Below are 54,820 nucleotides of genomic sequence, written 5' to 3'. Positions count from 1 at the left end.
AAGCCGCCACCACCACGGTCATCAGAACGATCTGCGTCAGAACCAGCCGGGTGCCGATGCGCATTGCCGTCTTCATCTGGGTTACCTCTTCCTTTGTCCGTTTGGGTCCGTGTTGTGGTCGGACTCTTTTAAGCGTTTGCGCGCTTTTGGGCGCTCGCTTTTAATTTTTAGAGGCCAATGGCCTCTGGGGCATAGCATAACCCGAGGCCGCGCACGCAACGCAAGAAATTTACCGGACGCGGGATTTGCGGCCACGCTCCAATGGGCGCACCACAGCGGTCACAACACCCCAGATCTCGATGCCGGCCTCGGCATGGACGGGGATGGCGGAAAAGGCGGGGTTTTCCGGACGCAGCCAGTAGCGGCCGGACTCGAGGCAGAGCCGCTTCACCGTGAGCTCTGAGGCCACCACGGCGATCACGATGTCGCGGTCTGCCGGCTCGAGGAAGCGATCCACCACCAGAAGGTCGCCATCCAGAATGCCGGCGCCGGTCATCGATTCGCCGGCCACACGCACGAAGAAGGTGGTTTCCGGACGACGGACGAGATAGTCGTTGAGATTGAGGGGCGCTTCGAGATGGTCGTCGGCCGGGGACGGGAAGCCGGCCGGCACGCGCGAGGCATAAAGCGGAAGGAAGATGCCCTCGGGGCAGGCAGACGGTAGAAACACGCATTGCGGCGCCCGACTGACCAGTTCGGCCAACGGTCGCGCCGCAGGGATACGGCAGGGCATGACAGCAGGCTCGGCCGCCGAAGACATGGGACTCAACCCACGTGAATGACGGGCTCGCCTTCGGTCAGGCGGCCGATCGCGGCCGCATAGCCAAAGCCCGCTTCCCGGAAGAGGCTCACCACCTGCTCGGCCGCCTCGGGCGCCACTGCCACCAAGAGGCCGCCGCTTGTCTGGGCATCGGCCAGGATGCGGCGCTGCCAGCCTGGCACCGCGTCGGCAAAATGCACCGCGTGGCCGAAACTGGCCAGATTGCGATCGATGGCACCCGGACCGATCCCCTGCTCGGCATAGGGTCGGGCTTCGTGCAACACCGGAACACGTTCCATGTCGAGATGGGCGGTGAGACCAGAACCACGGCAGATTTCCAGCAGATGACCCAACAGCCCGAAACCGGTGACATCGGTCAGCGCATGCACCTCCGGCAGCGGGGCCAGCACGCTGCCAACGCTGTTGAGCTGGGTGGTGGAGGCAATCAGTGCGGCATAGCCGGCCTCGTCGAGCAGCCCCTTCTTCATGGCCTGCGCCAGCACGCCCACGCCCAGCCCCTTGCCCAGTACCAGTACATCACCAGCCCGGGCATCGCAGTTGCGCTTGATGTGGTCAGGATGCACCAACCCGAGGGCCACCAGGCCGTAGATGGGCTCTGGGGCATCGATGGAGTGCCCGCCGGCGATCGGAATGCCAGCCTCGGTGCAGACGGATTCGCCACCTTGCAGTATCTCGCGGATCTCTTCCAAGGGCAGGCTATTGACCGGCATGCCCACAATGGCCAGCGCCATGATCGGCTTGCCCCCCATGGCGTAAATGTCCGAGATGGCATTGGTGGCGGCGATGCGGCCGAAGTCGCGCGCATCGTCCACGATCGGCATGAAGAAGTCGGTGGTGGCCACCAGCGCCTGCTGGTCGTTGAGCCGATAGACGGCCGCATCGTCGCTGGTCTCGCTGCCGACGAGCAGGTCCGGAAAGACCATCTTCTCGCGGGCACCGGACAGAATGGATTCCAGGACGGCCGGTGCGATTTTGCAGCCGCAGCCGCCGCCGTGAGACAATTGCGTCAATCTGACTCGAGCCATGGCTCCCCCCGGTTTTCCTATGCTTTTCAAGGTCGCGAACGTATCACAGCTGGGCACTTTTGACGAGATCATCGACGTGCGCTCGCCGTCGGAGTTTGCCGAGGATCACATTCCTGGCGCTATCAACTGTCCGGTCCTCACCGACGCCGAGCGGCGCCATGTCGGCACGCTCTACAAGCAGGTCTCGCCTTTCGAGGCGCGCAAGGTGGGCGCGGCATTGGTGGCCCGCAACATCGCCCACCACCTCGAGACGCGCTTTGCCGACCGGCCGAAGTCCTGGCGGCCGCTGGTCTACTGCTGGCGCGGCGGGCAGCGCTCGGGGGCCACGGCATTGGTCATGGCGCAGGTGGGCTGGCCGGTGCACCAACTCGAAGGCGGCTACAAATCCTACCGCCGCGAGGTGCTCGAGCAGTTGGGGGCCCTGCCCGGCCGTTTCCATTACCGTGTGATCTGCGGACCGACCGGTTCGGGCAAGAGCCGCTTCCTGCATGCGCTCGCTGAGGCAGGCCATCAGGTCATTGATCTGGAAGGGCTGGCCTGCCACCGTGGCTCCGTGCTGGGTCGGCTGCCGGATACGCCCCAGCCTACGCAGAAAATGTTCGATTCGCTATTGCTGACCCGGCTGCGCGCGCTGGACCCGGCGCGTCCGGTCTTCGTGGAGTCCGAAAGCAAGAAGATCGGATTTATCACTTTGCCTGACGCACTCTTCGAGGCGATGCATTCCAGCGAGTGCCTGTTAGTGGAGGTGCCGTTGGCCGAAAGGGTGCGCTTCCTGCAGGAGGATTACGCTTTCTACCTGCACGACCCGGATGCGCTGGTGCGACAGCTGGGTTTCCTGAAGACGGTGCATTCGCGCGAGCAGTTGGCGGCGTGGGAAAGCCTGGCTCGCCAAGGCCAGTTCGGTACGCTGGTGGAGGAGTTGCTGGTCCAGCATTACGACCCTCTCTACCACCGCTCGATGAGCCGCCACTATCCCCGTCTTGCGCACTCGCCCAAGGTGGCGCTTTCCAGCCTGGCGCCCGCTGTGCTGCGCACGGCCGCCGAGGCCCTACCCTCCTGACTGCGCGGATCGCCCTCATGACTTCACATGCATCCCTCGACTGGCAGGATGGCCAGCCAGTATCGCCGGCCTTCGGCGACGTCTATTTTTCCCGTGAGAGCGGACTGGAGGAAACGCGGCATGTGTTCCTCGCAGGCAACCGCCTGCCTGAACGCTTCGCGGCCCTGCCCGCTGGCGCGCGTTTCACCATCGCGGAGACCGGTTTTGGTACCGGGCTGAATTTCTTGGCAGCCTGGGCCTGTTTTCTCGCCCATGCCCCGGCCGACAGCCGGCTGTCCTTCGTCAGTACCGAGAAGTTCCCGCTCCGTAGAGAGGACATGGCGCGCGCCTTGGCCCTGTGGCCGGAGCTGGAACGCGAGCGGGACGCACTGCTCACGCAGTACGGATCACTGCCATCAGGCTGGCACCGTTTTCTCTTCGAGGAGGGCCGGGTGACGCTCACCCTGCTGGTGGGAGATGTACTCGAGACCTTGCCCGAGCTGGATGCGCAAGTGGACGCCTGGTTCCTCGACGGCTTTGCCCCCGCGCGCAATCCGGACATGTGGCAACCGGCTCTGTTCGCTCAAGTGGCACGTCTCTGCGCACCGCACGGCACCTTCGCCACCTTCACCAGTGCCGGTGCGGTACGGCGGGGGTTGGCCGAAGCCGGCTTCGCGGTACGCAAGGTACCCGGCCACGGGCACAAGCGCGAAATGAGCATCGGCGAACTGGAGCGCCCGCCGCAGCAGGGTTGGCAAGCACCGTGGTATGCCTGCCCGACGCCGCCGGTGGAACGCAGCGCCATCGTTATCGGGGGCGGCATTGCCGGCGCTTCCACTGCCTTCAGCCTGGCTGAACGGGGATGGCGGGTCACCTTGGTCGAACGCCATCCGCAGCTGGCACAGGAAGCCTCCGGCAACCCGCAAGGGGTGCTATACGCCAAGCTTTCAGCCCATTTCCCACCGCTGACCCGGCTGATCCTGGCAGGCTACGGCTATACCTTGCGCACCCTGCAGGCCCGCCACCCTGCCAGCGAAGCCACCTGGGCACCCTGTGGCGTCCTCCAGCTCGCCTACGACGAAGAGGAAGCGGCCCGTCAGCAGAAGCTGGCATCCGCCGGCCTGCCGGACACTCTACTGCACACCGTTGACCAGATCACCGCAAGCGCGCTGGCAGGTCTGCCCATGCCTTCCGGTGGGCTATTTTTCCCCGAGGGCGGCTGGGTCAACCCGCCCAGCCTGGTGGAACGGCTGGCCACCCATCCACGCATCACTCGCCGTTGTGGCGAAGCGGTGCTGGAGCTGGATTGGAACCCGGAAGAGCGTCTCTGGGTGGCCCAGGGCGAGCGCGCAGCTCTCGCAATGGGCGCCGTAGTCGTCCTGGCCAGCGCTGCCGAGGCCGCCGCGTTCGACTCTACTAGGCATCTGCCGCTCAAGCGCATTCGCGGCCAAGTCACCGTCACCCCGGCCACAGAGGCTAGCCGCGCCCTGAAGACCGTACTGTGCGGTCACAGCTACATTTCGCCCGTACGGTATAACACCCACTGCATGGGAGCGACCTTCAAGTTCAATACCGAGGACGCTTCGGTCAACCTGTTCGAACACCAGGAAAACCTGGACATGCTCTCCACCCTGGCCCCGTCGGTGTTCCACGCCTTGGGCGGGCCCCGTCAGGCTATGCAGGCGCTCGGTGGCCGGGCGGCCTTTCGCTGCACCACCCCCGACTACCTGCCACTGGTAGGGCCGGTGGCCGACGCGGCCGCCTTCAATCGGGTGTATGCACCGCTGGCCCGGGATGCAACCGAACACCTGACAACGCCCGCCCCCTGGGTGCCCGGCCTTTATGTCAACACTGGCCATGGCTCACGCGGGCTCATCACCGCTCCGCTCTCGGGAGAAGTGATCGCTGCCTGTGTGGAAGGCGAGCCTGCCCCCCTGCCACGCAGCCTGCTCAACGGGCTGCACCCCAGCCGCTTCCTGCTGCGCAACCTGGTGCGCCGCAAGACACCCCGCCCCGCCGGAGCGACCGAGGCATGAAAAAGCCCGCCATCATGGCGGGCTTTTTTTCGGTCTTGGGTTTTTTACTCTTGGTTGTTACGGGCAATCGCGGCATCGATCGCCTGCCGGATGTCGTCAGGGATGGCCACCGACTTGCCGGCCTTGTAATCCACCCAGACGAGGGTGGCATCGGCACTGGCATAGACCGTCTCCCGGTCTCCTTGCAGGTAGAAGTGGTGACGCACCGTCAGGCTGCTGCGTCCCAGACGTTCAAGCTCGATGGTGATCTCGATGGTGGCCGGATAGGTCAACTCCTTGCGGAAGGTGCAGGATGTGCTGGCCAGGACCGGACCGATGCCTTCCGGATTGATGCCGTGTCCCAGTTCGTCCAGCCACTCGACACGGATCTGTTCTAGATAGCGAAAATAATAGGTGTTGTTCAGGTGTCCGACTGCGTCCATGTCGCCCCAGCGCATGGGGATCGTTTTGCGCGCGATGATCGGGTAAGGCTTGTCCATCGGATTGTCCTCGCTTTCGTTTGCCTGTCGATAATAACGGTCGGAACAAAAGCGCTCAATCGGACGCTGCCCTGCACCATGACAAGGGCAACCTCACTCCAGCCGGCGACCTTGATATGCCAAGGGTTTCAACAGGCTGTCACACCTTTTTTCTACACTCCGTTTTGCGTCCGCAACAACAGTCGTGCTCCATTCCGACGGCTGACCTTTGACAAAATCTTCAAAGAGGCGCACGTTTCCATACAGGCTTCTGCCTTGCAGGTTCATCATCCCTTAAGCGAGGTGACCGGATGAGTCCACGCATTCCGCTGAACGTCAGACGCAAACAGGCGCGAGACCAGCATGAAAGCTTCCTGTATGCCGTGGCCAAACCACAGCTGCAGGAAGAAGAGAAAGCCCGGCAGCAGAAAGTGCGGCAGCGCGCGCATGACCGCGACGACGCACGGTTTCTGGCCGAGCGCTGCAACGACCTCTTCTAGGCGTTGCACCCTTCCCTCCCACGACAAAGGCCGCATCAGCGGCCTTCTGTTTTTCCTGCGCCGTTCACGTTCAAGTCTTGAGCATCAGTTGCGCCGAAAGCGGCAGATGGTCCGACAGGCTGGCCCACGGCATGCCGCGGTGGATGCGCGCCTCCACGGGCATGAGGCCGCGGGTGTAAATGCGGTCCAGGGGCAGCACCGGCATGCGCGCCGGGAAACTGAGCGCATGCTGTCCGTACAGCGTACGGAACACCTCCGACAGCCCCAGGTGGTCCATAAAGGAAAGCGTAGCCTCGCCGCGCCAGTCGTTGAAATCGCCAGCCAGGATCAGCGGTGCATCCTCGGGCACGTGGTTGCGCAGATAGCGCGCCAAGGCGGCGTACTGCTTGCGCCGGTCATGGGCCAAGAGGTTGAGGTGGATGCACAGCGCCACCACCGGGCGCGGCCAGCCATCCGGATGAATCTCGCAGTGGAGCACCCCGCGGCTTTCGAAACGGTTGACCGAAATGTCGAGGTTGCTGGTGGCAACGATCGGGTGGCGCGACAGCAGGGCGTTGCCGTGATGGCCGTGCTGGTAGGCGGCATTGAGCCCGTAAGCCGCATTGCAGCCCAGGCGACTGGCCAGATAGTCGTGCTGGGCAGATTCAGGCCAGTTGGTGTGCCGCGCGGCCCGACGCAGGTTATGCCCCTGCACCTCCTGCAGAAAGAGCAGATCCGGCGCCATCTCGCCCAGTGCACAGGCCATGTCCTCCACCCGCAGGTGGCGGTTCAAGGGCGACATCCCCTTGTGGATGTTGTAGGTGGCAACGTGGAGAGAATCCATAGAGATCAACCGCTTGCGTGGGATAGGGTCGGTAAGCTTTGCCAAGGGCCCGCAAGGAATGTCATGCATCCACCGCTGCCGGGCCCGTCTGCTCTCCGTCTTGCTGCATCTAGTGTGCCCGCAGCGTACGCAGTCAGGGCAGACACCCGCCCGGCCCGCTAGACAAAGATCAAGTAAGGCTCGCTTTTCACGTTTCAAGCGCCCCATGATCGCCGGCCGGGCACAGCGCTTGCTCTACCCCTTGCAAGCGTCCCAATCCGCGAACGGCACAACCGGGCAAGGATCACGACGCGCCAGACACATCGACTCTGCATCCCCTTGCGGGAACAGGGTTGGCCGAAGGAGGGGCGGCTCCGTAGGCGATAACCACGACACCCCCGCCCGGAATGTGCACACGATGAATCACTGGGTATTCGAGGGAGGGTTGGCCATGCTGAGCTTTGCCCAACAGACCGGTTTTCTGACCGACAGCCTGTACTGCCTGCTGGTGGCACTGACCTCTGGCCTGGTGGTGGCGTTGATGTGTGCAAGTGCCGAATACCAGCTCCAGCGGCTGGAGATGGCCAGCCACCCCGACGCCTGCCTATGCGCCAAGCGCATCTTCAAGCGTATCTTCACCGTCGGTGCCCCGCTGGTGTTTGCCGGAGAGCTGCTGCTGATCATGATGGCCTGAATTCCAGCCGTGCGCCGTTTGCCCGGCTGACCGTACACAGCCCTGCCCGCTCCCTTCCGAGCGGGCAGCGTGTTTTCAGGTGGGGCCCGACGAGGCCGCACTGCGGCACCGAGTGGTACGGGCGGCTGATCAGGTAGCTGCGGCAGGCCTCGTGGCCGGTGCGTCCGCTGCGCGGGCAGGCAGGCTGCGCAGGGCTGCGGCATTGGAGGGGGAGAAGACCCGGTTCGCCGCGATATCCCAAGGCAGCCAGACATAATTCAGATGCTCGGCGGGCGCCAGGGTGACGGGCATAGGAGCGGGCACGCACACCCCGAACACATGCTCGTCGTTGTGCGTGACGCCCGGCGCATAGCGGTGTCGCCAGTGGGGGTAAATCTCATAGCGGTTGGTGAGCTGCCAGTCCTGCAGCCCGTATGCGTGCGCATCCAGGCCGGTTTCCTCCCCCAGTTCGCGCGCAGCGGTTTCGGCCAAGGGCTCCGTGCCTTCGCGGCTGCCGGTTACCGACTGCCAGAAACCAGGACGGTCGGCCCGCTCGATCAGCAGGACATCCAATGCAGGGGTGTAGACAACAACCAGAACCGACTGGGGCTGCTTGTAATTCATGGTTTGCCCGCCATGTCGTCTGTCTGCCAACCAGCCATCAGACCGGCCAGTTCCACCGCCGATTTCACGTTCATCTTTTCGAACACCCGGGCGCGATGCACCTCCACCGTCTTCATGCTGATGGAGAGTTCCTCGGCGATCTGCTTGTTAAGCCGGCCGGCCAGGATCCACTGCATCACCTCGCGTTCGCGCTCGGTCAGCAGAGCCAGCCCCTGCCGGATGCGGGCGCGGTGCGCATGCCGCTCGCGCGCCTGACGGTCGCGCTCCACTGCCTCGGCCACCAACTGGATCAGCCGGTCGTCATCGAAGGGCTTCTCAAGAAAGTCGAGCACTCCGCGCTTGAAGGCAGCCACTGCGTGCGGCACATCGCCGTGCGCCGTCAGCATGATTGCTGGCGGTACGTAGGGGCGTTCGGCCAACCTTTCGAGCAGCATCAGTCCGGTCATCCCTGAGAGCCGTAAATCAACGATCAGGGCGTTGAAGACAGCCTGGGCCGGTGCCTCGAAGAAGACTTCCCCACTCTCGAAGCCCTCAACCGCGTAGCCCTGCCCTTCCAGCAACCAGATCAGGGCCTGGCGCACAGCTGCGTCGTCATCGATGACCGCTAGTCTATAAAGCCCCCCCATCTCACGCCTCCCTATCCGGTATGGCGGGCCGGGCAGGCCCCTCCTGGAAGAGATGAATGTCGCGACGCGGGTACGGTACCTCAATGCCCTGGGCCTCGAAAGCCTTCCACACGCGGCGGTAGATCTCCGACTTCAGGCCGAGGAAGCCGTTCTCCGGGTCCAGCACCCACATGTACAGCTCCAGGTTGATGCCGCTGTCGGCAAAGGCCGTGACAAATGCGGTGGGCGGCGGGTCCTGCTGGATGCGTGGACTGTCCGCCGTCTCCACCAGGATGCGCAAGGCCAGGTCGAGGTCGGTACCGTAGGCCACCTGCAGCGCCAGGCTGGTGGAGATGCGCTTGTCGGTGTAGGACTGGTTGATCACGGTATTGCCGATCAGTACTTCGTTGGGCACCAGCGCCTCGCTGCCGTCCAAGAGCTTGAGTACGGTATGGCGGGCGGTGATTTTCTCCACGTAGCCCACCCGCGTGTCGATCATCAGCCGGTCGCCAATGCGGATCGAGCGGTCTAGCAGGATGATGAAGCCGGACACATAGTTGCTGGCGATCTTCTGCAGGCCGAACCCCAGCCCCACACCCAGCGCCCCGCCAAAGACCGACAGTACCGTTAGATCGATACCGACAATGGGCAGGGCCACCAGCACCGCCACGATGATGAACAACGTGCGCGCCAGCTTGGAAAAAACGATGCGGAGGTTAAGGTCGAGGTGCTTGAGGCGCATCAACCGCGACTCGAAGAGCCGGCTCACCCACAGCGCCACCACCATGATGATGGACACCCACACCAGGCCGTTGAGGATGGTCAGCAGGCTCAGCCGGGTCTTGCCCACTGGCAGCGCGATGGCGTCCAACCAATCCAGCACCACGTCGTCAAAGCCAATGGCCCAGCTGATGAACGCCACCCAGAGCAGCGAGGCGAGAAAATGCTCGGTGCTGCGCTCATAGCGATGGTGCGGAAACGCCTGACGGATCACGGCGGTGACCAGCCGGATCGCAGCCAGCCAGAACAGCATGGCGGTGATGGCAGGCAGCACCAGCGCCGCGCGTCCGAGGGGCAGCGCCCAGACGACCAGCACCGCGAAGCTCAGAAGAAACCCCACACCGGGGAAAACGATGCGAAAGCCGATGTAGGGCAGAAAGCGGTCGTAACGCTCGGGGTGGCCGAAGAACCACCGTTTGTAAACCAGACGCGCCGTCCACCAGCCAGCCAGGCCACAAACCAGCCCCAGGACCAGCTCGATCAGCCCGTCCACGGTTTGCAGGGCCTCCCACAGCATCTCGACGGTAAAGCCGTGTTCGTAGAACATGCGTCCCCCTAGACCCTGTTTATTCAGCCACCAGCCGGCCTTCGGCCAACCTTACGATGCGCCCGGCGCGCGCGGCCAGGCCCATGTCATGCGTCACGATCACCAGGCTGGTACCCAGCTGGTCGTTCAGGTCCAGCATCAGGTCGAAGACCGCCTGGGCATTGTGGCTGTCCAGATTGCCGGTAGGCTCGTCGGCCAGCAGGCATGCGGGCCGCGTAACCAGTGCCCGGGCAATCGCCGCACGCTGGCGCTCGCCGCCGGACAGCTCGCCCGGCTTGTGCTGCATGCGTTTGCCCAGACCCACCTTCTCCAGCAATGCCACGGCCGCCTGCTCTGCCTCGCTGCGCGGCAGGCGACGGATCAACAGCGGCATCATCACGTTCTCGAGCGCAGTGAACTCGGGTAGCAGATGGTGGAACTGGTAAACGAAGCCCAGCGCCCGGTTGCGCAGCACGCCGCGCGCAGCCTCGTCCATACCTTCCAGCGCCTGTCCCATCACGCGGATGCTACCGTGTGTCGGCACGTCCAGCCCGCCCAAAAGGTGCAGGAGGGTGCTCTTGCCCGAACCCGAGCTGCCCACGATGGCAATGCGCTCGCCCTTGGCGACCGTCAGGTCCACGCCCTGCAGCACTTGGACATTGAGGCCGCCCTCGTCGTACACCTTGCCAAGACCCGTGCATTCCAGAACCGTCTCACTCATAGCGCAGCGCCTCCGCAGGCTGGGTGCGCGCTGCCTGCCAGCTCGGATAGAGCGTAGCCAGCAGCGATAGCAACAGGGAAATCACGGTGATGGTGCTCACGTCGCTCCAGTTCACTTCTGAGGGCAGATAGTCGATCAGGTAGACGTCGCTGGCCAGGAGCTTGGTGCCGATCACCTGTTCGATCACCGGCACGATCACGTCAATGTTGTAAGCCACCAGCACCCCGCCGACCACACCGGCCAGGGTGCCGGTGATGCCGGCCACCGCCCCCTGCACGATGAAGATCTTCATGATGCTCATCGGCGCCGCACCCAGCGTGCGCAGGATGGCAATGTCCGCCTGCTTGTCAGTCACCACCATCACCAGCGTGGAGACGAGGTTGAAGGCGGCTACCGCCACGATCAGCGTCAAGATGATCGTCATCATGCGTTTCTCGATCTGCACCGCCCGGAAGTAGCTGGCGTTCATGTCTGTCCAGTCGGACACGGTGTTCTGCGGCAGAGCCGCCCGCAGCCGGCCCTTCACCGTCGGAGCCACCGAGGTGTCGTCCAGCTTCAGGCGTACGCCCGAGACCGCGCTGCCCATGCGGAACAATACCTGTGCATCGCGCAGATCCATCATGGCCAGCGAGGCGTCATACTCGAACATGTCGATCTTGAAAATGCCCACCACGGTGAACTGCTTGAGACGCGGCATCATCCCGGCCGGCGTCACGTTGCCCTGCGGCGTGATCAGGGTGACCTTGTCACCCATCTGCACCCCCAGCTGATGGGCCAGCTCGGCGCCCAGCACAATGCCGAATCCGCCGGGACGTAAATTGGTCAGCTGGCCGGCCACCATCTTGCGACCGACATCCACCACGGTGTTTTCCAGCGCAGGCTCCACACCTCGCACCATGGCGCCCCGCACATTGCCGGCCACCGAAAGCAGCCCCTGGGCGTTGATGAAGGGGGCTGCACCCAGCACATGCTCCTGCTTGCGTGCCAGCGCGGACACCGAACGCCAGTCGGTCAAGGCGCCGTTGTAGTCGCTGATTTCCACATGCGAGGCCACACCAAGGATGCGGCCGCGGATTTCCTTCTGAAAGCCGTTCATCACCGACAGCACGATGATCAGTGCGGCCACCCCGAGCGCGATGCCGACGATGGAAATGAGGGAAATGAAAGAGATGAAGCCGTTGCGACGCCGGGCACGCAGGTAGCGCAGCCCGATCATCGCTTCAAAAGGCCATTGCATCGAGACCGCCTGTTCAGGAAGAGTAGGGATTCTTGAGGTTCTGCATCATCGACACGAGGACATCGCGCACCTGTCGTTCGTCGCACCCCATCAGCAGCGCGTCCTCAAAGGCGTCCTGAGCCATCTGCGCCAGTTCTTCGAGGTTCTCACGCATCACCTTGATTTTTTCCACGCATGCGACGGTATTGCCGTCGGCATCATGCCAGACCGGTAGTTCTAGGGGCATCGATACGGTTTCCGTAATGGTTGTTGTGACCGGTCGCCGTCCGAAACGCCGATGCCCGCCGGGGCGGGCATCGACAACGCTTGGGCATGGCGCCGGTGCCGACTCAATCCTTGCCGCGGCGCTTACCGTGCTCTGCGGGTTTCTTCGCCGCTGTCTTGTCGCGGGTGGTATCGCGGCTGGCGGACGTCTTCTCGCGACTGCCTGCCTTGGCCGCGCGTTCCTTCCGGCTGCCGGAATCCTTGCGGCTGTCGGCGGCGTCGGCCTCACTCTTGCGGGAGGATTTGGCAGAAGCCGTCTTGCCGGATCTTTCCTTCGCGGCTGTCGCCTCGGTCTCGCACTTGCGGCCCTTGCGGCATTTAACGGCGGGCTTGTCTTCGACCACGCGCTGTACCGGCTCGGCGGCGCGCGCCTTCTTGCGTGGGCCTTCCTGCAAGCTGGCCGGCTCCGGGCGAACGGATGAGTCTGCTCTTTCCCGCAATTTTCGTGCCGGGCTCTCGCTGGTCACGCGCTCGGGCGCATCGTCCACCACTGTGCCCGAGGTACGCGAGACGCGGCGGGCACCGTTGTAACGCGACACCCAGTAACTGCCGTTCATGCTGGTGACTTCAATATTCTTGCCGGTGCGAGGAGAATGGATGAACTTGCCGTTGCCGGCGTAGAGGCCTACATGCGAGAAGGCAAAGCCCCGGGTGTTGAAGAAGACCAGGTCGCCAGGCGCCAGTTCGCTGCGGTCCACCGGGCGGCCCACACGCGCCATCTCGGCCGCCGTACGGGGCAGCTTCACACGCAGCGATTTCTGGAACACATACTGGATGAAGCCGCTGCAGTCGAGTCCGTTGGCGGGCGAGGTACCGCCAAAACGGTAGGCCACACCCAGAAGGCTCATGGCTTGCAGCAGGAGGTCGCCCACGGCCTCCTCGCTGGGGGAGCCAAAGCGGGCAATCGGATCGTCGGAGGACATCGCAGCGGCAGGCGCGTCCGTCCGGGCTTTCTCGGGGGCCGCATAAGCAAATACCATAAAGCCCGCCAGCAGCAGCGCCAGGAGTCGGAGTTGCAATTTCATAAGGCCGCACTCTATCGGACGAGGCTGGGAGTGTAAAGCCAGCAAAAACCGGAAAAACCATGCTCAGAGAAACACTCATCGCCATGCGCGACCTGCCCCGGCTGAAGGAGATCACCGCCATTCTCTTCCGCCATGGGCTGGGAGAATTCGCCCAGCGGCTGCATCTGCCGCGCGTGGTGGAAAAAGCCGGGGAGTGGCTGACACGCCAGTTTCCCGAGACCGATCACGGGCTTCCCACCCCGGTACGGGTGCGGCTGGCCTTCGAGGAACTGGGCCCTACCTTCATCAAGCTGGGCCAGATCCTCTCCACCCGGGTGGACATGTTTCCGCTGGAATGGATCGCCGAGTTCGAAAAGCTCCAGAGCGAGGTGCCCCCCGTCCCGGCCGACCAGGTGCCTGCACTGTTGCGCAGTGCGCTGGGTGAGGCAGCCACCACGGCTTTCTCGGCGTTCGACCCGGTACCCATCGGCTCGGCCTCCATCGCTCAGGTGCACCGGGCGCGGCTGCAGGATGGCACACCGGTGGCGGTAAAGCTGCGCCGTCCAGGCATCCTTGAGAAGGTGGACGCCGACCTGCGCATCCTCGCCTACTTGGCCACGATGATCGAGATGGAGTTTACCGATGCGCGCCGCTATCAGCCGTGCGAGATCGTTAACCAGTTCTCGCGCTCGCTCAAGCGCGAACTCAATCTGGCCACCGAAGCGCGGAATATGGAACGTTTTGCCGTCGACTTTGCCGGACATCCGTACGTCACTGTCCCCAAGGTCTACTGGGACTACACCAATGCGGCGATCAACGTGCAGGATTTCGTGGACGGAGTGCCGGCCACACGGCTGGACAGGTTGGCCGAAAGCGGGCTGGATCCGGTGCTGCTGGCCAACCGCGGGGCCGATGCGGTGTTGCAGATGATCCTGATCAACGGCTTCTTCCATGCCGACCCGCACCCCGGCAACGTATTCTTCCTGTCCAACGAGTGCATTGCCTTCATCGACTTCGGCATGGTGGGACGTCTGTCGCACAGCCGGCGTGACGACATCGTGGACCTCTTGGCGGCGCTGGCAGACCGCGACGAGGAAAAGATGATGGACGTACTCATCGACTGGACGGGCAGCACACCGGTGGACCAGGGCCGCTTTGCCGATGACATCGGCGAGCTGATGTTCCAGTATGAGCATGTGCCGTTGAAAAACCTGGACATCACGGTGCTGATCAACGACATCATGATGCTGATCCGCGATCACGGTATCGTGCTGCCGGCCGACCTGGCCATGCTGTTCAAGGCACTGATCACCCTGGAGGGACTGGGCCGCCAGCTCAACCCGGAATTCCAGCTGGTGGAGCACATCACACCCTTCGTGCGCTCCCTGATCATGCGCCGCTACCATCCGCGGCAGCTGATCAAGCGCGGACGCCACACGCTGATGGAAGCGGTCAACCTCCTGGCGGACCTGCCACGGGATGCGATGCGCTTTGCCAAGGAGGTGCGCCATGGCAAGTTCCGCATCAACCTGGACCTCAAGCGCCTGGACAGCTTCGGCCGGCAGCTGGACAAGAGCGCAAACCGGCTGACGATGGGGATCGTCACTGGCTGCCTGATCATCGGCTCGTCGATCGTGATCACCGTGGACGCCGGCCCCAAGATCTTCGGCCTGCCGCTGTTTGGCTTCTTCGGCTTCATGGTGGCCTTCATCAACAGCCTGTGGCTGATCTGGTCGATCTGGCGCTCGGGCAAGGAGTGGTAATGAAACGCATCGCCCCGCTGCTGTGGCTGAGCCTGACGCTCGCTTCGGCCAACGTGCTGGCACTGGATACTCTCAGTGTGCAATGGCGCTCGGCCGCTGAGGTGGCGGCCGCGTTGCGCCCGCATCTGAAGCCGGGGGAAACGCTCAGTGCGCTGGACCAGACGCTCATCATCGATGCCCCGCCCGCACGCAGCGCACAGCTGCAGGCACTGGCCCGCACGCTGGACGTACGACCGGCCCAGCTGCGGGTGGAATGGCGCGAGGATACCGGCCGCGCCGGGGGCAAGGCCACCATCGACTGGGGCGGCAGCGGCAACGACGGTGGCTGGTCGGTCTCGGCAGACCGCGAGAACAGCAGCACACAAGGATTGCAAACGGTGACCGTGCTCGACGGTCGCAGTGCCTTCATCGCGCTGAGCCGGCAGGTATGGCTGCCTTGGTCCACGAGACAGCCCAATGGTGGGGTGAGCCGAGGCGTCACTCCGGCCGAGCGTCTGGTCAGCGGGCTGTACGTCACACCCCGCCTGACCGGTAACCACGTCCGGCTCGATCTCTCCGGCAAACAGGACATGAGTTCGGTGGCCACCAGCATCGAGGGGCCGCTGAATAGCTGGCTGGAGGTAGGCCGCATTGTCCGCGACCGCGACGGCAACCAGCGCTTTTTGGTGGGCGGCAGCACGAACGGCAGCCAGCTGGTGACCCGTCTCAGCGTCCGGGTGGTGACGGAGCGCTGAGCACACTCCTTCGAAAAGCCTTTTCCGGAAGACGCCCTGCGTGCAGGGCGTGCTTTTATGCCACAGCTCCAAGGATGAACCTGGCAAAACCCTTTCTGGTACATTGCTTTTATAAATGATAGTAATTATCATTTACTAAACACTACGCAAGGAGCCTGAAACGTGAACGCCATGCTGGTAGGCGCCGACACCCTCGGCAACATCCCCGACGTACTCAACGCATATGGCATTTCCATCCATCGCCATGTCAGCGGACGCAACAGCGCCCACCAGCGCAAGCCGGACCGTCTGCCCGCCGGCACCGACCTGCTCATCCTGTTCACCGACTTCCTTGGTCACAACGTGATGAAGCATTTCCGCCAGCTGGCCTCCAGCGAAAATATCCGTTTCATTGCCTGCCGCCGCTCGGTGTGCGCCCTCAAGCAGTCGCTGACGGGCGTGGGCTTGTCCGAACGTACCCAATGCGGCAACTGTCGCCATGCCTGCCCCGGCAAACCGCGCCGCCCTTGAGCCACGGAAAGCACAACGCCCCGCAAACCGGGGCGTTGTGCTTTCTATACAGGGGCTGGCGTGGGTATCAGACAGAACGGCAATACTCAACGGCTTCGGCCAAGGTGTCGACAGTGATCACCTCGAAGCCCTCGATCGCCTGCCGGGGGCGGTTAGCAGTGGGCACGATTGCGCGTTGGAAGCCCAGCTTGGAGGCTTCCTTCAAGCGTTCCTGCCCGCGGGTAACGGGACGTACCTCGCCTGCAAGGCCCACTTCTCCGAACACCACCATCTTCTCAGGCAGTGCGCGGTTCTTGAGCGAGGAAACGATAGCCAGCAGCACTGCAAGGTCGGCCGCAGGCTCGGTGATCTTCACCCCACCCACCGCATTGAGGAACACATCGCTGTCGAAGCAGGCAATGCCGGCATGACGGTGCAGCACGGCCAGCAACATCCCCAGGCGGTTCTGCTCCAGGCCCAGTGTCAGCCGTTTGGGCTGGAAGCCATGGGCGTCGTCTACCAGGGCCTGGATCTCCACCAGAAGCGGCCGCGTGCCCTCCTGCGTGACCAGCACGCACGAGCCAGGCACATCGTCACGATAGGAAGAAAGGAAAATCGCCGACGGGTTGGACACCCCTTTTAGGCCCCGATCGGTCATGGCAAAGACGCCTAGCTCGTTGACGGCCCCAAAGCGGTTCTTGATCGCCCGGATCATGCGATAGCTGGAGTGGGCCTCGCCTTCGAAATACAGCACGGTGTCCACCATGTGCTCCAGCACGCGGGGCCCGGCCAAGGAGCCTTCCTTGGTGACATGGCCCACCAGCAGGATGGTGGTGCCCGTCTGCTTGGCCATCCGCGTCAGCCGGGCAGCACACTCGCGCACTTGCGACACCGAGCCCGGTGCCGATGTCACCTGCTCGGTATAGAGGGTCTGGATCGAGTCGATGACAGCCACTTCCGGCGCCTCATCCCGTAACGTGGAGAGGATGGTCTCCAGTCGGATTTCAGCCAGCAGCTTCACGCTACGCGTGTCCACCGCCAGTCGGGAAGCCCGTAGGGCGATCTGCTGTGGCGACTCCTCGCCGGAGACATAGAGCACCGACTGCGTCAGCCCCATGGTGGACAGGGCCTGCAAGAGCAGCGTGGACTTGCCGATGCCGGGGTCGCCCCCGATCAGCACCACAGACCCGCGCACCAAGCCCCCGCCCAGCACCCGGTCAAGTTCGTCGATACCCGAAGGGTCGCGCGGCAGTTCCTGCGCCTGTACATCGGCCAGTCGCTGCACCGGCACGGCCTGTGCAGCCCACGCCTGAAAGCGCGGACTGGCCGCGGCCGGCACCACTTGGGTTTCAGTGAGGGTGTTCCAAGCCTGGCAATGGGGGCACTGGCCCTGCCATTTCGGGGTCTGGCCACCACATTCGCTGCAGGTGTAGACGGTACGGGTTTTCGCCATGCAATGGTGGGGCAAGCCTCAACCGGAAGCGCCGGGCTTGCTGTTCAGTTCGTTGATGATGTTGAGCAATCGCTTCTGATCGGCTTCCCCGGGCGGCTTGGCGCCCTCGGGGCGCTGACGCAGTGCACGCATCACCGCTTCCACCTGCGGATCGTTCTGCGCGGCCTTGTCGGCTTCCTCATTGGTGAGCATCTTTTGTTCCTGCTCAGCCGGCTCGGCCTGGCTGGTCTTGGCCTCCGGCTTGTGCTCGGCAGCAGGGGCAGAGCTGTCGGTCCCTGCCCCGGCCACGTCATGCGGCGGGTGCATGGTGTCCAGCTTCTGCTTGACCATGTACTCGTGCATCTCGCGCCAGCCTGCGTACACTTGGGCCTTGTCGGCCTCCGGGTTGCGCAGATAGCACTCCTCCAGCGAGCGGCCGGTCTGGCGGCACGCTGCACCGATGGCCTTGTTCGACTCCTTGGCCAGCCCGGTCACATTGTTGAACCAGTTGCAACCCGCTAGAAGGACCAGCATGGGCAAGAGGAAGTAGGCACGCATCGCGGCAGGCTCCGGATCGGTCAGGTCAGCGCCGGGCGCAGGTCAAGTTCGATGCGCTGGCCGCTCTGCCCGCGGCTGGCATCGCTCATCCAGTAAAGGAAGTGCGGCATCAGGTCGGACAGGGCACCACGCTCGGTCTTGGCTTCGCCCGGATGGGTACGGTTGCGCTGGGGCGAGTTGACGGGGCCCGGCACCAGCAGGTTCACGCGCAGGTTGGGGTATACGTCCCACTCGCTGGCAGCCACCACCGAGAGGTAGGCCAGGCCGGACTTGGACGCACCAAAGCCGCCCCAGAAGGGGCCCGGATGCTGTCCGTGCGTCTCTCCGACGAACACAACCGAGGCATCGGGCGACTCGCGCAGCAGTGGCAGGCAGGCCCGGGTGAGCGCAAACGGTGCCACGGTGTTGACGCGGTACTGGTTCATCCATTCGTCGATCGTCTGGTTGGCCAAAGGCGAAAGCGCATAGAAATGCGAGGCGGCATGAACGATGCCGTCCAGTCGGTCGCATGTCTGCTTGATCTGGAAGGCCAGTGCGTTGAATTCGTCGTCCGTTGCCTTCAGCAGATCCAGCGGAATGGCAGCCGGTTCGGCCCCCCCTGCGGCGACGATCTCGTCGTAGACCTTTTCCAGGCCCTTCACGCTGCGGGCGAGCAGCACCACGGTGGCGCCATGGCGGGCAAAGGTAAGGGCCGCCTCGCGGCCGATACCCTGGGAAGCGCCCGTCACCAGAATGACGCGGCCGGCCAGGCAATCGCTGGCAAAATCTTGTTTGTTCATCGTTATATGGGTTTCCCGTCCTGCAAACACGCATGCGCGGCGGCGACTCCGCTCCGGACCGCGCCTTCCAGCGTGGCGGGGTAGCCGGTATCGGTCCAGTCCCCTGCCACATACAACCATTTTACGTCCAACCGCGGCCCGGGGCGCGACATTCCTGGACGGGCGGCAAAGGTGGCCCGCTTTTCCACCACAATTCTGCTGTGCGCGGGTGGCTTAAGGGGCCGACCGGCCAGCCGCGCGACCTCATCCGCCACACGGGCTACCAGCGCCTCGCGTCCTTCGGCCAAGGGGTCATTGGCCGGCGCACTGATCACTGCAGCCACCAGCCCCGGCTCGCCGGTCAGCGCCGCCCGGTCGAACACCCAGTCGGCCACGCCACCGGCCACGCCGCACATGGGTGCCGGAAGGGGCACCGGCCCGGGATAATGGAGGTACACCGTGTATATCGGCTGATAGTCGAAAGAATGAAGGGCCGGCAGGAGATTTTCCGGCAGCAGGCCACGGGCATGGTAAGGCGCCACCGCGACGATGGCGGCATCGAAGCACTCGCCATCGACGGTAACGCCCGTTTTTGCGGGCACCAGCGAACGCACCCGATGAGCTGCCCGCAAGGAGGCGCCCTGCCCCGCCAGCCACTGCCAGGCGGGGGCGGGGAACAGGCTGGACAGGTTGGCCGAAGGCAGCAGCAGGTCACTGGCGGCCCGATCAGCGCCGAGCGAGTCGCGCAGCACATGCGCCAAAATCTGCATGGAGGCGAGCGCGGGCGGTGTGTTGAGCGCGGACAGCACCAGCGGCTGCCAGAAATCGGCCACCAGCCGGGACGGCTGGGCGGTGGCTTGCAACCAGTCCATCACCGTCTGCGAGGCGGGCACCCGCCACTGCTGGCGCTTGAGGCGGTCGAGCGTACGCAGCAGATGCCACTTCTCCCGCCAGCTCAGGCCCCGTGCGGCCAGAAGGCCCGCCGCCAAATGCAGCGGCGCCGGCCAAGGCGGGCAGCGCATCTCCAGCCCCCCTGCCCGCAGCCATTGCATCGGCACCCGGCGCAGCAACGTCTCGGGGCTGGCACCCACTCGGCGCATCAGCTCCAGACAGGCTTCGTAGGCACCGATGAGGATGTGCTGGCCGTTGTCGAGCCCCCCCTCGTCCAAGGCGCGTGCACGGCCTCCGGGACGGCGACCCGCTTCGAACACCGTCACGTCAACCTTGCCGGCCAGCGTCACTGCCGCGGCCAGTCCGGCCCAGCCGGCGCCGATCACGGCCACGCGGCGGGTCACGGCCGGTAACCGAAGGTCCAGGTTTTCCAGGCCAGCCACAGCTTGCGGATGGGCGTGAGCGAAAGCCGCTGGTTGAGCACCTTCTCGGGGCCGTCGCGGCGGATTTCCTCCAGGGTGGCGCGATAGATCGCAGCCATCATCAGCCCAGGCCGCTGTGCCTTGCGGTCGGCGGGCGGCAGTTTTTCCCAGGCGGAACGGTAGTACTGGCCGGCACGTTCGATCTGGAACAGCATCAGTTCGCGGAAGGCTTGGCTTTCACGCACGTGCAGGATGTCGGCGGCCGGAACGTCGAAGCGCTGAAGCTCCTGCATCGGCAGGTAAATGCGGCCTCGACGGGCGTCCTCGCCCACATCCCGGATGATGTTGGTGAGCTGGAAGGCCAATCCGAGCTCGTGCGCAAAGGCAAGCGTGCCCGGGTCCGAGAAGCCGAAGATGCGGGCCGAGAGCTGCCCCACCACCCCGGCCACACGGTGGCAGTACACCTTCAGGTCGTCGAAAGCATCGTACCGCGCGTAAGCGATGTCCATCTCCATGCCGTCGAGCACCGCATCGATCTCTTCACGTGGCAGGGAGAAGGTGCGAATCCACGGAGCCAGGGCCCGGCCCACCGGATGCTCGGGCCGGCCTGCATACATCCGTTCCACTTCGGTGCGCCACCATGCGAGTGTGGTGCGGGCCACGCCTTCGTCGCTGCACTCGTCCACCACGTCGTCCACCTCACGGCAGAATGCGTAGAGCGCGGTGATAGCCTGGCGTTGGTCCTCGGGCAGGAAACGGAAGCTGTAGTAAAAGCTGCTGCCGCTCGCAGCGGCCTTGTCCTGGCAATATTGTTCGGGCGTCACACGCCTCTCCTCGGGGATGGCGGGCCGGTCAGCGCGCACGCAGGGCGCGCCAGACCACATAGGCCCAGTCGGACTTGGTCAGCACGGGGCGCTGCCGGAAGACGTCGCCGCCGCTGTCATGCAGTTTTTTGAGAATGCGCTCGCCACCGGCCACGATCATGCGCACCTCAAAGCCGAAGCGGCCCCGCAGGCGTAACCCCAGGGGTGCGCCTGCCTGCAACATGTTACGGGCCCGGCCAATTTCCTTGAGCATCAGCGCAGTCCAGAGACCGCCGGTGTCGCCCTCGGCAATCTGCCGTTCGGTCACGCGAAAACGCACCAGATCCTCCTGTGGCAGATAGATACGCCCCTTCTGCCAGTCTGCCTGCACGTCCTGCAGGAAATTGATCAGCTGCAGCGCGGTGCAGATGCCGTCGGACAGCGCCAGCGCACGGCTGTCACGTTCGCCGTACAGGTGCAACATCAGACGGCCGATGGGGTTGGCCGAACGCCGGCAGTAATCCACCAGCTCGGCAAAGGTTTCGTAGCGGTCTTTGAGCACATCCTGGCGGAAAGCCGAGAGCAGATCGTAAAAGGGCTCGTACGGTAGCCCATGCTCCGCGATTGCCTCACCCAGAGCACGCATCATGGCAGAGGCAGGCGTACCGCCCACCCGCAGGATATCCAGCTCTGCCTCCAGGGCAGCCAAGGCATCCAGCCGCGCCTGCGGTGCCAGATCGCCCTCGTCGGCCAGATCGTCCGCCGTCCGGGCAAAGCGGTAGATGGCATGCACCGCCCGGCGGATGGCGCGAGGCAGCAGCACGGAGCCCACAGGAAAGTTCTCGTAATGGCCGACGGACATGGAGGGTCGATCGCTATATGACGGAAGGCGGATTATACCCCAGCGTCGTGCCGGAAATATTTGCGTGCGGCCCCCTTTACACGTCAGCGGGCCCTGCCTATAATGCCCCGCACTGTGAACGCAGCACGGGGCTATAGCTCAGCTGGGAGAGCGCTTGCATGGCATGCAAGAGGTCAGCGGTTCGATCCCGCTTAGCTCCACCAAACATCCCGCTGCCGGCTTCACGGCCGACAGCACCCAGCCCGTTTACTGTCCCTATCGTCTAGAGGCCTAGGACATCGCCCTTTCACGGCGGTAACCGGGGTTCGAATCCCCGTAGGGACGCCAGTTTTCATCGTGGGGGTATAGCTCAGCTGGGAGAGCGCTTGCATGGCATGCAAGAGGTCAGCGGTTCGATCCCGCTTATCTCCACCACCCTATCCTGGCCGCAAGGCCTCAGGCCTGTCCCTATCGTCTAGAGGCCTAGGACATCGCCCTTTCACGGCGGTAACCGGGGTTCGAATCCCCGTAGGGACGCCAGACACAAGACCCTGCCATCCGGCAGGGTTTTCTGCTTTGGGGCGCGCATTGCCACCCTTTCCTCATTGCTCCCTCAATGCCCGGCAACGGGTTGGCCGAACACCTCAGGCCGCCATGCGGCGGCAGGCTTCCGCGCAGACACGACAGGCCCGGGCACAGGCTTGGCAGTGGTCGTGCTGGTGGCGACCGCACTCGTCAGCACAGGCATCGCAGATCTGGGCGCACACGCGACAAAGGTCGGTGGCAAAGCGACTGCCGGAGGCCATGAAAGCGCTGGCCAGGCGGCAGATGCGGGCACAGTCTCGGTCCAGCCGAATGCATTCGGCCATGGCCGCCACGTGCTCTTCCCCCAGACAGGCATCGGCACAGTGGTCACAAGCGTCGGCGCAGGCATTGCAGGCTTCGATACAGTCGGCGTGTTCAGTATGGGACATCGGCTTTCTCCTTTGCATATCAATGATGATGCCGCCCGCCAGGCGCGGCCGGCTGGAGAAAGCGAGCAGTTTATATGCCCGTGGGGGGTATTCTACCGACCGTTCTGGGCACCGTAGCCCGCTAGCAGGCGCGGGTTGATGAGAATGATCTCCCGTCCGTTGACCGAGATCAGCCCGGCCTCGCTCAGCTGGTGCAGCACCCGTGAAAAGGTTTCCGGCGTCAGGTTGAGCCGAGAGGCGATCAGGTTCTTGTTAACGGGCAGGCTGACCACATGTCCCACGCCTTCCTCTCCCCCCTCGTCGTTCTGGAGGAGATAGCCGATGACGCGCTGGATGGCATTCTCCACCGAGTAGCGTTCCACATCCCGCACCAGTCCATGCAGTCGCTGACTGAGCCCGGACAAAAGACGACAGGCGAATACCGGGTCGCGGTGGATGGCAGCGATGATGGAGTCGGACGCCACATGCAGTAGCAGGCTGTCCTCAAGCAGTTGCGCCATGACCGGATAACGCTGACCGAGGAACATCACCGCCTCGGCAAAGCTCTGGCCCGGATTGATGATCTCGATCACCTTCTCGGCCCCTTGGCTGGAGGTGATGGCCAGCTTGACCCGGCCGTAAACGACCAGATACATGCCGTCGCAGACATCTCCACGCTGGAAGACCACCTGTCCTTTGATGCCGCGGACTTCCTGGGTGCTGGGCACGAGGCCTTCCAGCTGTTCGTCGGACAGCTGCTGGAACAGGGGCTGGTGTCGCAGAAAGGCGCGTATGTCGATCTGAGTCATGGCAGGGTCTCTCGCTGGGGGAAGCCAGCATAGCGGTGCGCCCGATCGGCGCCCATGCGTCGTTGGCACAGCCTAGCCTCCCCCGAAAGGAGGGGGTCAGTGGCTAGTGCCCTCCGACCGTGTCACCTTGTTGAACACGTTGTACTTGCCGATGGGCTTCATCATCGGCAGCGCAGCCACCTCACGCAGGGTTGTGGCATCCACCACCACCAGCTCTCCGGGCGTTTCCATGATGGAAACGAGCGCGTAGCGTCCATCCCGGGTGAACTCCACATGGGCGTTGGTCTTGCCCGGACGCAGCGTCAGCGTGCGGGCGACCTCCAGGGTGCGCTTGTCGATGAGCGCGAGGGTATCCTTGCGCGGGCTCATCATCGCGTCCGCCCAGGCGTAGGGGGTGTTCTCGTGGCTGCGCAGGAAGAACCCGGCTCCGGGCAGCACAATATTCTTGACCGTCTGCCAGCTTTCCATGTCCACCACCGTCAGCAGACCGCCCTTGAGGTTGGGGGTGGCCATGTAGCGCCGGCCGTCGCGCACGAAGGTGATGCCAGAGCCCAAATGGGGCATGCCCGAAAGCGACAGCTCGGCCACCTTGCGCCGGATGTCGAGGTTGATCACTTGGGCGCGCCCCTCGCGCGAGGCGCCGATAACATGCCGGTAGGAGGGATCGAAGAAGAAGTCGTCCAGCACCAGCTCCAGCGGGGTCACGCGCGGATTGAGGTAGCCGGGGACGGCAATGCCCTCACCCATCTTGTAGTCGTGTACATACCCCGGATAGATCGGCTCTGCCGCTGGGTCGTACGAGATTTCCCACAGTTCGGGCACGTCCTTGAGCGCCACCACGAAGCTCTTGCGCGGCGGGGCGTCATACACCGCCGACACCCGGGACACGCGGCCTTCTCGGTCGCGCACCGGCAACGTCCTGACGGGTCGCAGGCCGTTCGCGTCCAGCAGCACCAACGTTTCGGGCAGGGTATTGCCGACGAGCACCCAGCGGCCGTCGGAGGAGACGGCCAAGTTACGGGTGTTAAGGCCCACCCGCACGTCGGCCACCACCTGCAGGCTGTATAGGTCGTACTGTGTCACCCAGCCGTCGCGGCTGGCAAAGTACACGAAGCGCCCGTCGGGCGAGAACTTGGGGCCGCCATGCAGCGCAAAGTGGCTGGCAAATCGGGCGACCGGGCGGAAGCGGTCTCCATCGAGCACAGTGACATGGTGGTCACCCGCCTCGACCACCACGAACAGGTTCTGCGGGTTGGCCGAATGCACAGGCCGCGGCGGCAGCCGGGCCGGGTCGACCAGCAGCCGGTAGGAAGCGGCCATGTCCGCCGCACTCCAGTCCGGCAGGGAGGACGGAGGCACGGCCAGGTAGCCCGCCAGAGCGCGGATGTCCTCATCCGATAGTGTGCCGGCAAACCCGGCCATCTGGGTCGCGGGCCGACCGTTGCGGATGACGGACTCCACCTCCGCGGGACGCAGGCGCTCCAGACTCTGCGGCAACAGCGCAGGTGCCATTGCGCCCATGCGACCGGGGCCGTGGCAAGCCTGGCAGTGGGTGTCGTACAGCGTGGCCGGGTTGGCCGAAAGCGCCGGCGGGGCGCACAAAGCCATGAACAGAAGGCCAGCGGCCAACAGCGGCTTCATGCGCGATCCTCCGTGTGCACGCGCCGTACCGGCTGCCAGGCAGTCAGCGCCGGCAACGCATGGCTGCCGGCCTCGACGCCGATCTCGGCATCGGTAAGGTAGCATGCCGGGTCTGCTGCCCAGAAGTCCCCGGTCAGCTCCCAGGCACGCACGCGGGTATTGCCGTTGCAGATTGCCAGATGCCGGCAAGCGCCGCAGCGGCCCGTCACCGGCCGCGGCCGGGTCTTGAGGCCGTCCATGAGCGGATGCGACCGATCCTGCCAGATGCTGGAGAAGGGCCGCTCGCGGACATTGCCCAAGGTAACCTTCCACCACATCGTGTCCGGGTGCACATTGCCGAGGTTGTCGATGTTGGCCACGTTGACGCCGCTGGCATTGCCGCCCCAATCCGCTAGCCTCGATGCCAGCACGGGCACCGCCTCCGGATGGTGGCGAGCCGCCCACTGCAGCAGGTAGACCCCATCGGCGTCGTTGTTGCCGGTGACGAACTCCTTGGGGCATCCGGCGCGCAGATGCAGCAGACAGGCTTCGATCAGCAGGTCCATCGCCCAGCGGGTGCGGGCATGGCGGGCATCGGTGTCCCGATGCTTGTTGCCACGCCCGGCATAGTTCAGGTGCGAGAAATAGAACTTGTCGATCCCCTCGTCCGCCACCAGCTGCAACAGAGCCGGCAGGTCGGCCGCGTTGTCCTCGGTCATGGTGTAGCGTACGCCCACCTTCAGCCCGGCGTCGCGGCACAGGCGGATGCCTTCCAGCGCCCGATCAAAGGCGCCGTCAAGCTGGCGAAAGCGATCATGAGTGGCGCCGATGCCGTCAAGGCTGACCCCAACGTAGTCGAAGCCCACCTCGGCGATGCGGTTGACATTGGCAGGCTCGATCAGGGTGCCGTTGCTCGATAGCCCCACGTAGAAGCCCAGCGCCTTGGCGCGCAGGCCAATGCGGAAGATGTCGGGGCGCAGCAGCGGCTCTCCACCGGACAGGATCAGCACCGGCACTCCGAAGGCCTTCAGATCGTCCATCACCGCGAACACTTCATCCGTGGAGAGTTCGCCCGGAAAGTCCTTGTCGGCGGAAATGGAGTAGCAATGCTTGCATGTCAGGTTGCAGCGGCGCACCAGGTTCCAGATGACCACCGGGCCGGAGGGTCTGCGTGCCGGATGCCCCGGCATCGGGGAAACGATCTGTTGCAGATACTGGGTCAATCGCAGCATGGCAGAGTCCTGTTCGGAAGACGGGCCCATTTGAAACGCCCCGGGTAGGTGGCCTCCTTGACCCGAATCAACCCGATCCGGTCCGGTCGCGGTAGCTGCAAGCGGTTTGCGTCAGGTCAGATCCGCAGGCCGGTCTTCTTGAGGATACGGCTGGAGAACAGCACCGCATGGTCTCGGCACGCCTCACCCATTCCTGTACGCAGGCGCGCCACCTCTGCGCAAACCGCCTCACGGCTGTCGCCGTGCAGCATCGCAAACAGGTTGTAACGCCACAGCGGTAGCCGGCGTGGCCGACGGTAACAGTGGCTGACGGCCGGCATCGCCCCAAGCGCCTCGCCAAGGCGGTCCACGGCGCCCTCCTCCACGTCGAACACCGCCATACCGTTGGCGGTATACCCGATGGCGTAGTGGTTGGGCACCGCACCGATACGGCGAAAAACCCCCGAATCGAGCAACCGGGAAAGCCGTGCCAGCACGACGGACTCCTCCAGCCCGGTGAGCCGTGCCACTTCGGCATAAGGGGCGGGCACCAGGGGCAGCCCGGCCTGAACGGCCCGTACCAGTGCACGGTCTGCCGTCTCCAGCGGGCACGGCTGTGCCAGTGGGCGATGCCGGCCCTGTCCGACCGGTGCTGTTCCCCCCACAGTGAAGCGCATGCCGACGAAGTACTCGCGCTCCTTGGGAAAGGCATACACCGGTAGGGCGGTATGCCTTTCGATCGTGGCGATGGCTTCGCCGATGCCTTCAGGCTGCTCGGTGGCCAGCACGAACCACATGTTGAGTGCATGCTCACGACGGTAGTTGTGCGCCACCGCTGGCAGGGCGTTGACCTGCGCGGCCACCGCCTCATAGCGCGGCTCTGGCACCGACAGGGCCGCCAGCACGAACGCCCCTCCCAGCCGCTCCACCTGCACCAGCGGGCCGAAACGCGTCAGCACCCGGCGCGACAGCAGTGCCTGTAACGTGGTGATCAGCCTGTCCTCATCCAGACCCAACGCGCGGCCGGCCGCCTCAAAAGGACGTGCCACCAGCGGAAACCCTTCCTGCAGGTGGTCCACCACCAAGCGTTCGGTATCGCTCAGGCCGTTCATGCCGGGCTCCAGTGGTAACGCGCACCGCGCTGGGTGTAGCGATGGGTGGAAAGCAGCACGGCATGCGGTATGCCGGTGAGGCCGCAGCGCTGGCGCACTGTCTCCACCGTGGCGTGGAGGTGGGCCGGATCCCGCCCGTGCACCATGGCAAACAGGGTGTAGGGCCAGTCTGGCGGACGGGCCGGACGCGCATAGCAGAGGTTCACCGCCGGATCGGCAGCCAGACGTTGGCCGAAGTGATCCAGTGCGTCGGCAGGTATTTGCCAAACGCACATCGCGTTGGCACGAAAGCCCAGTTCCCGGTGCCGCACGATGCACCCCAGACGGCGCACCACCCCGGTGGCCAGCCACCGCGCCAGCGTGTCGAGCACCTCACCTTCCCCCAGCCCGCACGTTTCGCCCAGCACAGCAAACGGCCTGGGCACCAGGGCCAAGCCTTCGCCCAGCGCCGACACCAGCCGCCGCTGTCCCTCGGTCAGCGCCACTGCTGCGGGTGACTGCGGCTGGCTGCGCCGTGAGGTATCGGGGTCATCGAGAAAGGAAAAGCCCAGGTCGATGTGGTATTCGCGCTCCAACGGCAGGTTCAAGGGCTTCAGTCCGGTGGATAGATGGATGCGGGCGAGCACGTCGCGGACCGCCAGGGGGGTATCGGCGGCCACCACAAACCACAGGTTGAAAGCATGGTCGCGCGCATAGTTGTGATTGACCTGTGGCAGGCTGCTCACATACGCCGCCACGCCCTCCAGCTGATCGGGAGGCACCGCCAGGGCCGCCAAGGTGCTGGCCCCGACGGTATTGGGCGCGAACACGGCCCCCACCCGCGACAGCACGCCCTCGCTCAGGGCCTGCCCCAGCAGGTCGAGCGTCTGGGTCTCGGTCAGGCCATGACGCTGCCCCAGCAGCGCGAAGGGCCGCGACACCAGCGGCAAACGCTGCTGATGGGCATCGATCAGGGCCAAGGCCACCGGAGGCAGGCAGGCGGCTTCGACAGGAAGGTTGGGCATGGCTACATCCCCATCCGCGCGGCGCGCCAAGTGAAGAAGATACCAGAAGGGTTGCGTGCGGGCAGGACGGTGCTCATCTCCAGGGTGCGTGTGTCCACCACCACCAGCCGGTCATCGTCGCGGCTGCTCAGCCACACCGCGTCGCCGCGCCCGGTGAATTCCATGTGCAGGATGCCGCGACCCGGCTTGAGCGTGCGCACCACCTGCATCGTCGGCACGTCGATCACCTGAACGGTGTCATTGTGGGGAAAAGCAAAGTTCACCCAGACGCGACGGCCGGAAGGTTCGGCCATGGCAAACACCGGCTGGCCATACACCGGAACGCGCGTCCGTTCCTGCCAGGTACGGCTGTCCGCCACCAGCACCTCGTGTCGGCCGATCGCGGGCAGGAAAGCGTACTCTCCAGCCATGGCCCAGCCCCGCAGGTGAGGCATCTTGTACACGGGCAGCTTTTCCTCACCGTGACCGTAACCGTCCAGGATGCGGCGTACGCCGGTCTCGGGGTGCCAAGTGTCCAAAAGCGCCAGCCCATCCTCTCCGTAGAGTCCGGCCAGATAGTAGCGTCCATCGCTGCTGGCCAGCCCGTCGTAGGGGTTTCGGCCAACCCCGGCGTAGCGCGTCACGACCGGGTGGCGCGGATCAGTGGCATCCGCCACCCAGATTTCGCCCGCCTCGAACAGCGAGAAAGCAAAGCGGTTGCCGGGCAGGTCCGCCAGCCCCACCACCTTGGAGGCCAGACCGCTGACAGGGTCGCGCGTCGAAATGTCCGCCAGCGGCGCCAGCGTTTCGGCATCGAAAAGCCGCACGCCGCCAGGTTCATAATTTTGGGCGACCACGATGCGACCGTCAGAAGAAATCGCGCCGCCGATACTGTTGCCGGCCTGCAGCACGCGTCCGGCCAGCCGACCGGTCAGCAGGTCCACCTTGCTCAACCCACCGTCGCGACCAAAGACGAAGGCATAGCGGGCGTCGCGCGAGAACACCACCGAGGCATGGGACAGGTCGCCCAGCCCTTCAACCCGCGCGAGGAGACGTGGAGGCTGCTGGGTGACGACCTGCACCGTACCGCTGGCCCGTTCGATCACCACCCCCAGATCGCCGGTACCGCGCAGGGTCGAGGGGGTGGCACAACCGGCCAGCAGTACCGCCAGCATGGATACCGCACTGGCCAGCAGGCGCAGGGGGGCAAAATAAGGATGACCAAGTTTCATTCGGGCGCTCCTTCACGCAGCCAGCGCACCACCGCCAGCGCTTCATCCGGGCTGAGGAATGGCCGCCACGGCGGCATGGCCGTGCCCGGCCGGCCGTCGAGAATGGTGGCCACCAGGCTCTCGTCAGGCTTGTCCACCAGCGCGGCCGGCGTCAGCGGGCTGCCCAGCCCGCCGCGAAAGGTCAGCCCGTGGCAGGAGCCGCAATCCTGCCGCACCAGATGGCGCAGGCGCACCTCCGGTACCGGCGCGGCGGCGGCCTCCACCGCCATCGTCAGAAAGACGATGCTTGCGGCCGTCAGGACCAGACAACGCACCCATACTGAACGCGCGAGCAGGTACAGCATCACAGCTCTCCTTGCACGGCCCGGACATGGCAGCCGCCACGCCGGGCCGCTGCACTCATTGCGCCAGCACCCACTTCACCAACGTGCGTACATCGGCATCGGGTACCTGCGGATTGGGGGACATCGGCACCGGGCCAAAGCTGCCCGAGCCGCCCTTCTTGACCTTGTCCACCAGCTTGTCCTCGGCGCCGGCCTGGCCCTTGTACTTGGCTGCCACGTCCTTGAACGACGGGCCCACCACCTTCTTGTCCACACTGTGGCAGGCCAGACAGTTGTACTGCTTGGCCAGCTCGGCGGGGGTGGCTGCCGCCACGTTGGCCGAAACCCCTGCGGCCGCCAGCGTGGCGAGAATTGCGAGAAGCGCTTTCATGTCGGTCTCCCGTTGGTTGGGCACCGCACCCGGACGGGTGCGGTGCGGTGGCGATCAGTACACGTCGTGCTGGGTGTTGAAGACGTTGAACTTGCCGGTGGGCGTGATCAGACGCGGATCCTTGATCACCGTCTTGAGCTTGCGGGTCTTGTCGTCCACCACCACGATGGCCGACTGCTTGTCCTTGGCGCTCCAGACCGAGAACCACACTTCATCGCCGGTCTTGTTGTACTCCGGCTGCAGCACCCGCTTGGCACCCTCGCCCAGCCCGGACCATTCGCCGATCGGCAGCGTGGCAAAGCCCTTGTCCAGATGGGCAATGTCGTATACCGCGATGCTCTGGCTGATGCCGGCCTCGGGATTGAGTGCGGTGTCCACCCACAGGTTGTGCGATTTCGGATGGGTCTTGATGAAGAGCGAGCCGCCGCCCTGTCCCTTGAGCGTGCGCACGACCTTCCACGCCTGCGCCTTGTGCTTCAGCGGGTCGGTGCCGATCAGCGTGATGCTGTCATCACCCAGGTGGCCGGTGGCCCACACCGGGCCGAACTGCGGATCGACGAAGTTGGCACCGCGGCCGGGGTGCGGCGTCTTGCCCACGTCCACCAGCGCCGCCAGCTTGTTTTCCTTGGTGTCCACCACCGCCACCTTGTTGGAGGCGTTGGCGGCCACCAGGAAGTAGCGCCCGGTGCTGTCGAAGCCGCCGTCGTGCAGGAACTTGGCAGCGTCGATGGTGGTGGTCTTGAGGTTCTTCAGGTCCGAATAGTCCACCATCATGATCTTGCCGGTTTCCTTGGCGTTGACCACGAACTCGGGCTTGAAATGCGAAGCCACAATGGAAGCGACACGCGGCTCGGGATGGTATTCGTTGTCCACGGTCATGCCGCGGGTGGCCACGATCTTCAGCGGCTTGAGGGTGTCCCCCTCCATGATCACGAACTGGGGCGGCCAGTAGGAGCCGGCCACCGCCAGCTTGTCCTCGTAGCCCTTGAACTTGGAGGTTTCCACGGAGCGGGCCTCGAGCCCGGTACGGATCTCGGCCACGTTGTCCGGTTTATCCAGCCACAGGTCGATCAGGTTGATCTTGCCATCACGGCCGATCACGTACAGGTAGCGACCCGACTTGGAAATGCGCGAGATGTGCACCGCATAGCCCGTCTTGACCACATTGATGATCTTCTTGGTGTCGCCGTCGATCAGGGCCACCTCGCCGGTGTCGCGCAGCGTGGTGGAGAAGATGTTGTCGAGGTTGTAGCCATTCATCTTGCGGGTGGGCCGTTTTTCCGGCGGGATGATCACCTTCCAGGTAGCCATCATTTCCTTCAGGCCGAACTCCGGCGGAGTGGGCGGCTCCTGCTGCACGTAGCGCGCCATCAGATCCACGTCGCTGTCGCTCATCTCGCCGGAGGTGCCCCAGTTGGGCATGCCGGCCGGACTGCCATACTTGATGAAGGTTTTGAGGTACTCGGTTCCCCGTTCCAGCGTGATATCCGGCGTCAGCGGTTTGCCAGTGGCGCCCTTGCGCAGCACGCCGTGACAGCCGGCACAGCGCTCGAAGTAGATCTGCTTGCCGCGTGCGAATTCGGCCTTGGTCATCGGCGGCGCTTTGGGGTTGAGGTTCTGATGCATCTCCTCCTTGGATAGAGGCGAACCTCCCGCCTGGTAGGCCACTTCGGGCGAGCTGCCGCTCGAGCCCACCGGTGCGGCCCAGGCTGTCATCACGGCAAGCGGCAGTGCGGCCAGCACGGCGCCCCTGGCAAGCGAGTTCATCTTCATTGCTTATGCTCCATGGTTGGATGGCGGGTGACGCACGCATCATCATCCTGGCGGCATAGCGGCCTCCTTGATTCGAATCAACGCTTTCCGAAGCCGGAAAAGTGCCTGAAAAAGAGGCCACAAACAGGGCAAAACGCCCAGGCGGACACGCCCGGCACGCTACCGGGCGCAAGGATAGGAAACATGGAAGTCAGCGGGTGAGCGTGGCGTAGAGCGAGGTCAGCACCTGTGGCAAGCGCCGCACATTGGTTACCACGGTGTAACCGTTGCGCCCGAAAAGGTAGGGCAGGTATTCGCCCGCCTCACTGTCAACGGTGACGCAGAAAGGCAGCAGACCCGCCGCCCGGGCCTCGCGCACCGCCATGCGAGTATCCTCCACCCCGTAGCGGCCCTCGTAGTGGTCCAGGTCATTGGGCTTGCCGTCAGAGACGATCAGCAGCAGCCGGCGGTGGGCAGGCTGACTCTCCAGCACGCGGGTTGCCTGCCGGATGGCCGCCCCCATGCGGGTGTAGTAGCCGGGCCGGATCGCCAGCATGCGGCCGCGCACAGTATCGTCGAAACGCTCGGAGAAATCCTTGAGCACCTGAAAGCGCACTTCCTGGCGACGGATGGATGAAAAGCCGTATACCCCGAAGGCGTCTCCGGTGGCCGAGAGGGCCTCGCCAAACAGCAGCAGGCTGTCGCGGATGACGTCGATCACCTGCCCGGCATCGCCGACCCAGCTTTCGGTGGATAGCGACAGATCGGCCAACAGAAGACAAGCCAGGCTGCGCTCTCCGGGGGGCCAGGACTGATACAGCCCCGGTTCGCCCACCCGCACTCCACTGCCGCACTCGGCAAGGAAACGCACCACCCGGTCCAGGTCGATGTCAGGACCGCTGGACTCGCCACGGCGCCGGGTCCGCTCGGGCGCCAACGCCTGGAACTGTCGCCGCAGGCGGCGGGCCGGGGCGCGCAGACGCTCGGGCAGGCCGGCGGGCCGGGCATCGCGTGGCAACATCGGCACCAGCCGCACATGGTCCTCTACCAGCCGGCGCTGCTTCCAGTGCCATTCGGGCAACAGCAATCCCGGCCCCAGCGGAGTGTCATCATAGGCTGCGGCCGGCAGGTCCAGGTCGAAGCGCAGCCGGCTGGCGCGCGTGGTGGCATCGGCCGACACGGACAGACGGTTCATGTCGTCGGCTGCTGCCGCATTGTCCTCTTCGTCCTCGTCGTTGTGCCGGTTGACCTTCACATACTCGTCCCAAGTGAACAGGCTTTCGGCCCGGAACACCATCAGCATCCCGTTCTTGCGCGTGTCTTCGGCCACCCGCTGGGCACGATAACGCCTGCGCTTGCGGGCTTCGCGGCGCGCCGCCTCCTCGGCCTCAGCCTCCCCATCCTGGCGCGGTACGGCCTCGGCCTGGCCAGAGAGGGGCGGCGTGGGATGCAACCAAAGCGGAACCGGCTGGCAGGCGGCCTGGCCGGCCGGCAGCGCGCTCGTCTCGTTAGGCGACGCCAGCGCAGCCCGGATGGCCTCCTCCCACGCGGCCTCGGCACCGTGCAAGCGCGCAGGGTCGGGGCGTGTCTTCAGATGGGCGGCCACCAGTCGCCGGTAGAGCGCGGCCAGCCCTGGCATCTGCATCAGGCAGCGGGCCGTGGCCTCCCGGTTGGCGGTAAGCCAGTCGGTGCCAGCTCGCGCTTCGGCCGCCAGCGCCATCAGCCAGAAATACAGCTGACGGTTGAGTGCCCGGTCAGGGAAGTGGTCGATGACGTCAGGCAGGTAGAGCGAACGCGCATCCTGCCAGGCTAGCTCTACCCGGTCGCCCGTTCCGGCAATGCGTTCTAGCCAGCGGCGACGCGCACCGTGTTCGGTGCCCACCGCCGAGCGCACCGTCAAGGCCGCATCCCCGCCCATCGCGCGGAAGAAGACTGGCGCTGTCCGCTCCACTTCGGCCAACGTCACCGCGGCCTCGGGATGACCCTGGTAGGCAACACGAGTGATCAGGCGGTCCCACCAGCCGCCGACGATGTCTTCCATGCGCCTACCCCTGATCGAACTGGGTATCCACCACGGCCAGCAGGGCAGCGACGGTATCGACATCGTCGGAGAGCGGCTCCACGATGGCCGTGCGGCAGGCCAGGCCCGGCGGCAGCCCGGCCATCATGAGCTTGGCGGCATACACCAGCAACCGGGTGCTGACCGACTCTTCCAGATCGTAGCCCTGCAGCCGGCGCAGCTGTCCGGCCAGCACCACCAGCTGGCGCGCCCGGCCAGCGTCGATACCGGTCTCGCTCATCAGCACCGGCAGCTCCACCTCGGGTGCGGGGAAGTCGAAGCTCAGCGCCACGAACCGCTGGCGTGTGCTGGGCTTGAGCGTCTTGAGCACATGCTGGTAGCCGGGGTTGTAAGACACCACCAGCATGAAGCCGGGCGGCGCCACCAGCTCTTCGCCGGTGCGCTCGATCGGCAGGATGCGACGATCGTCGGTCAGCGGGTGCAGCACCACCGTGGTGTCCTTGCGCGCCTCGACCACCTCGTCCAGATAGCAGATCCCGCCTTCACGCACTGCGCGGGTCAGTGGGCCGTCGCACCAGACCGTCTGCCCGGCACCAATGAGGTGGCGCCCCACCAGATCGGCGGCAGTCAGGTCGTCATGGCAGGAGACGGTGAAAAGTGGCAGGCTCAACCGGGCCGCCATGTGGGCCACGAAGCGGGTCTTGCCGCAGCCCGTCGGGCCTTTGATGAGTACCGGCAGCTGCTGGCGCCATGCCGCTTCAAAGAGCGTGCACTCTTCGGCAACCGGCTGGTAGAAGGGCACGTCCGCGAGCGGGCGGACGATATCGGAGACAGGTGCATTCATGGGCTTCCCTCAGCTGAAACTGGCGATCAGGGCACCGCACACCGTGGCGAGCCAGCCCTGCACCACCAGCCGCAGCCAGAGCGGGGCCTGACTCAGACCCATGAAGGTCTCGGCAATCACCCCGCCCTTGAGCCACGCCCCGGCCAAGGCCAGCTCGGCAAGCAGGCGATGTGGCACGGCCGTGCCGGACAGGGCGGCAAGACCCAGCGTCAGGGCAGCCAGCCCCAGCCAGACAGCGGCCACTCCACGGTAAACGGAAACGGTTTTCATGCCGCACAGGATGCCGCTCCGCGTGGGTCGGGTGCCTTGATGGCAGATAAGAAAATCCCGGGCGCTAGCGCGCCACGTAGACCAGGGCAAACAGCACCACCCAAACCAGATCCACCATGTGCCAATAGGCCGCGGCGGTCTCCACGCCGTCCAGGCTGCCAGGCCGGTAACGGCCGTCACCTGCCATCCACCAGACGGCAGCGAGGATCACCATGCCCAGCAGGACATGCAGAAAATGGAAGAACGTCAGCGACAGGTAGAACATCCAGAAGGTGTCAGTGGAAAGAGTGATACCTGCTTTCAGCCGCTCGGCGAACTCTCCGAGCTTGACGACGACGAAGACGCAGCCCGAACCCAGCGTGGCGGCCAGCAGCCAGCGCCCGGCCCGCTGACGGTTGGCCGAAAACGCCCGTACCGCCGCCGCAGCCGTAGCACTGCCAGCGATCAGCAGCAGCGTATTGAAGAGTGCGGGCGCCAGATGCAACCGTGCCTGCCCTGCAGCAAACAGCGCCGGCGCCTGCCGCCGTGCCACGCCGTAGGCCAGGAAGAACACACCGAACACCGCCAGCTCGGCCAGAATGAAGCACCACATGGCCAGATCGCCGGGCACCCGCTTTTCCTCAACAGGGGAAGCCATTCGTTCCTCCAGTAAAAAGCGGCCCGTTTCCGGGCCGCAAACACACGCATCAGGCGAAGGGGTACGCCGGGCTCATCGCGGCGCGCGCGACTTACCGGTTACGAAGAAGCTGACGATGTAGAGCACCAGACCGATGAAGAACACCACGCCTGCGGCTTCACGCAGCCAGTAGAAGAAGGCGATCTTCTCCTGGGCCACCATGAAGGGCAGCGGCGAGTCGCCCATACGCTGCATCCATACCTGCAGGATACCGGCAGCGGTGAGGAACAGCGTGATGAACACCATCGACACCGTCATCAGCCAGAACGACCACATTTCCACCACCTGTGCCCGGTTGCCGTTGGCTTCACGGCCGCGCAGCAGCGGCATGGCGTACGAGATCATGGTGATGACTACCATCGCATAGGCACCGTAGAAGGCCATGTGGCCGTGGCTGGCAGTGATCTGCGTACCATGGGTGAGATAGTTCACCGGTGCCAGGGTATGCAGGAAGCCCCACACCCCCGCGCCCAGGAAAGCCATCACCCCGGTGCCCAGCGCCCACAGCACAGCGGCCTTGTTCGGGTGGTCGCGGCGGCGACGGTTGACCATGTTGAAGGCGAACATCGTCATCATGAAGAAGGGAACCGGCTCCAGCGCGGAGAACACCGACCCCCATACCTGCCAGTAGGCCGGCGTACCGATCCAGAAATAGTGGTGGCCGGTACCGATGATGCCGGTGATCAGCGTCATGGCGATGATCAGATACAGCCACTTCTCGATCACCTCGCGGTCCACACCGGTTACCTTCACCAGCACGAACGCCAGCATCGCGCCCATGATCAGTTCCCACACGCCCTCCACCCACAGGTGCACTACCCACCACCAGTAGTACTTGTCCAGCACCAGGTTGGTGGGGTTGTAGAAAGAGAACAGGAAGAAGATCGCCAGCCCCCACAGGCCCAGCATCATTACCAGGCTGATGGTGGTCTTGCGGCCCTTGAGCACCGTCAGTGACAGGTTGTAGAGGAAGGTCAGCGCCACCACCACGATGCCCACCTTGGTGATGGTGGGTTGTTCCAGAAACTCCCGGCCCATAGTAGGCAGAATATCGTTGCCAGTAAGGCGCGCCAGCGTGGCGTAGGGCACGGCCAGATAGCCGACGATGGTCAGGGCGCCTGCAATCAGGAATACCCAGAAGGCCACCAGCGCGAGCTTGGGGCTGTGAAGCTCGCGCTCAGCCTCCTCGGGGATGAGGTAATAGCCGGCGCCCATGAAGCCGAACAGCAGCCAAACGATCAGCAGATTGGTGTGCACCATGCGTGCCACGTTGAAGGGGATTTCCGGAAACAGGAAGTCACCGATCACGTATTGCAGGCCCATCACCAGGCCGAAAATGATCTGGCCGACGAACAGGCCGATGGCTGCGATGAAATAAGGCTTGGCCACCGCCTGCGAGCGGTATTTGAGTTGTACGTTGGCCGAAGCATCGTCCCCGGGCGGGACAAGCGTGGCCGTTGCTGCGGTAGTCATTGAGGGTCTCCTCGGTAACGTCGGTCGGGCGGGGTCGGGACAGAGCCCGGCATCAGCCTTCGATGTTCGGCGGCCAGTGGTTGGTATCGATCTCGGAGGCATACTTCAGGAAGGCCACCAGATCCTCCAGCTCCCCGTCGTTCAGATGGAATTGCGGCATCTGCCGCCGCCCGGGCGCGCCCGTGGGCTGGCCCTTGATCCAGGCCTTGATGAATTCCGGTCCACGGCGCTGGTAAACATTGCCCAGCTCCGGCGCGAAATAGGCACCCTCGCCCAGAAGCGTGTGGCAGCCAATGCAGTTGCGGGTCTCCCAGATGTTCTTGCCGCGCGCCACCTGCTCGGTCAGGTTGGCGCGGTTGTCGCGCTTGGGCAGGGCCTGCGTGGTGTCGAACGTCAACGCCAGGAACAGCAGGAAGAAAAACACCGCCCCGCCGTAAAAGATGTTGCGTGCGGTTGATTTGGTAAAACTGGCGCTCATCGCGTCCTCCTTTTTCGTCCACCGGTTGAGCCGGTGCTCGGTGCGCAATGTACGAATTCACGCATTCCGGGAGCATTGATTCGAATCAACGATTTCCGGACGCCGGGTTTCCTACACTGCCGACATCATCCGAACCGCGAGCGCGCCATGAACGAACCCTGTGATTCCCGCCATCTTCTGCCGGCCGCTTCGGCCAACCCTGTTCGTGGCCATGTGTCGCTGGTAGGCGCCGGGCCGGGCGACCCCGAACTGCTCACCCTCAGGGCCCTGCAACGGCTGCAGACGGCCGATGTGGTGCTGTACGATCATCTGGTGTCGCCCGCCATCCGGGCCCTGATTCCGGCACGCACCGAACGCATCTGCGTCGGCAAGCGCGCCAGCCGCCACACCCTGCCGCAGGAAGCCATCAACGCACTGATCGTGTCCCACGCCCGTGCTGGCAGGCGTGTGGTGCGCCTCAAAGGCGGCGACCCCTTCCTGTTCGGGCGGGGCGGAGAGGAAATGGAAGAAGTGGTTGCAGCCGGATTCGACTACGAGGTCGTGCCCGGCATCACGGCAGCTACCGGCGCGGCGGCCTCGACAGGCATTCCGCTGACGCATCGGGACCATGCCCAGGGGTGCCTGTTCGTGACCGGTCACCGCAGGCAGGGCGAAGACCGGCTCGCGTGGACACGACATACCGGGCCCGAAGAGACATTGGTGGTCTATATGGGGCTGAACGAAGCCCCTCGCATCGCCGCCGACCTGATCGATGCCGGGCGGGCGCCCGACACCCCGGTGGCGACCGTCGAGAACGCAACCACTCCGCGCGAGCGCGTGGTACTGGCTACTCTGGCCACCCTGGCCGCCACCCTGGAACAAGAGGCCGTCGCCTCCCCTGCCCTGCTGATCATCGGCAGCGTGGTGCGGCTCTATCGGCCGGCGCACCGTGCCGCAGTCGAGGAAGTGTTCGCAGGGGCTTGACCCGCCACGCGACTGCGATTAACATTCGCTCTCGCTGTCAATGACGGCGACCGTGGGGGTATAGCTCAGCTGGGAGAGCGCTTGCATGGCATGCAAGAGGTCAGCGGTTCGATCCCGCTTATCTCCACCACCATTCAAAAAGCCGGCTTGCAAAGCCGGCTTTTTTCATGCCCTTCTGCTACCTCGTCCCCGGTAAAGAGTACGCACACCCCTGTCCGGTGCTGTTAGTCGGTCTCCTCCAGCCGCACCCAGCGACTGCCGCGCAAACGCTCCAGCGGACGGTAATGAGCCTTATAGGCCATCTTCTGACACGCGGCGACCCAGTAGCCGAGGTACACATACCGAAGCTGGTGCGCCAGTGCCCATTCCACCTGCCACAGCACGTTGTAGACCCCATAACTGGCCCCCGACACGTCCGGGTCGTAAAAGGTGTAGACAGCGGACAGCCCGTCATCCAGCCGATCGATCAGGCTGACCATGCGCAGCGTTTCACCTTCCCGGAACTCGACCAGAAAACTGTCCACACCGCTCTTCAGGATGAACTCGGCGTACTGCCCGGGCGCGTCGTCCGCCATGCTGCCCCCGGCGTGGCGGGTGCCCTGATAGCGGCTGTAGAGCTGGTAATGGTCCTCCCGGTACACCAGCGGCAGCAGGTGCGCCGTCAGCCCGGCATGACGCTGCCAAGCACGACGCTGGCTTCGCGAGGGACGGAAGGCCTCTACTGGAATGCGCACCGGAATGCAGGCTTGGCAGCTGTCGCAGTAGGGCCGGTAGGTGTACAGCCCGCTGCGGCGAAAGCCCAGCCGAACCAGCTGGCTGTAAAGGGCGGTATCGATCGCCTCGGTGGGGATGGCTACCTGGGACCGCGCATGACGCGCAGGCAGGTAACTGCACGGGTACGGTGCGGTAGCATAGAAGTGGATGGCTACGCTCTGGCTAAGATCACGATGCGTCATGGGAATACTGGTAAGTCCACAGGTCCGGCGGCGGCACTTCGCGCGTGGCGACGGCCACCGTGTCGAGAAAGGCTGCGCGCGGAATCAACCGGGCGCCCAGGCTGGCCAGATGCGGCGTGTACATCTGGCAGTCGATCATCCTGACTCCCCGGGTCTGCAAGTGTCGTACCAGATGCACGAAGGCCAGCTTGGAGGCATCGCTGACGCGGCTGAACATCGATTCGCCGTACACCATCGTACCCAGTGACACCACATACAGCCCGCCCACCAGCTGGCCATCCATCCAGGTTTCCACTGAGTGGGCATGCCCCAGCGCATGCAAGCGGCAGTACGCCTCGATCACCTCGGGTACGATCCAGGTACCCTCCTGCCCGGGTCGGGGCGTCTGGGCACAAGCATTCATGACCGCCCGAAAAGCCGAGTCGATACGGATCTCGTAGTCACGGTTGCGTAGGGTCTTCTCCAGCGAGCGCGTCACACGCAGCCAGCCGGGCTCAATGACCATGCGGGGCGAAGGCGACCACCAGAGGATCGGATCGCCGGGAGAGAACCAGGGAAAGATGCCGTGGGCGTAGGCCAGGAGCAGGCGTCGCGCAGAAAGATCGCCGCCCGCAGCGAGAAGACCGTCCGGCTCTGTCAGGGCGGTCTCTACAGGAGGAAAAGCCAGCTCGGAACCGAGCCAGGGAATCACCAATCAGCGTCCCTTTTTCTCATCGGCCGCCACACAGCCGGCGCACTCGCCGTAGAGGTAGAGCGAGTGGTCCATGATGCGGAAGCCGTGCTCGCCAGCGATGCGGTCTTGCAGGCGCTCGATTTCAGGGTCGAAGAATTCGGTGACGTTGCCGCACTTCACACATACCATGTGGTCGTGATGACCACCCTGGTTGAGCTCGTACACGGCCTTGCCGGATTCGAAATGGTGACGCACCAGGATGCCGGCCTGCTCGAACTGCGTCAGCACGCGGTAGATGGTGGCAAGCCCGATGTCCGTGTGCTCGGTCATCAGCTTGCGGTAGACGTCTTCGGCCGACATGTGACGATCGTCGCTCTGTTCGAACAGATCGAGGATTTTCAAGCGCGGACCGGTGGCCTTCAGGCCGATATCTTTGAGGTGACTGGCTTTGCTCATCATGATATAAAGGCGGGGAGTTTTACCGGATGATATAGCCTTTTTCCGGCTTTTGCCTAATCATCTGGGTCCACCTTCTCACGATCCTACCGGAGTAGCATGCGCGCCCTGATCATTGCCGCCTCCCTGGCGTTGGCCGGTTGCAGTTCGCTCAACCCGATGAACTGGCTGACACCGCACCGGCTCGACATCCCGCAAGGCAACTATGTGACCGAAGATGCGGTCGCCCGGCTCAAGCCCGGCATGACGCGCTCCCAGGTCCGTTTCGTCCTCGGCACTCCCCTGCTGACCGACCCGTTCCACGCCAACCGCTGGGACTACAAATACCGTCTGATCCGTGACGGCAAGGTAGTCCGCGACGCTACCGTCACGGTGTTCTTCGAAGGCGACGTGCTCACCCGCATCGAAGGCCAGCCCCTGCCGGCCGAACAGCCGGTCGCCCCGCCGCTGGACGCTTCGGCACCAGCCGCTGTGCCCGCCCAGTAACTCTCAACGACCACAGCCATGAAGATCGTCATTGCAGGGGCGTCCGGCCGCATGGGCCGCGCTCTCATCGAATCCGTACTCTCGACACCGGGCGCTGTGCTGCACGCGGCCCTGGAACGGCCGGGTGCCGAATGTCTGGGGCTGGATGCCGGTCTCTTCACCGGCCGTGAAACCGGGGTGCGCCTCTCCAGCGACGTAGAGGCTGCCCTCGCCGGAGCGGACGTGCTGATCGACTTCACGCGCCCGGAGGGCACGCTGGCACACCTAGATGCCTGCGTGCGCCATGGCGTAGCCATGATCATCGGCACTACAGGCTTTGACGATGCGGGCAAGGCCACGATCGAGGCAGCCGCCGAACGGATCGGGATCGTGTTTGCTGCCAACTACTCCGTCGGCGTAAACCTGACCTTCAAATTGCTGGACATCGCGGCCCGGGTGCTCTCGGAAGGCTACGACATCGAGATCATCGAAGCGCATCACCGACACAAAGTGGACGCCCCGTCGGGCACGGCCCTGCGCATGGGCGAGGTCATCGCCTCGGCCTTGGGGCGTGATCTGAAGTCCTGCGCAGTCTATGGCCGCGAAGGCGTCACTGGCGAACGCGACCCAGGCACCATCGGCTTTGCCACCATCCGGGCGGGCGACGTCGTGGGCGACCATACCGCGCTCTTCGCCACCCTTGGCGAACGGGTGGAGATCACCCACAAGGCGTCCAGCCGCGCCACCTTTGCCAACGGCGCCCTGCGGGCCGCCCAGTGGCTCAAGGACCGGCCACATGGCCTGTACGACATGCAGGACGTGCTTGGCTTGCGATGAGACCAGGGGCCGCAAGGCCCCTTTCCTTTTATGATGCGTCTTCTCCCGCTGACCACGTTGCTGACCCTTGGCGTCCTGCTGGTTTCCTGCCTATCGCTCTGGCACGGTCTGGGGCCGGTTTTCGGCCAACCTTGGACGGCGTCCGATCTGGAGGTGCTGCGGGCACTGCGACTGCCTCGTCTTATGGCTGCCCTCGCCAGTGGGGCGCTCTTGGGCCTCGCAGGCACGGCAGTACAGGCCTTCTTCCGCAATCCCCTGGCCGAACCGGGCCTGGTGGGCGTCAGCGCTGGCGCGGCGCTGGCCGCTGCAGCCGCCCTCAGCGTGGCCAGCGCACTGCCAGTGGTGGCCGGCTGCGCCTTCTTGGGCGGGCTGGCTGCGCTCGGTGTCATTCGCCGCCTAGCCGGCAGGGGCAGCCGAGCCCGGCTGATCCTTGCGGGTGTGGCGGTCAACGCCCTACTCACCAGCCTGCTAATCCTGCTGATGACCACTCTGCCCGACAGCGCCCTGCGCACGGTCACCTTCTGGCTGCTGGGCAGCTTTGCCGGAGCGGGCTGGCCCGAAGCAGCCACCCTGGCGCTGGCCGTACCGCTGACCGGCTTTGCACTCGGAGGCCTCTGGCGGTTTCTCAATGCCTTGCAGACGGGCGAGGCTTCCGCCTTCCATCTGGGTTTTGCGGTGGACCGATTGGGGCGTAGGTTGATGATCTGGGTGGCGGTAGCGGTGGGCCTGGTGGTGGCCCAGTGCGGCAGCGTGAGCTTCGTGGGTCTGATGGCGCCCCATCTGGCCCGCCAGTTGGTGGGCGGCGAACTGAGACGCCTGCTGTTGACGGCACCACTGATGGGCGCCTTGCTGACGGTGCTGGCCGACTGGGTAGCACGCGCGGCCTTTGCTCCGGCAGAGCTTCCGGTCGGGGCCATCACCAGCCTGGCCGGGGCACCGTTCTTCCTGTGGCTGCTGGCCCGACGCGACCGGAGGCAGACCGATGCTTGAAGCGGCTCGTGCAGGCCTTAGCCGGCAGGGACGTATCTTGCTGCATCCGGTGGATCTGATCATCCATCCGGGACGGCTCTTGGTGCTACTCGGTGCCAACGGGGCCGGCAAGAGTACACTGCTGGGGCTGCTTTCCGGTCGGCTTCGGCCAAGCCATGGAGCGGTGCGACTATCCGGCGCCGACGTGACGACCGCGCCAATACGCTGGCTGGCGCAGCGACGCGCCTGCCTCGAGCAGCAGCCCGCCTTGGCGGAAGGCTTCACGGTGCGCGAACTGGTGGAGATGGGCGGGTACTGGCGTGACAGCGGCGCGCCAGCACCCGTGGTGGAACGTGCACTGTCCGACGGGGGCGTTGCAGCCCTGGCCGGGCGCCCCGCTGAAATGCTCTCAGGCGGCGAATATCAAAGGACGCTGCTGGCGCGCGCACTAGCCCAGCTCTACGCAAGTGATGCGCCCGAGCGCTTCCTGCTGCTGGACGAACCGACCTCGGCGCAGGATATCGGTTTTGCCGAGCAGCAACTGGCTTTGGTAGCGGGCCTGTGCCGGCGCGAAGGCTTCGGGGCGGTAGCCGCAGTGCACGACCTCAATCTGGCGCTGCGCCATGCCGATGACGTGGCCCTACTATCCGGCGGCCGGCTGGTGGCCTTCGGTACGGTGGCGGATGTGATGCAGGGCCCACTTCTTGAAGCCGCCTTCGGGGTATCTCTGATCGAGCTGAACGACCCCTCCACCGGACTGCGCGCCTTCCTCCCCCACCCCGGCTGATTCAGGCCGCCCAGTCATCCTGGCGGTCCGGCTTCACCGTCCACGACTGTACCAGTCGCCCCTCATCATCCACGCTTTCCAGGCGCACCTCGAAGCCCCACAGACGGGCCACATGTTTGAGGACCTCTTCGGCGCTGGCGTTGTCCAGCGGGCGGCGCTGATGCATTGTGTGCCGCAGGGTCATGCTGCGGTCGCCGCGCACGTTCACCGACCACACCTGAATATTAGGTTCGCGCGAGCCAAGGTTGTACTGCTCGGCCAACGTCTGCCGCACAGCACGGTAGCCTTCCTCGTCGTGGATGGCCGTCACTTCCAGCCTGTCCTGCCGATCATCGTCGCGAATGGCGAAGAAGTGGAAGTCCCGGATCAGCTTGGGCGAGAGAAACTGCGAGATAAAGCTCTCGTCCTTGAAGTTGCGCATTGCGAAGTCCAGCGTATCCTTCCACGGTTTTCCCGCCATGTCCGGGAACCACTGCCGGTCTTCGTCGGTGGGGGCTTCGCAGATGCGCCGGATGTCCTGGTACATCGCAAAGCCCAGGGCGTAGGGGTTGATGCCGTTGTACCACTTGGCAGTCACGGGTGGCTGGTAGACCACATTGGTGTGGCTTTGCAGGAACTCCATGATGAACCCGTCGGTGACCAATCCCTTCTCGTACAGGCGATTCAGGATGGTGTAGTGCCAGAAGGTGGCCCAGCCTTCATTCATCACCTGCGTCTGCCGCTGAGGATAGAAGTACTGGGCGATCTTGCGCACGATGCGCACTACCTCGCGCTGCCAAGGTTCCAGTAGCGGAGCCGACTTCTCGATAAAGTAGAGCAGGTTTTCCTGCGGTTCGGCCGGAAAGCGCACCTGCGCGCGCACCGCATCCTCCTGGGCACGCCTGGGAATAGTGCGCCACAGATCGTTGACCTGCATCTGCAGGTAATGTTCGCGCTCCTCCTGTCGGGCCTGCTCTTCGGCCAACGACAGCTTCTGCGGACGCTGGTAGCGGTCCACCCCGTAGTTCATCAGCGCATGGCAGGAGTCCAGCAACTCCTCCACGGCATCGATACCGTACCGCTCCTCGCAGCGACTGATGTAGCCCTTGGCGAACACAAGGTAGTCAATGATGGCCGACGCATCGGTCCAGCTGCGGAAAAGATAGTTGCCCTTGAAGAAGCTGTTGTGGCCATAGGCAGCGTGCGCGATTACCAGCGCCTGCATCGTCATGGAGTTCTCCTCCATCAGGTAGGCGATGCAAGGATTGGAGTTAATGACGATTTCATAAGCCAGGCCCATCTGACCGCGGCGATACCCTTTTTCGGTGGCGACGAAGTGCTTGCCGAAGCTCCAATGGTGGTAGTTCACCGGCATCCCCACCGATGAGTAGGCATCCATCATCTGTTCGGCAGTGATGACTTCCAGCTGAATCGGATAGATGTCCAGCCCGTATTCGTCTACGGCAATGGTACGGATGGCCCGGTCGTAGGCACCAACGAGGTCGAAGGTCCACTCGGACCCGGTGGAAATCGGTTTCATGCGCTGCCTCCCTGCTGCCGTTCCTTGCTGAAAAGTTCGCGGAACACGGGGTAAATGTCGCCGGCCTGCCGGATGCGCTGCATCGCGAAGTGCCGGTGCCGCGCTCCCAGCTTCTGGTATTCGTACCACAGGTTCTGCGGCTCTCCTTCGGTGATCTCGATGTAGGCGTAGTACTGGCACAGCGGCAGCAGCGACTCTTCCAGGATCTTGCCGCAGTTGGCCGAGTCGCTGTCCCAGTTATCACCATCAGAGGCCTGGGCGGCATAGATGTTCCACCCGCCCTGGGCATACCGCTTGGCGATGATGTCTTTCATCAGATTAAGCGCCGAGGAAACCACAGTGCCACCCGATTCGCGCGAGTGGAAGAAGTCGTGTTCGTTCACTTCCACCGCACTGGTGTGATGCCGGATGAACACCAGTTCGATCTTCTCGTAATTGCGCTGCAGAAACAGGTACAGCAGGATGAAGAAGCGCTTGGCCATGTCCTTCTTGGATTCATCCATCGAGCCTGACACGTCCATCAGGCAGAACATCACCGCCTGACTGGTCGGCTTGGGCTGCTTTACACGATTGTTGTAACGCAGATCGAAAGGATCGATGAAGGGAATGCTGTACAGCTTCTCGCGCAGGGCGTGCACACGTTCGCGCTGGTGCCGGATGTCAAGCGTGTTCTCTTCGCCCGATTCGAGCATCTCGTCCAGCTCTTCCTCCGCCTCCACCAGCTGCGCCAGCGTGGGCGCCGACAGGGCCACCCGGCGCGCCAGCGCCCCGCGCAGCGAGCGCACGATGCTGATGTTGGCCGGTGTGCCGTCATTGGTGTAGCCAGCACGCACCGGTTTCATCTCTTCGATGCCCATCAGCTCGGTCTTGATCAGGTTAGGGAGCGCCAGATCCTCGAAGAAGACATTCATGAACTCCTCATGCGAGAGATGGAACACGAAGTCGTCCTCGCCCTCACCCTCGTTGCTGGCCTTGCCACTGCCGCTCCCCCCACCGCCGCCCCCTTGTGGCCTGGGAATGCGGTCGCCTTTAACGAACTCCTCGTTGCCCGGGTGCACGCCTTCCCAGACGCCCCCCTTGCCATGCCGGAAGGCAGGCTCGGAAATATCCTTCACCGGAATGGACACCTTCTCGCCGCTGTCCACGTCGGTGATGCTGCGCCCCTTGATGGCGCGAGCTACCGCCTCCTTGATCTGCCCCTTGAAACGCCGCAGGAAGCGGTCGCGGTTGACCGCCGACTTGTTTTTGCCGTTGAGGCGCCGGTCGATGATGTGGGCCATGTCGATTCTCCCTTGTATCCGGCGTTGTGCTGCCGAAGGTTGGCCGAAGCGGTTTCGGCCAACCTTGCCTGCCCCGCAGGGCTCAGGACGACTTGCGCACGCGCAGGTACCACTCGCACAGCAGCCGCACCTGCTTGGGGGTATAGCCCTTCTCCACCATACGGTTGACGAAGTCCTCATGCTTGCGGGCGTCCTCCGCGCTGGACTTGGCATTGAACGAGATCACCGGCAAGAGCTCCTCGGTGTTGGAGAACATCTTCTTCTCGATCACAGTGCGCAGCTTCTCGTAGCTGGTCCAGGCCGGGTTCTTGCCGCCATTGTTGGCCCGAGCGCGCAGCACGAAGTTGACGATCTCGTTGCGGAAGTCTTTCGGGTTGGAGATGCCGGCCGGCTTCTCGATTTTCTCGAGCTCGGCGTTCAGCGACATGCGGTCGAAGATCTCGCCGGTGTCCGGATCACGATATTCCTGGTCTTGGATCCAGTAATCGGCAAAGGTGACGTAGCGGTCGAAGATGTTCTGCCCGTATTCGCTGTAGCTTTCCAGATAGGCGGTCTGGATCTCCTTGCCGATGAACTCCACGTACTTCGGCGCGAGGTATTCCTTGATGAAGGAAAGGTACTTTTGTTCCACTTCGGGCGGGAACTGTTCGCGCTCCACTTGCTGCTCCAGCACGTAGAGCAGGTGCACGGGGTTGGCGGCCACCTCGCTGTGGTCGAAGTTGAACACCCGAGACAAGATCTTGTAGGCAAAGCGGGTGGACAGGCCGTTCATGCCTTCATCCACCCCCGCATAATCGCGGTATTCCTGCTGCGACTTGGCCTTCGGGTCGGTGTCTTTGAGGTTCTCGCCGTCGTAAACCTGCATCTTGCTGTACAGGCTGGAGTTTTCGGGCTCCTTCAGCCGCGACAGCACGGCAAAGCGTGCCATCATCCTCAGCGTGCCCGGCGCGCATGGCGCCTGTCCCAGCGACGAGTTCTGGATCAGCTTCTCGTAGATCTTCACCTCGTCGCTCACGCGTAGGCAGTACGGCACCTTGACGATGTAGATCCGGTCGAGAAAAGCTTCGTTGTTCTTGTTGTTGCGGAACTGCTTCCATTCGGATTCGTTGGAGTGGGCCAGAATGATACCGTCGAAGGGAATCGCTCCGAAGCCTTCGGTGCCCTTGAAGTTACCTTCCTGGGTGGCCGTCAAGAGCGGATGCAGCACCTTGATCGGCGCCTTGAACATTTCCACGAATTCCAGAAGACCCTGATTGGCCAGGCACAGGCCTCCCGAGTAGCTGTAGGCATCCGGGTCGTCCTGGGCATACTTTTCCAGCTTGCGGATGTCCACCTTGCCCACTAGCGAACTGATGTCCTGGTTGTTCTCGTCCCCCGGCTCGGTCTTGGCCACGGCAATCTGGCGCAGCACTGAGGGATAGCGCTTCACCACCCGGAACTGGCCGATGTCGCCGTTGTACTCGTGCAGCCGCTTGACGGCCCACGGACTGGGGATGGCCTTGAGGTAGCGGCGCGGAATCCCGTATTCCTCCTCAAGGATCGGCCCGTCCTCTTCCAGGTTGAACAGGCCCAGCGGTGACTCGTTCACCGGGCTGCCCTTGATCGCATAGAACGGCACCAGTTCCATCAGCGACTTGAGCTGTTCGGCGATCGACGACTTGCCCCCACCCACCGGGCCCAGCAGATAGAGGATCTGCTTCTTCTCCTCCAGACCCTGCGCCGCATGGCGGAAATAGGCCACCACCTGTTCGATGACCTCCTCCATGCCATAAAAGTCGCGGAAGGCCGGATAGACCTTGATGACCTTGTTGCTGAAAATGCGTGACAGGCGCGGATCGTGGCGGGTATCCACCAGTTCGGGCTCGCCGATGGCTGCCAGCATGCGTTCGGCAGCGGACGCATAGGCCATCCGGTCGCGCTTGCAGAGTTCCAGATATTCCTGGATCGAGTATTCCTCTTCCCGGGTACGGTCGTAGCGGGCGGCGTAGTGGCTGAAGATGTCCGGATGCATGGCTGAGCCCTCCTGGCAGGTGACAAGAGGGGGACGGAGTGCCCATGGTCCTCCGTCTTCCCCTTGAAAATTAGAGCTGATGCTTCATTTCGGTTCTCTTTTAGTCGATATAGCACAGCCGACCGGCCTTGATGGCCTTATCGCCGACGGCGCTCTGCGGCCGAGAGCATCAATGCAAGCGCTATGCCAGAAGATGGCAGAGGTATTACAACGACAACATCCGGCATCGGCGTCCAAAAGACGGCCAGACTGCAGAGGCGCACGGTCATCGACCGGCACATCCGCGCAACCGGAAGGAAACGATCAGAAAGAAAAGAAAAACTGCACCGGGCGGTGCAGTAAAAAGGAGATACGGTCTCAGCCCAAGCGCTCGATGATGCGCACGCCGATCTCGTACAGCCGACCGCGCTCGATCTCGTTGCAGCGGCGTACCTCTACCCGTGCCTCGAGCGGCCGTCCCGGTAATCCGCCCACCGGGGGGACCAGCACCAGCACATGCAGGCGCTCGCCGAACTGGGGCACGAACAGAGTGCGCAACGCCATGCCATCCACCGACAGATCGGTACACTCGCCGTAGTGCGTTTCGCCGGTGTTCAGCGACCGGATGCGAGCCTTGCACCCCATGCGGATGCGTCGGGCCACGCGCCGGTCGCTGCGGGGGTCAAATCCGCTCACCGAGCAGGCTCCCGTTCTGCCATGCATCCAGCCAGTACAGCCCCACCAGCGTCTTGCTGTCACAGACCTCCCCACGGAGCGAACGGGTGCGCACCTCGGCAAGCGGCAGGCACAGCGTTTCCACGAACTCGCCCTCGTCGGGCGTACTCTCGCTGAGGGTGAGGCCACGCGCGAGATAATAGTGGATGCACTCGTCCGAATAACCAATGCAGGGATAGGCCGTCCCAAGGAACAGCCACTCGTCCGCCTGGTAACCGGTTTCCTCGCGCAACTCGCGGCGTGCGGTGAGATGCGGGGCCTCGCCCGCATCGATCTTGCCCGCGGGAATTTCCACAAAGGTACGCCCCACCGGGTAACGGTACTGCCGCACCATCACCAGATGGCCGGCATCGTCCAGCGCCAGGACGGCCACGGCACCGGGATGGCGGATGTACTCGCGGTTGGCCTCCTTGCCATCTGGTAGGCGCACCGTGTCTTTCTTCACCTGCAGAAAACCCCCGGCATAGGCCGTTTCACTCTGCAGGGTATGTTCCGTCAGCTCCACGCGATTCCTTTCTCTTGCGCCAGGCGCGCCCCACGGCGCAGCGCCACGATACCGCGACCAAGGCATAGCCCGCCAGCGCCAGCGTCAGCCCCAAGGCCAGCACGCCTACCAGCAGGGGCCAGCCCAGGCCTTCCAGCCAGGCGAGCACCTCGTGAACCCGCCAGTGGCCGGGCTGGGACAGCGAGGAAAGCGACATTGTACTGCCCGTATCCTGCCCGAGTAACAGACAACCATAGCGATAGGCCAGATAGTAGAGCGGCAGGTAGGTGAAGGGATTGGTGTAGAGCGTGGTCAGCAGGGCCACCGGCAGGTTGACCCGCAACAGTAGGGCCAGCACGCCCGCGGTCAGCATCTGCGTGGGCCCTGGCATCAGGCCTGAGAACATTCCCACCGCAAACCCCATGGCCACCCGGCGGCGCTGTAGCCCCCACAAAGCCGGGTGATCCAGCCAAGGGCGAAGCCAGCGCAGGCCAGGCGTGTCCAGCACGCGTGAGGGCGATGGCAGGCGGTGGCGCAAATGGTGGCGCACGTGTTTGGGCTCCTAAGAAGGCCTATCGGCCGCAACGGCATTTATGGCTGTGGCATCGGCACAACCGTCAGCGGGAATTTTGCCTTGCCCCTTGCCAAATCGGCGGCAATAATTTAAACAAGCGTTTGAATAAAAACAGGCCGCCCCACCCGGCCATTGGGAAAACCGACCTGGCACAGCCAGGCTGCGCAACAAACCAGGAGACCCTGCATGCCCGCTTACAAAGCCCCCCTGCGCGATTTTCACTTTGTCCTGAACGAGCTGATCAAAGTTCAGGAAGTGCTTCCCCAACTGCCGGGTTATGAGGAAGCCACCGAAGACATCTTCAATTCCTACCTCGAGGCAGCCGCCCAGTTCTGCGAGAACGAACTCGCACCGCTGAACCGCACGGCGGATGAAGAAGGCTGCCACTTCGAGGCCACCACCCACAGTGTGACCACGCCGGCCGGCTTCCGTGAAGCCTACAAACAGTACTGCGAGCTGGGCTTCCCCGGCCTCGACTGCAACCCCGAGTATGGTGGCCAGGGCATGCCCAAGGCACTGGCGTTCCCGGTGATGGAAATGCAGTGTTCGGCCAACGTTGCCTGGTCGATGTATCCTGGCCTGTCACATGGCGCCTACTCCGCCATCCACGTGCACGGCACCGACGAGCAGAAGGCCACCTACCTGCCCAAGCTGGTTTCTGGCGAATGGACCGGTACCATGTGCCTGACCGAGCCGCACTGTGGCACTGACCTTGGCCTGCTCAAGACTCGTGCAGAACCGAACGGGGACGGCAGCTATGCCATCACCGGCACCAAGATTTTCATCTCGGCCGGCGAACACGACCTGTCGGACAACATCATCCATCTGGTGCTCGCCCGTCTGCCGGATGCCCCCAAGGATGTGAAGGGCATCTCGCTGTTTATCGTGCCCAAGTTCATGCAGGACGGCAGCCGCAACGGCGTGTTCTGCGGCAGCCTGGAACACAAGATGGGCATCAAGGCCAACGCCACCGCCGTGCTCAACTTCGAGGGCGCCCGGGGCTTCCTGATCGGTGAGCCGAACAAGGGGCTGGCTTGCATGTTCACCATGATGAATGCTGCCCGCCTGGGATGCGGCATGCAGGGCTTGGGCTTGGGCGAGGCCTCGTATCAGGGCGCTCTCGCCTACGCCCGCGAGCGCCTGCAGATGCGCGCCGCCAACGGCCCGGCCCAGCCGGACAAGCCGGCGGACCCGATCATCGTGCACCCCGACGTACGCCGCATGCTGCTGACGCAGAAAGCCTACACCGAAGCCGGCCGTGCCCTGACTGCCCTGCTCGCGCTGCAGCTGGACATCGAAGAAAAGCATCCGGATGCCGAGGCACGCAAGGATGCGGCCGATCTGGTAGCCCTGCTCACCCCGGTTGCCAAGGCGTTCATGACTGACAACGGCTATCTGGCCACCAACCTGGGCATGCAAGTGTTCGGCGGCCACGGCTACATCCGCGAATGGGGCATGGAGCAGTTGGTGCGCGACTGCCGCATCTCGCAGATCTACGAAGGTACCAACGGCATTCAGGCACTCGACCTCATTGGCCGCAAGGTGCTGATGGACCAAGGCCAGAAACTGCGCAAATTCAGCGCGCAGATCTTCGCCTTCTGCCAGGCCAACGAAGGCAACGAGAACCTCAAGGAATTCGTAGCCCCGCTGACGCAACTGCTGAAGGATGCCGGCGAACTGACCATGGGCCTGGCAATGAATGCCATGAAAAACCGCGACGACGTGGGCGCGGCTGCGACCGACTTCCTGCGCCTGATTGGTCATGTCACCTATGCGTGGCTGTGGGCCCGCATGGCTGCGGTGGCCTACGAGAAGCTGGGTCAGGGTGAGGATGCCTTCTACCAGGCAAAGATCACCACCGCCCGCTTCTATTTCGCCAAGCTTCTGCCGGAAGTGCACACACTGATGGCGACCATCAAGACTGGCGCCAAACCGCTGATGGCTCTGCCGGAAGAGCAGTTCGCCTTCTGAGGTAACGGTTATGCTCCAGTGAGAACGGCCCCGCTCGGGGCCGTTTTTGTTTTATGGTGATGGAGCCGGCAGCGGACCGTGCTCAGGCTGCGGGGGCTACCAGCTCCTGCAGGTAGCGTTGCAGCACTGGCGACTGCAGGTCGACATTGTTGCGCAAGGTCCAATGGTTGTCCTTGATCCCCTTGGTGATGAGGTAGATCAGCCCGGCCTCGATCGCGTCCTGCACGCACAGCTGCACTGGCTCGTTGCGGGTATAGCCTGCCTCCAGTTCCAGCAGGCTCTTGAACTTGATGAACTTGTAGACGTCGCCGCTGAGCTTGTACGAGAGGATAGCCTTGGTAGTGGAGATGCTGCTGAGGATACGGCCCGAGCGAATGTCCACCGCTCGCAGGTTGATCGTGACCTGGTCCGTCCGGTACATGTCGGACAGCCCGATTCCCAGATAGCGCGCCCCACCGCCGCCTGTCTTCACGTTGGTCTCGTAGCCGATGATCCCGCCTTCGAGCAGGATGCCTGCTGCCATCAGGTTGGGCAGTTCCACCGGGGCCACCCCTTTTTCTTCGGTAGAGCGGATGATCTTGCGCTCGGTCAGCAGATTCTGCAGCCCTTCGCGCTCCACCGGCACGAACCAGCCCGAGTCAAGCATGGCCTTGATCAGCATTGAGGTGGCGCCCTGCGTCACAGCGGTGGAGTAAGAACTGTCCGCGGTGGGCTTGAACTGTCCTGTCTGGTCACGGAAGTTGTAAACCGCCGCCACGATGGGGCCGCGGGCCGGCGGCAGGTTAAGCAGATCCTTGTGCGTGGAGGACATCGGGGTCAGCACCGGAGCGTCCTCGCCCACTGCAGCGGGCTTGCCCTTGTTGGGGTCCAGCGTGGCGCAGCCGGACACGAGGCCGGCAGCAAGCAGCATCATGAGCAATCGTTTCAAAGGGCTCTCCCTTTACAGGCGGTTGCTGACTTCGAACACCGAGGTGGCCCCGGTGGACTTGTCGGTAGTGGTTACCCGCACCATACCGTTGCCGATGTCCTGCACCACAATGTGGAAGGCACCGGTGTCGATCTCGCCCGGATGGAAGTTGCCACTGGTGTCGATGATGTTGCTCGACACGCTGCTGGCCAGCCGGTCAAGGATGGTCATCTGCAGGCGTTCGTTGAAACGGTCCAGCGAGGACTGGCTGGACGAGCGAGAGCCGTAAGAAGGCAGGGATGGGTCCTTGTAGTCGTTCTGGGCTTGGGCGCTGCCGAGCAGCCAACTGCCATTGAGCGGGCTGCCACCGAACGAGGGGTTGACCGGTGTGAACACGAGTTCGGTGGCGCCGGCACTGCACGCCAGGCACCCCAGTACCGCTGCAAGCATTTTCATGAAGCCCTCTCCTAAAATTCGTCCTTGCCCAGGTCGGTTTCGTACCGGGACAGCAGGATCAGTTCGGTCAGCCGCTGCGCAGCGGCCGGTACGGCCTGTTCGGCCAGGCTCTCGATCGTCCAGCGGCGTGTCTGGCTGAGCACGCCGCGATAAAGCAGGTACTGCCCGTATTCCACCTGCACCAGGTTGCCCCAGCGGGCCGACGGACGTTCCACCACGGAAATCGCCACTTCGCGCGGCAACACCTCCTCCTGCCAGCCGGCCTCGAAGCGACGGAAGAAATCCTTGCCCATGGCCGAGACCGTGCGGTCGGTCACCCAGTGGCTGGCCAGTGCCTCCTCCGCCGCCTGCACAGGCTGCAGGGCCACGGTGAGCAGGCATAGCCCGAGGACGGCACTAGTGCCGTTCATGCTTGACCTCGGGCTTTGCCAACTCGCTTCCCAAGTGGCGCAGCGCCCACAGCACCGCCTGCGAGCGGCTGTTGACGTTGAGCTTGCGATACAGGTTGTAGATATGGGTTTTGACGGTGTGGGTGCTGACAAACAGCTGATCGGCAATAGCCTGGTTGGAAAGTCCCTGGGCGATCAGGCGCAGGGTCTTCACTTCCTTGCGCGTCAGGGCTGGCAACGCCTCGTCCACGCACCGGGTCAGCATCTGATTGCGGTACTTGTCAAAGCAGGCTTGCAGCACCTCGCGCGGCAGCCAGTACTCGCCTTCCAGCATGCGTGCGATCCCTCTGATCAGGGTGTCGGGACTGCAGGCACCGACAAAGATGCCGCGTACGTTGTTGCGCAGGGCCAGTTGTTCCAGCGGTGCCTCGGCCGGTACGTTCACCAGAACCACCATCGGTCCATCCTGCGGCAGGCTGAGGAGGTCCACTCTCTG

Annotated in this window: 60 protein-coding genes and 5 tRNA genes (2 of these 65 only partly in view); 18 read left to right on the top strand and 47 right to left on the bottom strand. The window is 64.0% G+C overall.

All coding sequences use genetic code 11. The features are described from left to right. From EV669_RS02765 to selD, 3 genes are all read right to left on the bottom strand, one after another. A protein-coding gene (locus EV669_RS02765; protein ID WP_132097821.1) for a methyl-accepting chemotaxis protein crosses the window boundary here: on the bottom strand, positions 1-76 show its 5' end (the start). The gene continues 1,955 nt to the left of window position 1, outside the view; the window shows 76 of its 2,031 coding nt (coding positions 1-76); the start codon lies at positions 74-76; its stop codon lies off the left edge, out of view. Between the two features lie 153 nt (positions 77-229). Beyond that, positions 230-733 (bottom strand): LexA family protein, encoded by a 504-nt coding sequence (locus EV669_RS02760; protein ID WP_082446394.1) that lies wholly within the window; start codon positions 731-733, stop codon positions 230-232. A 32-nt stretch (positions 734-765) separates the two neighbouring features. Beyond that, positions 766-1,806 (bottom strand): selenide, water dikinase SelD, encoded by a 1,041-nt coding sequence (selD, locus tag EV669_RS02755; RefSeq protein WP_054287078.1) that lies wholly within the window; start codon positions 1,804-1,806, stop codon positions 766-768. Between the two features lie 19 nt (positions 1,807-1,825). Here selD and mnmH point away from each other — a divergent pair, with 19 nt between their 5' ends. Next, positions 1,826-2,866 (top strand): tRNA 2-selenouridine(34) synthase MnmH, encoded by a 1,041-nt coding sequence (gene mnmH / locus EV669_RS02750; RefSeq protein WP_132097820.1) that lies wholly within the window; start codon positions 1,826-1,828, stop codon positions 2,864-2,866. Between the two features lie 17 nt (positions 2,867-2,883). Further along, on the top strand, positions 2,884-4,881 hold the full coding sequence (mnmC, locus tag EV669_RS02745; RefSeq protein ID WP_132097819.1) for a bifunctional tRNA (5-methylaminomethyl-2-thiouridine)(34)-methyltransferase MnmD/FAD-dependent 5-carboxymethylaminomethyl-2-thiouridine(34) oxidoreductase MnmC: 1,998 nt from the start codon (positions 2,884-2,886) through the stop codon (positions 4,879-4,881). A gap of 44 nt (positions 4,882-4,925) precedes the next feature. Here mnmC and EV669_RS02740 read toward each other — a convergent pair whose 3' ends face one another. Continuing rightward, positions 4,926-5,360 carry an acyl-CoA thioesterase gene (locus tag EV669_RS02740; RefSeq protein ID WP_054287081.1) on the bottom strand — a complete coding sequence of 145 codons (435 nt, stop codon included), beginning with the start codon at positions 5,358-5,360 and terminating at the stop codon, positions 4,926-4,928. A 290-nt stretch (positions 5,361-5,650) separates the two neighbouring features. Here EV669_RS02740 and EV669_RS02735 point away from each other — a divergent pair, with 290 nt between their 5' ends. Then, positions 5,651-5,839: a hypothetical protein gene (locus EV669_RS02735; protein WP_132097818.1), complete on the top strand. Its 189-nt coding sequence runs from the start codon at positions 5,651-5,653 to the stop codon at positions 5,837-5,839. A 70-nt stretch (positions 5,840-5,909) separates the two neighbouring features. On the opposite strand, the gene EV669_RS02730 is transcribed toward EV669_RS02735, so the two are convergent. Then, entirely contained in the window at positions 5,910-6,662 is a 753-nt protein-coding gene (locus EV669_RS02730; protein WP_054287083.1) for an endonuclease/exonuclease/phosphatase family protein, read from the bottom strand. A 397-nt stretch (positions 6,663-7,059) separates the two neighbouring features. Between EV669_RS02730 and EV669_RS02725 the strand changes: the two genes are divergently transcribed. Further along, positions 7,060-7,335, top strand: a complete 276-nt coding sequence (locus EV669_RS02725; protein ID WP_132097817.1) for a hypothetical protein — start codon at positions 7,060-7,062, stop codon at positions 7,333-7,335. A gap of 129 nt (positions 7,336-7,464) precedes the next feature. Here EV669_RS02725 and nudB read toward each other — a convergent pair whose 3' ends face one another. From nudB to EV669_RS02690, 7 genes are all read right to left on the bottom strand, one after another. Beyond that, positions 7,465-7,938: a dihydroneopterin triphosphate diphosphatase gene (gene nudB, locus EV669_RS02720; protein WP_055433608.1), complete on the bottom strand. Its 474-nt coding sequence runs from the start codon at positions 7,936-7,938 to the stop codon at positions 7,465-7,467. Then, complete coding sequence (locus tag EV669_RS02715; RefSeq protein ID WP_055433607.1) at positions 7,935-8,564, bottom strand: response regulator transcription factor; 630 nt, start codon at positions 8,562-8,564, stop codon at positions 7,935-7,937. The genes nudB and EV669_RS02715 overlap by 4 nt, the downstream gene beginning before the upstream one ends. 1 nt (position 8,565) lies before the next feature. After that, the gene (locus EV669_RS02710; protein WP_132097816.1) at positions 8,566-9,870 is read right to left on the bottom strand and encodes a mechanosensitive ion channel family protein; all 1,305 of its coding nucleotides are present in this window, start codon (positions 9,868-9,870) and stop codon (positions 8,566-8,568) included. Between the two features lie 19 nt (positions 9,871-9,889). Further along, positions 9,890-10,570, bottom strand: a complete 681-nt coding sequence (gene lolD, locus EV669_RS02705; RefSeq protein WP_055433605.1) for a lipoprotein-releasing ABC transporter ATP-binding protein LolD — start codon at positions 10,568-10,570, stop codon at positions 9,890-9,892. Beyond that, positions 10,563-11,807: a lipoprotein-releasing ABC transporter permease subunit gene (locus tag EV669_RS02700; protein WP_132097815.1), complete on the bottom strand. Its 1,245-nt coding sequence runs from the start codon at positions 11,805-11,807 to the stop codon at positions 10,563-10,565. Before EV669_RS02700 ends, lolD begins: the two co-directional genes overlap by 8 nt. A gap of 13 nt (positions 11,808-11,820) precedes the next feature. Beyond that, positions 11,821-12,033: a hypothetical protein gene (locus tag EV669_RS02695; RefSeq protein ID WP_054287090.1), complete on the bottom strand. Its 213-nt coding sequence runs from the start codon at positions 12,031-12,033 to the stop codon at positions 11,821-11,823. Between the two features lie 103 nt (positions 12,034-12,136). Beyond that, positions 12,137-13,096, bottom strand: coding sequence for a C40 family peptidase (locus tag EV669_RS02690; RefSeq protein WP_132097814.1), 960 nt, complete (start codon positions 13,094-13,096; stop codon positions 12,137-12,139). Positions 13,097-13,155: 59 nt separating this feature from the next. Here EV669_RS02690 and EV669_RS02685 point away from each other — a divergent pair, with 59 nt between their 5' ends. The 3 genes from EV669_RS02685 to EV669_RS02675 all read left to right on the top strand — a co-directional run bounded on the left by EV669_RS02685 (position 13,156) and on the right by EV669_RS02675 (position 16,082). Then, entirely contained in the window at positions 13,156-14,838 is a 1,683-nt protein-coding gene (locus tag EV669_RS02685) for an ABC1 kinase family protein (RefSeq protein WP_132097813.1), read from the top strand. Then, positions 14,838-15,572: a hypothetical protein gene (locus EV669_RS02680; protein ID WP_132097812.1), complete on the top strand. Its 735-nt coding sequence runs from the start codon at positions 14,838-14,840 to the stop codon at positions 15,570-15,572. The genes EV669_RS02685 and EV669_RS02680 overlap by 1 nt, the downstream gene beginning before the upstream one ends. Before the next feature lie 171 nt (positions 15,573-15,743). Continuing rightward, positions 15,744-16,082, top strand: coding sequence for a DUF2325 domain-containing protein (locus tag EV669_RS02675; protein WP_404810831.1), 339 nt, complete (start codon positions 15,744-15,746; stop codon positions 16,080-16,082). A 67-nt stretch (positions 16,083-16,149) separates the two neighbouring features. On the opposite strand, the gene radA is transcribed toward EV669_RS02675, so the two are convergent. From radA to hpnC, 6 genes are read right to left on the bottom strand one after another with little or no spacing between them, the layout of a single operon-like run. Next, positions 16,150-17,514: a DNA repair protein RadA gene (gene radA, locus EV669_RS02670; RefSeq protein ID WP_055433601.1), complete on the bottom strand. Its 1,365-nt coding sequence runs from the start codon at positions 17,512-17,514 to the stop codon at positions 16,150-16,152. Positions 17,515-17,532: 18 nt separating this feature from the next. After that, positions 17,533-18,051 carry a hypothetical protein gene (locus EV669_RS02665; protein ID WP_054287095.1) on the bottom strand — a complete coding sequence of 173 codons (519 nt, stop codon included), beginning with the start codon at positions 18,049-18,051 and terminating at the stop codon, positions 17,533-17,535. Between the two features lie 20 nt (positions 18,052-18,071). Beyond that, a complete protein-coding gene (locus EV669_RS02660) occupies positions 18,072-18,830 on the bottom strand; it encodes an SDR family oxidoreductase (RefSeq protein ID WP_132097810.1) in 759 nt (252 codons plus the stop codon). A gap of 2 nt (positions 18,831-18,832) precedes the next feature. Then, complete coding sequence (gene hpnE / locus EV669_RS02655) at positions 18,833-20,104, bottom strand: hydroxysqualene dehydroxylase HpnE (protein ID WP_132097809.1); 1,272 nt, start codon at positions 20,102-20,104, stop codon at positions 18,833-18,835. Continuing rightward, a complete protein-coding gene (gene hpnD / locus EV669_RS02650) occupies positions 20,101-20,946 on the bottom strand; it encodes a presqualene diphosphate synthase HpnD (protein WP_054287100.1) in 846 nt (281 codons plus the stop codon). Before hpnD ends, hpnE begins: the two co-directional genes overlap by 4 nt. Positions 20,947-20,974: 28 nt before the next feature. After that, positions 20,975-21,787 (bottom strand): squalene synthase HpnC, encoded by an 813-nt coding sequence (gene hpnC / locus EV669_RS02645; protein ID WP_132097808.1) that lies wholly within the window; start codon positions 21,785-21,787, stop codon positions 20,975-20,977. A 127-nt stretch (positions 21,788-21,914) separates the two neighbouring features. On the opposite strand from hpnC, the gene EV669_RS02640 reads away from it, so the two are divergent. The 4 genes from EV669_RS02640 to EV669_RS02625 all read left to right on the top strand — a co-directional run bounded on the left by EV669_RS02640 (position 21,915) and on the right by EV669_RS02625 (position 22,306). Next, positions 21,915-21,990: transfer RNA gene (locus tag EV669_RS02640), tRNA-Ala, on the top strand. Positions 21,991-22,038: 48 nt separating this feature from the next. Continuing rightward, positions 22,039-22,114: transfer RNA gene (locus EV669_RS02635), tRNA-Glu, on the top strand. A gap of 11 nt (positions 22,115-22,125) precedes the next feature. Next, a tRNA-Ala gene (locus tag EV669_RS02630) sits at positions 22,126-22,201 on the top strand. A gap of 29 nt (positions 22,202-22,230) precedes the next feature. After that, positions 22,231-22,306 (top strand) — tRNA-Glu (locus tag EV669_RS02625). 104 nt (positions 22,307-22,410) lie between these two features. On the opposite strand, the gene EV669_RS02620 is transcribed toward EV669_RS02625, so the two are convergent. From EV669_RS02620 to EV669_RS02545, 16 genes are all read right to left on the bottom strand, one after another. Beyond that, positions 22,411-22,740, bottom strand: a complete 330-nt coding sequence (locus EV669_RS02620) for a four-helix bundle copper-binding protein (protein ID WP_054287187.1) — start codon at positions 22,738-22,740, stop codon at positions 22,411-22,413. 92 nt (positions 22,741-22,832) lie between these two features. Beyond that, positions 22,833-23,528, bottom strand: a complete 696-nt coding sequence (locus EV669_RS02615; RefSeq protein WP_054287188.1) for a Crp/Fnr family transcriptional regulator — start codon at positions 23,526-23,528, stop codon at positions 22,833-22,835. 96 nt (positions 23,529-23,624) lie between these two features. Further along, positions 23,625-25,169, bottom strand: coding sequence for a nitrite reductase (locus EV669_RS02610; RefSeq protein ID WP_132097807.1), 1,545 nt, complete (start codon positions 25,167-25,169; stop codon positions 23,625-23,627). Then, positions 25,166-26,380 (bottom strand): heme d1 biosynthesis radical SAM protein NirJ, encoded by a 1,215-nt coding sequence (nirJ, locus tag EV669_RS02605; protein WP_132097806.1) that lies wholly within the window; start codon positions 26,378-26,380, stop codon positions 25,166-25,168. Before nirJ ends, EV669_RS02610 begins: the two co-directional genes overlap by 4 nt. A gap of 116 nt (positions 26,381-26,496) precedes the next feature. Then, positions 26,497-27,471 (bottom strand): siroheme decarboxylase subunit beta, encoded by a 975-nt coding sequence (ahbB, locus tag EV669_RS02600; protein ID WP_132097805.1) that lies wholly within the window; start codon positions 27,469-27,471, stop codon positions 26,497-26,499. Further along, a complete protein-coding gene (gene ahbB / locus EV669_RS02595) occupies positions 27,468-28,475 on the bottom strand; it encodes a siroheme decarboxylase subunit beta (protein WP_132097804.1) in 1,008 nt (335 codons plus the stop codon). The genes ahbB (EV669_RS02600) and ahbB (EV669_RS02595) overlap by 4 nt, the downstream gene beginning before the upstream one ends. A 2-nt stretch (positions 28,476-28,477) precedes the next feature. Continuing rightward, positions 28,478-29,686: a cytochrome D1 domain-containing protein gene (locus EV669_RS02590; protein WP_132097803.1), complete on the bottom strand. Its 1,209-nt coding sequence runs from the start codon at positions 29,684-29,686 to the stop codon at positions 28,478-28,480. Beyond that, on the bottom strand, positions 29,683-30,030 hold the full coding sequence (locus EV669_RS02585; protein ID WP_132097802.1) for a c-type cytochrome: 348 nt from the start codon (positions 30,028-30,030) through the stop codon (positions 29,683-29,685). Before EV669_RS02585 ends, EV669_RS02590 begins: the two co-directional genes overlap by 4 nt. 55 nt (positions 30,031-30,085) lie before the next feature. Beyond that, positions 30,086-30,400: a c-type cytochrome gene (locus tag EV669_RS02580; RefSeq protein ID WP_054287194.1), complete on the bottom strand. Its 315-nt coding sequence runs from the start codon at positions 30,398-30,400 to the stop codon at positions 30,086-30,088. A gap of 54 nt (positions 30,401-30,454) precedes the next feature. Next, positions 30,455-32,173 (bottom strand): nitrite reductase, encoded by a 1,719-nt coding sequence (locus EV669_RS02575; RefSeq protein ID WP_318271283.1) that lies wholly within the window; start codon positions 32,171-32,173, stop codon positions 30,455-30,457. Positions 32,174-32,363: 190 nt separating this feature from the next. Continuing rightward, positions 32,364-34,193: a nitric oxide reductase activation protein NorD gene (locus EV669_RS02570; protein ID WP_132097801.1), complete on the bottom strand. Its 1,830-nt coding sequence runs from the start codon at positions 34,191-34,193 to the stop codon at positions 32,364-32,366. Positions 34,194-34,197: 4 nt separating this feature from the next. Then, positions 34,198-35,016 carry a CbbQ/NirQ/NorQ/GpvN family protein gene (locus EV669_RS02565; RefSeq protein ID WP_132097800.1) on the bottom strand — a complete coding sequence of 273 codons (819 nt, stop codon included), beginning with the start codon at positions 35,014-35,016 and terminating at the stop codon, positions 34,198-34,200. Between the two features lie 9 nt (positions 35,017-35,025). Beyond that, complete coding sequence (locus EV669_RS02560; RefSeq protein ID WP_054287198.1) at positions 35,026-35,286, bottom strand: cytochrome C oxidase subunit IV family protein; 261 nt, start codon at positions 35,284-35,286, stop codon at positions 35,026-35,028. Positions 35,287-35,350: 64 nt separating this feature from the next. After that, positions 35,351-35,923 (bottom strand): cytochrome c oxidase subunit 3, encoded by a 573-nt coding sequence (locus EV669_RS02555; protein WP_132097799.1) that lies wholly within the window; start codon positions 35,921-35,923, stop codon positions 35,351-35,353. A 72-nt stretch (positions 35,924-35,995) separates the two neighbouring features. Continuing rightward, positions 35,996-37,435 (bottom strand): cbb3-type cytochrome c oxidase subunit I, encoded by a 1,440-nt coding sequence (locus EV669_RS02550; RefSeq protein ID WP_054287200.1) that lies wholly within the window; start codon positions 37,433-37,435, stop codon positions 35,996-35,998. A 52-nt stretch (positions 37,436-37,487) separates the two neighbouring features. Next, entirely contained in the window at positions 37,488-37,913 is a 426-nt protein-coding gene (locus EV669_RS02545; RefSeq protein WP_054287207.1) for a c-type cytochrome, read from the bottom strand. A 147-nt stretch (positions 37,914-38,060) separates the two neighbouring features. Between EV669_RS02545 and cobA the strand changes: the two genes are divergently transcribed. Together cobA and EV669_RS02535 are read left to right on the top strand one after the other, a co-directional pair. Then, a complete protein-coding gene (cobA, locus tag EV669_RS02540; protein ID WP_132097798.1) occupies positions 38,061-38,876 on the top strand; it encodes a uroporphyrinogen-III C-methyltransferase in 816 nt (271 codons plus the stop codon). 54 nt (positions 38,877-38,930) lie between these two features. Continuing rightward, a tRNA-Ala gene (locus EV669_RS02535) sits at positions 38,931-39,006 on the top strand. 94 nt (positions 39,007-39,100) lie between these two features. Here EV669_RS02535 and EV669_RS02530 read toward each other — a convergent pair. Genes EV669_RS02530 through fur form a run of 3 tightly spaced genes read right to left on the bottom strand, consistent with a single transcriptional unit; the run spans position 39,101 to position 40,961 of the window. Then, entirely contained in the window at positions 39,101-39,832 is a 732-nt protein-coding gene (locus tag EV669_RS02530; RefSeq protein WP_132097797.1) for an arginyltransferase, read from the bottom strand. Next, positions 39,819-40,523: a leucyl/phenylalanyl-tRNA--protein transferase gene (gene aat, locus EV669_RS02525; RefSeq protein ID WP_132097796.1), complete on the bottom strand. Its 705-nt coding sequence runs from the start codon at positions 40,521-40,523 to the stop codon at positions 39,819-39,821. The genes EV669_RS02530 and aat overlap by 14 nt, the downstream gene beginning before the upstream one ends. Before the next feature lie 3 nt (positions 40,524-40,526). Next, positions 40,527-40,961: a ferric iron uptake transcriptional regulator gene (fur, locus tag EV669_RS02520; RefSeq protein WP_207913767.1), complete on the bottom strand. Its 435-nt coding sequence runs from the start codon at positions 40,959-40,961 to the stop codon at positions 40,527-40,529. A gap of 99 nt (positions 40,962-41,060) precedes the next feature. Here fur and EV669_RS02515 point away from each other — a divergent pair, with 99 nt between their 5' ends. Genes EV669_RS02515 through EV669_RS02500 form a run of 4 tightly spaced genes read left to right on the top strand, consistent with a single transcriptional unit; the run spans position 41,061 to position 44,019 of the window. After that, positions 41,061-41,447 (top strand): outer membrane protein assembly factor BamE, encoded by a 387-nt coding sequence (locus EV669_RS02515; RefSeq protein ID WP_054287203.1) that lies wholly within the window; start codon positions 41,061-41,063, stop codon positions 41,445-41,447. Positions 41,448-41,465: 18 nt separating this feature from the next. Beyond that, the gene (dapB, locus tag EV669_RS02510; protein ID WP_132097794.1) at positions 41,466-42,263 is read left to right on the top strand and encodes a 4-hydroxy-tetrahydrodipicolinate reductase; all 798 of its coding nucleotides are present in this window, start codon (positions 41,466-41,468) and stop codon (positions 42,261-42,263) included. Between the two features lie 30 nt (positions 42,264-42,293). Then, on the top strand, positions 42,294-43,253 hold the full coding sequence (locus tag EV669_RS02505) for a FecCD family ABC transporter permease (RefSeq protein WP_054287205.1): 960 nt from the start codon (positions 42,294-42,296) through the stop codon (positions 43,251-43,253). After that, positions 43,246-44,019: an ATP-binding cassette domain-containing protein gene (locus EV669_RS02500; protein ID WP_055433591.1), complete on the top strand. Its 774-nt coding sequence runs from the start codon at positions 43,246-43,248 to the stop codon at positions 44,017-44,019. Before EV669_RS02505 ends, EV669_RS02500 begins: the two co-directional genes overlap by 8 nt. A gap of 1 nt (position 44,020) precedes the next feature. On the opposite strand, the gene EV669_RS02495 is transcribed toward EV669_RS02500, so the two are convergent. From EV669_RS02495 to EV669_RS02470, 6 genes are all read right to left on the bottom strand, one after another. Next, on the bottom strand, positions 44,021-45,538 hold the full coding sequence (locus tag EV669_RS02495) for a SpoVR family protein (RefSeq protein WP_132097793.1): 1,518 nt from the start codon (positions 45,536-45,538) through the stop codon (positions 44,021-44,023). Further along, a complete protein-coding gene (locus EV669_RS02490; protein ID WP_055433590.1) occupies positions 45,535-46,818 on the bottom strand; it encodes a YeaH/YhbH family protein in 1,284 nt (427 codons plus the stop codon). The genes EV669_RS02495 and EV669_RS02490 overlap by 4 nt, the downstream gene beginning before the upstream one ends. A gap of 82 nt (positions 46,819-46,900) precedes the next feature. Continuing rightward, a complete protein-coding gene (locus EV669_RS02485; protein ID WP_054284970.1) occupies positions 46,901-48,829 on the bottom strand; it encodes a PrkA family serine protein kinase in 1,929 nt (642 codons plus the stop codon). A gap of 357 nt (positions 48,830-49,186) precedes the next feature. Next, complete coding sequence (locus EV669_RS02480) at positions 49,187-49,504, bottom strand: PilZ domain-containing protein (RefSeq protein ID WP_235445392.1); 318 nt, start codon at positions 49,502-49,504, stop codon at positions 49,187-49,189. Next, the gene (locus tag EV669_RS02475; RefSeq protein WP_054284971.1) at positions 49,491-50,048 is read right to left on the bottom strand and encodes an NUDIX domain-containing protein; all 558 of its coding nucleotides are present in this window, start codon (positions 50,046-50,048) and stop codon (positions 49,491-49,493) included. The genes EV669_RS02480 and EV669_RS02475 overlap by 14 nt, the downstream gene beginning before the upstream one ends. Then, a complete protein-coding gene (locus EV669_RS02470; protein ID WP_132097792.1) occupies positions 50,017-50,577 on the bottom strand; it encodes a DUF2062 domain-containing protein in 561 nt (186 codons plus the stop codon). The genes EV669_RS02475 and EV669_RS02470 overlap by 32 nt, the downstream gene beginning before the upstream one ends. A gap of 210 nt (positions 50,578-50,787) precedes the next feature. Here EV669_RS02470 and EV669_RS02465 point away from each other — a divergent pair, with 210 nt between their 5' ends. Then, on the top strand, positions 50,788-52,572 hold the full coding sequence (locus EV669_RS02465) for an acyl-CoA dehydrogenase C-terminal domain-containing protein (RefSeq protein ID WP_055433589.1): 1,785 nt from the start codon (positions 50,788-50,790) through the stop codon (positions 52,570-52,572). Between the two features lie 82 nt (positions 52,573-52,654). On the opposite strand, the gene EV669_RS02460 is transcribed toward EV669_RS02465, so the two are convergent. The 4 genes in view from EV669_RS02460 to EV669_RS02445 are tightly spaced (at most 12 nt apart) and all read right to left on the bottom strand, a layout consistent with a single transcriptional unit that may run on beyond the window. Next, positions 52,655-53,500: a CsgG/HfaB family protein gene (locus EV669_RS02460; RefSeq protein ID WP_207913763.1), complete on the bottom strand. Its 846-nt coding sequence runs from the start codon at positions 53,498-53,500 to the stop codon at positions 52,655-52,657. Between the two features lie 12 nt (positions 53,501-53,512). Next, a complete protein-coding gene (locus EV669_RS02455) occupies positions 53,513-53,935 on the bottom strand; it encodes a curli assembly protein CsgF (RefSeq protein WP_055433588.1) in 423 nt (140 codons plus the stop codon). Between the two features lie 11 nt (positions 53,936-53,946). After that, positions 53,947-54,345, bottom strand: coding sequence for a CsgE family curli-type amyloid fiber assembly protein (locus EV669_RS02450; protein WP_054284976.1), 399 nt, complete (start codon positions 54,343-54,345; stop codon positions 53,947-53,949). After that, positions 54,332-54,820 carry the 3' portion of a helix-turn-helix transcriptional regulator gene (locus tag EV669_RS02445; protein WP_132097791.1) on the bottom strand. It continues 189 nt past the right edge of the window, so the window shows 489 of its 678 coding nt (coding positions 190-678); its start codon lies off the right edge, out of view; its stop codon occupies positions 54,332-54,334. The genes EV669_RS02450 and EV669_RS02445 overlap by 14 nt, the downstream gene beginning before the upstream one ends.

The sequence above is a fragment of the Gulbenkiania mobilis genome (assembly GCA_004346645.1).
GTDB classification, from domain to species: domain Bacteria; phylum Pseudomonadota; class Gammaproteobacteria; order Burkholderiales; family Chromobacteriaceae; genus Gulbenkiania; species Gulbenkiania mobilis.
The sequence above is the reverse complement of the archived record's forward strand: the minus strand, read 5'-3'. Positions and strand labels throughout refer to the sequence as shown.

Coding starts and splice junctions, on each gene's coding strand:
- EV669_RS02675 (WP_404810831.1), top strand. CDS start 15,744: ATGCTGGTAGGCGCCGACACCCTCGGCAACATCCCCGACGTACTCAAC.
- EV669_RS02505 (WP_054287205.1), top strand. CDS start 42,294: ATGATGCGTCTTCTCCCGCTGACCACGTTGCTGACCCTTGGCGTCCTG.
- EV669_RS02690 (WP_132097814.1), bottom strand. CDS start 13,096: ATGAAATTGCAACTCCGACTCCTGGCGCTGCTGCTGGCGGGCTTTATG.
- radA (WP_055433601.1), bottom strand. CDS start 17,514: ATGGCGAAAACCCGTACCGTCTACACCTGCAGCGAATGTGGTGGCCAG.
- EV669_RS02490 (WP_055433590.1), bottom strand. CDS start 46,818: ATGGCCCACATCATCGACCGGCGCCTCAACGGCAAAAACAAGTCGGCG.
- EV669_RS02620 (WP_054287187.1), bottom strand. CDS start 22,740: ATGTCCCATACTGAACACGCCGACTGTATCGAAGCCTGCAATGCCTGC.
- EV669_RS02465 (WP_055433589.1), top strand. CDS start 50,788: ATGCCCGCTTACAAAGCCCCCCTGCGCGATTTTCACTTTGTCCTGAAC.
- EV669_RS02610 (WP_132097807.1), bottom strand. CDS start 25,169: ATGAAGCCGCTGTTGGCCGCTGGCCTTCTGTTCATGGCTTTGTGCGCC.
- EV669_RS02565 (WP_132097800.1), bottom strand. CDS start 35,016: ATGAATGCACCTGTCTCCGATATCGTCCGCCCGCTCGCGGACGTGCCC.
- EV669_RS02495 (WP_132097793.1), bottom strand. CDS start 45,538: ATGAAACCGATTTCCACCGGGTCCGAGTGGACCTTCGACCTCGTTGGT.
- EV669_RS02560 (WP_054287198.1), bottom strand. CDS start 35,286: ATGAAAACCGTTTCCGTTTACCGTGGAGTGGCCGCTGTCTGGCTGGGG.
- EV669_RS02450 (WP_054284976.1), bottom strand. CDS start 54,345: ATGAACGGCACTAGTGCCGTCCTCGGGCTATGCCTGCTCACCGTGGCC.
- EV669_RS02455 (WP_055433588.1), bottom strand. CDS start 53,935: ATGAAAATGCTTGCAGCGGTACTGGGGTGCCTGGCGTGCAGTGCCGGC.
- EV669_RS02555 (WP_132097799.1), bottom strand. CDS start 35,923: ATGGCTTCCCCTGTTGAGGAAAAGCGGGTGCCCGGCGATCTGGCCATG.
- selD (WP_054287078.1), bottom strand. CDS start 1,806: ATGGCTCGAGTCAGATTGACGCAATTGTCTCACGGCGGCGGCTGCGGC.
- EV669_RS02735 (WP_132097818.1), top strand. CDS start 5,651: ATGAGTCCACGCATTCCGCTGAACGTCAGACGCAAACAGGCGCGAGAC.
- fur (WP_207913767.1), bottom strand. CDS start 40,961: ATGAGCAAAGCCAGTCACCTCAAAGATATCGGCCTGAAGGCCACCGGT.
- EV669_RS02685 (WP_132097813.1), top strand. CDS start 13,156: ATGCTCAGAGAAACACTCATCGCCATGCGCGACCTGCCCCGGCTGAAG.
- EV669_RS02665 (WP_054287095.1), bottom strand. CDS start 18,051: ATGCGTGCCTACTTCCTCTTGCCCATGCTGGTCCTTCTAGCGGGTTGC.
- EV669_RS02550 (WP_054287200.1), bottom strand. CDS start 37,435: ATGACTACCGCAGCAACGGCCACGCTTGTCCCGCCCGGGGACGATGCT.
- EV669_RS02575 (WP_318271283.1), bottom strand. CDS start 32,173: ATGAAGATGAACTCGCTTGCCAGGGGCGCCGTGCTGGCCGCACTGCCG.
- EV669_RS02700 (WP_132097815.1), bottom strand. CDS start 11,807: ATGCAATGGCCTTTTGAAGCGATGATCGGGCTGCGCTACCTGCGTGCC.
- EV669_RS02715 (WP_055433607.1), bottom strand. CDS start 8,564: ATGGGGGGGCTTTATAGACTAGCGGTCATCGATGACGACGCAGCTGTG.
- EV669_RS02485 (WP_054284970.1), bottom strand. CDS start 48,829: ATGCATCCGGACATCTTCAGCCACTACGCCGCCCGCTACGACCGTACC.
- EV669_RS02585 (WP_132097802.1), bottom strand. CDS start 30,030: ATGCTGTACCTGCTCGCGCGTTCAGTATGGGTGCGTTGTCTGGTCCTG.
- hpnC (WP_132097808.1), bottom strand. CDS start 21,787: ATGTCCGTCGGCCATTACGAGAACTTTCCTGTGGGCTCCGTGCTGCTG.
- EV669_RS02615 (WP_054287188.1), bottom strand. CDS start 23,528: ATGACTCAGATCGACATACGCGCCTTTCTGCGACACCAGCCCCTGTTC.
- dapB (WP_132097794.1), top strand. CDS start 41,466: ATGAAGATCGTCATTGCAGGGGCGTCCGGCCGCATGGGCCGCGCTCTC.
- EV669_RS02680 (WP_132097812.1), top strand. CDS start 14,838: ATGAAACGCATCGCCCCGCTGCTGTGGCTGAGCCTGACGCTCGCTTCG.
- EV669_RS02545 (WP_054287207.1), bottom strand. CDS start 37,913: ATGAGCGCCAGTTTTACCAAATCAACCGCACGCAACATCTTTTACGGC.
- nudB (WP_055433608.1), bottom strand. CDS start 7,938: ATGAATTACAAGCAGCCCCAGTCGGTTCTGGTTGTTGTCTACACCCCT.
- mnmH (WP_132097820.1), top strand. CDS start 1,826: ATGCTTTTCAAGGTCGCGAACGTATCACAGCTGGGCACTTTTGACGAG.
- EV669_RS02530 (WP_132097797.1), bottom strand. CDS start 39,832: ATGACGCATCGTGATCTTAGCCAGAGCGTAGCCATCCACTTCTATGCT.
- ahbB (WP_132097805.1), bottom strand. CDS start 27,471: ATGAACGGCCTGAGCGATACCGAACGCTTGGTGGTGGACCACCTGCAG.
- EV669_RS02760 (WP_082446394.1), bottom strand. CDS start 733: ATGCCCTGCCGTATCCCTGCGGCGCGACCGTTGGCCGAACTGGTCAGT.
- EV669_RS02570 (WP_132097801.1), bottom strand. CDS start 34,193: ATGGAAGACATCGTCGGCGGCTGGTGGGACCGCCTGATCACTCGTGTT.
- EV669_RS02710 (WP_132097816.1), bottom strand. CDS start 9,870: ATGTTCTACGAACACGGCTTTACCGTCGAGATGCTGTGGGAGGCCCTG.
- EV669_RS02695 (WP_054287090.1), bottom strand. CDS start 12,033: ATGCCCCTAGAACTACCGGTCTGGCATGATGCCGACGGCAATACCGTC.
- EV669_RS02500 (WP_055433591.1), top strand. CDS start 43,246: ATGCTTGAAGCGGCTCGTGCAGGCCTTAGCCGGCAGGGACGTATCTTG.
- EV669_RS02660 (WP_132097810.1), bottom strand. CDS start 18,830: ATGAACAAACAAGATTTTGCCAGCGATTGCCTGGCCGGCCGCGTCATT.
- EV669_RS02740 (WP_054287081.1), bottom strand. CDS start 5,360: ATGGACAAGCCTTACCCGATCATCGCGCGCAAAACGATCCCCATGCGC.
- EV669_RS02580 (WP_054287194.1), bottom strand. CDS start 30,400: ATGAAAGCGCTTCTCGCAATTCTCGCCACGCTGGCGGCCGCAGGGGTT.
- ahbB (WP_132097804.1), bottom strand. CDS start 28,475: ATGCCCAACCTTCCTGTCGAAGCCGCCTGCCTGCCTCCGGTGGCCTTG.
- EV669_RS02590 (WP_132097803.1), bottom strand. CDS start 29,686: ATGAAACTTGGTCATCCTTATTTTGCCCCCCTGCGCCTGCTGGCCAGT.
- lolD (WP_055433605.1), bottom strand. CDS start 10,570: ATGAGTGAGACGGTTCTGGAATGCACGGGTCTTGGCAAGGTGTACGAC.
- EV669_RS02515 (WP_054287203.1), top strand. CDS start 41,061: ATGCGCGCCCTGATCATTGCCGCCTCCCTGGCGTTGGCCGGTTGCAGT.
- cobA (WP_132097798.1), top strand. CDS start 38,061: ATGAACGAACCCTGTGATTCCCGCCATCTTCTGCCGGCCGCTTCGGCC.
- mnmC (WP_132097819.1), top strand. CDS start 2,884: ATGACTTCACATGCATCCCTCGACTGGCAGGATGGCCAGCCAGTATCG.
- EV669_RS02725 (WP_132097817.1), top strand. CDS start 7,060: ATGAATCACTGGGTATTCGAGGGAGGGTTGGCCATGCTGAGCTTTGCC.
- EV669_RS02730 (WP_054287083.1), bottom strand. CDS start 6,662: ATGGATTCTCTCCACGTTGCCACCTACAACATCCACAAGGGGATGTCG.
- nirJ (WP_132097806.1), bottom strand. CDS start 26,380: ATGCTGCGATTGACCCAGTATCTGCAACAGATCGTTTCCCCGATGCCG.